At 69.0% G+C, this 57,671-nt stretch carries 45 protein-coding genes and 4 pseudogenes (1 of these 49 running past the window's edge); 13 read left to right on the top strand and 36 right to left on the bottom strand.

Annotated features, from left to right (window positions below):
* The 4 genes from ACOBQB_RS10960 to ACOBQB_RS10945 all read right to left on the bottom strand — a co-directional run.
* Positions 1-147: the 5' end (the start) of an FAD-dependent monooxygenase gene (locus ACOBQB_RS10960; protein WP_423590976.1), read on the bottom strand. The gene continues 1,452 nt to the left of window position 1, outside the view; the window shows 147 of its 1,599 coding nt (coding positions 1-147); it begins with the start codon at positions 145-147; the stop codon falls past the left edge of the window.
* Between the two features lie 385 nt (positions 148-532).
* Complete coding sequence (locus ACOBQB_RS10955; protein ID WP_423590974.1) at positions 533-1,168, bottom strand: MerR family transcriptional regulator; 636 nt, start codon at positions 1,166-1,168, stop codon at positions 533-535.
* Positions 1,169-1,324: 156 nt separating this feature from the next.
* Positions 1,325-2,488 (bottom strand): phthiocerol/phthiodiolone dimycocerosyl transferase family protein, encoded by a 1,164-nt coding sequence (locus ACOBQB_RS10950; RefSeq protein WP_423590972.1) that lies wholly within the window; start codon positions 2,486-2,488, stop codon positions 1,325-1,327.
* Positions 2,489-2,746: 258 nt separating this feature from the next.
* Positions 2,747-3,406 carry a TetR/AcrR family transcriptional regulator gene (locus ACOBQB_RS10945; RefSeq protein WP_423590970.1) on the bottom strand — a complete coding sequence of 220 codons (660 nt, stop codon included), beginning with the start codon at positions 3,404-3,406 and terminating at the stop codon, positions 2,747-2,749.
* Positions 3,407-3,485: 79 nt separating this feature from the next.
* Here ACOBQB_RS10945 and ACOBQB_RS10940 point away from each other — a divergent pair, with 79 nt between their 5' ends.
* Entirely contained in the window at positions 3,486-4,697 is a 1,212-nt protein-coding gene (locus ACOBQB_RS10940) for a carotenoid oxygenase family protein (protein WP_423590968.1), read from the top strand.
* A gap of 251 nt (positions 4,698-4,948) precedes the next feature.
* Here ACOBQB_RS10940 and ACOBQB_RS10935 read toward each other — a convergent pair whose 3' ends face one another.
* From ACOBQB_RS10935 to ACOBQB_RS10900, 8 genes and pseudogenes are all read right to left on the bottom strand, one after another.
* Positions 4,949-5,464, bottom strand: a complete 516-nt coding sequence (locus ACOBQB_RS10935) for a hypothetical protein (protein WP_423590966.1) — start codon at positions 5,462-5,464, stop codon at positions 4,949-4,951.
* Between the two features lie 6 nt (positions 5,465-5,470).
* Positions 5,471-6,040 (bottom strand): hypothetical protein, encoded by a 570-nt coding sequence (locus ACOBQB_RS10930; RefSeq protein ID WP_423590965.1) that lies wholly within the window; start codon positions 6,038-6,040, stop codon positions 5,471-5,473.
* A gap of 29 nt (positions 6,041-6,069) precedes the next feature.
* Positions 6,070-6,741, bottom strand: a complete 672-nt coding sequence (locus ACOBQB_RS10925; protein ID WP_423590963.1) for a flavin reductase family protein — start codon at positions 6,739-6,741, stop codon at positions 6,070-6,072.
* A 5-nt stretch (positions 6,742-6,746) separates the two neighbouring features.
* Entirely contained in the window at positions 6,747-7,247 is a 501-nt protein-coding gene (locus ACOBQB_RS10920) for an acyl-CoA thioesterase (protein WP_423590961.1), read from the bottom strand.
* Entirely contained in the window at positions 7,244-11,260 is a 4,017-nt protein-coding gene (locus tag ACOBQB_RS10915) for an SDR family NAD(P)-dependent oxidoreductase (protein ID WP_423598418.1), read from the bottom strand. Before ACOBQB_RS10915 ends, ACOBQB_RS10920 begins: the two co-directional genes overlap by 4 nt.
* Positions 11,143-12,111 (bottom strand): hypothetical protein, encoded by a 969-nt coding sequence (locus ACOBQB_RS10910; protein ID WP_423598416.1) that lies wholly within the window; start codon positions 12,109-12,111, stop codon positions 11,143-11,145. Before ACOBQB_RS10910 ends, ACOBQB_RS10915 begins: the two co-directional genes overlap by 118 nt.
* Positions 12,112-12,275: 164 nt before the next feature.
* Positions 12,276-13,085: pseudogene (locus tag ACOBQB_RS10905) on the bottom strand (beta-ketoacyl synthase N-terminal-like domain-containing protein); the annotation flags it as partial.
* A 154-nt stretch (positions 13,086-13,239) separates the two neighbouring features.
* Complete coding sequence (locus ACOBQB_RS10900) at positions 13,240-15,078, bottom strand: NAD(P)/FAD-dependent oxidoreductase (protein ID WP_423590959.1); 1,839 nt, start codon at positions 15,076-15,078, stop codon at positions 13,240-13,242.
* Positions 15,079-15,541: 463 nt separating this feature from the next.
* Between ACOBQB_RS10900 and ACOBQB_RS10895 the strand changes: the two genes are divergently transcribed.
* Positions 15,542-16,240 carry a maleylpyruvate isomerase family mycothiol-dependent enzyme gene (locus tag ACOBQB_RS10895; protein WP_423590957.1) on the top strand — a complete coding sequence of 233 codons (699 nt, stop codon included), beginning with the start codon at positions 15,542-15,544 and terminating at the stop codon, positions 16,238-16,240.
* A 25-nt stretch (positions 16,241-16,265) separates the two neighbouring features.
* Here the strand turns inward: ACOBQB_RS10895 and ACOBQB_RS10890 are convergent, their stop codons facing one another.
* Together ACOBQB_RS10890 and ACOBQB_RS10885 are read right to left on the bottom strand one after the other, a co-directional pair.
* Positions 16,266-16,961, bottom strand: coding sequence for a helix-turn-helix transcriptional regulator (locus tag ACOBQB_RS10890; protein WP_423590955.1), 696 nt, complete (start codon positions 16,959-16,961; stop codon positions 16,266-16,268).
* A 500-nt stretch (positions 16,962-17,461) separates the two neighbouring features.
* Positions 17,462-18,997: a GMC family oxidoreductase gene (locus tag ACOBQB_RS10885; RefSeq protein ID WP_423590954.1), complete on the bottom strand. Its 1,536-nt coding sequence runs from the start codon at positions 18,995-18,997 to the stop codon at positions 17,462-17,464.
* A gap of 184 nt (positions 18,998-19,181) precedes the next feature.
* Between ACOBQB_RS10885 and ACOBQB_RS10880 the strand changes: the two are divergent.
* A pseudogene (locus ACOBQB_RS10880) lies at positions 19,182-20,200 on the top strand (LLM class flavin-dependent oxidoreductase).
* A gap of 61 nt (positions 20,201-20,261) precedes the next feature.
* Here ACOBQB_RS10880 and ACOBQB_RS10875 read toward each other — a convergent pair.
* Positions 20,262-21,461, bottom strand: coding sequence for an acyl-CoA dehydrogenase family protein (locus ACOBQB_RS10875; protein ID WP_423590953.1), 1,200 nt, complete (start codon positions 21,459-21,461; stop codon positions 20,262-20,264).
* 40 nt (positions 21,462-21,501) lie between these two features.
* The gene (locus tag ACOBQB_RS10870; protein ID WP_423598414.1) at positions 21,502-22,311 is read right to left on the bottom strand and encodes an SAM-dependent methyltransferase; all 810 of its coding nucleotides are present in this window, start codon (positions 22,309-22,311) and stop codon (positions 21,502-21,504) included.
* Between the two features lie 262 nt (positions 22,312-22,573).
* Here ACOBQB_RS10870 and ACOBQB_RS10865 point away from each other — a divergent pair, with 262 nt between their 5' ends.
* Entirely contained in the window at positions 22,574-24,121 is a 1,548-nt protein-coding gene (locus tag ACOBQB_RS10865) for a GMC family oxidoreductase (protein ID WP_423590952.1), read from the top strand.
* Here the strand turns inward: ACOBQB_RS10865 and ACOBQB_RS10860 are convergent.
* The 4 genes from ACOBQB_RS10860 to ACOBQB_RS10845 all read right to left on the bottom strand — a co-directional run bounded on the left by ACOBQB_RS10860 (position 24,016) and on the right by ACOBQB_RS10845 (position 28,112).
* Positions 24,016-25,053, bottom strand: a complete 1,038-nt coding sequence (locus tag ACOBQB_RS10860) for an SDR family NAD(P)-dependent oxidoreductase (RefSeq protein WP_423590951.1) — start codon at positions 25,051-25,053, stop codon at positions 24,016-24,018. The genes ACOBQB_RS10865 and ACOBQB_RS10860 overlap by 106 nt on opposite strands.
* Positions 25,050-25,661, bottom strand: coding sequence for a carboxymuconolactone decarboxylase family protein (locus ACOBQB_RS10855; RefSeq protein WP_423590950.1), 612 nt, complete (start codon positions 25,659-25,661; stop codon positions 25,050-25,052). Before ACOBQB_RS10855 ends, ACOBQB_RS10860 begins: the two co-directional genes overlap by 4 nt.
* A 7-nt stretch (positions 25,662-25,668) precedes the next feature.
* On the bottom strand, positions 25,669-26,985 hold the full coding sequence (locus ACOBQB_RS10850; RefSeq protein ID WP_423590948.1) for an ABC1 kinase family protein: 1,317 nt from the start codon (positions 26,983-26,985) through the stop codon (positions 25,669-25,671).
* A gap of 161 nt (positions 26,986-27,146) precedes the next feature.
* A complete protein-coding gene (locus ACOBQB_RS10845; protein ID WP_423590946.1) occupies positions 27,147-28,112 on the bottom strand; it encodes a sigma-70 family RNA polymerase sigma factor in 966 nt (321 codons plus the stop codon).
* A 320-nt stretch (positions 28,113-28,432) separates the two neighbouring features.
* On the opposite strand from ACOBQB_RS10845, the gene ACOBQB_RS10840 reads away from it, so the two are divergent.
* The 6 genes from ACOBQB_RS10840 (at position 28,433) to ACOBQB_RS10815 (ending at position 34,394) form a co-directional block, all read left to right on the top strand.
* Entirely contained in the window at positions 28,433-29,440 is a 1,008-nt protein-coding gene (locus tag ACOBQB_RS10840; protein ID WP_423590944.1) for a DUF1702 family protein, read from the top strand.
* Positions 29,437-30,804 (top strand): cytochrome P450, encoded by a 1,368-nt coding sequence (locus ACOBQB_RS10835; protein ID WP_423590943.1) that lies wholly within the window; start codon positions 29,437-29,439, stop codon positions 30,802-30,804. The genes ACOBQB_RS10840 and ACOBQB_RS10835 overlap by 4 nt, the downstream gene beginning before the upstream one ends.
* A 168-nt stretch (positions 30,805-30,972) precedes the next feature.
* Positions 30,973-32,331 (top strand): cation:proton antiporter, encoded by a 1,359-nt coding sequence (locus ACOBQB_RS10830; protein ID WP_423590942.1) that lies wholly within the window; start codon positions 30,973-30,975, stop codon positions 32,329-32,331.
* Between the two features lie 178 nt (positions 32,332-32,509).
* The gene (locus ACOBQB_RS10825) at positions 32,510-32,926 is read left to right on the top strand and encodes an SgcJ/EcaC family oxidoreductase (protein WP_423590940.1); all 417 of its coding nucleotides are present in this window, start codon (positions 32,510-32,512) and stop codon (positions 32,924-32,926) included.
* A 303-nt stretch (positions 32,927-33,229) separates the two neighbouring features.
* Positions 33,230-34,108 carry an MFS transporter gene (locus ACOBQB_RS10820; RefSeq protein ID WP_423590938.1) on the top strand — a complete coding sequence of 293 codons (879 nt, stop codon included), beginning with the start codon at positions 33,230-33,232 and terminating at the stop codon, positions 34,106-34,108.
* Between the two features lie 22 nt (positions 34,109-34,130).
* On the top strand, positions 34,131-34,394 hold the full coding sequence (locus tag ACOBQB_RS10815) for a hypothetical protein (protein WP_423590936.1): 264 nt from the start codon (positions 34,131-34,133) through the stop codon (positions 34,392-34,394).
* An 87-nt stretch (positions 34,395-34,481) separates the two neighbouring features.
* On the opposite strand, the gene asnB is transcribed toward ACOBQB_RS10815, so the two are convergent.
* A complete protein-coding gene (asnB, locus tag ACOBQB_RS10810; RefSeq protein WP_423590934.1) occupies positions 34,482-36,317 on the bottom strand; it encodes an asparagine synthase (glutamine-hydrolyzing) in 1,836 nt (611 codons plus the stop codon).
* A 222-nt stretch (positions 36,318-36,539) separates the two neighbouring features.
* Between asnB and ACOBQB_RS10805 the strand changes: the two genes are divergently transcribed.
* Both ACOBQB_RS10805 and ACOBQB_RS10800 read left to right on the top strand, forming a co-directional pair.
* Positions 36,540-38,513 (top strand): FG-GAP-like repeat-containing protein, encoded by a 1,974-nt coding sequence (locus ACOBQB_RS10805; RefSeq protein WP_423590933.1) that lies wholly within the window; start codon positions 36,540-36,542, stop codon positions 38,511-38,513.
* Complete coding sequence (locus ACOBQB_RS10800) at positions 38,510-39,520, top strand: enediyne biosynthesis protein (RefSeq protein WP_423590931.1); 1,011 nt, start codon at positions 38,510-38,512, stop codon at positions 39,518-39,520. The genes ACOBQB_RS10805 and ACOBQB_RS10800 overlap by 4 nt, the downstream gene beginning before the upstream one ends.
* 240 nt (positions 39,521-39,760) lie before the next feature.
* Here the strand turns inward: ACOBQB_RS10800 and ACOBQB_RS10795 are convergent.
* The 7 genes and pseudogenes from ACOBQB_RS10795 to ACOBQB_RS10765 form a co-directional block, all read right to left on the bottom strand.
* Positions 39,761-40,213 (bottom strand): annotated as a pseudogene (locus tag ACOBQB_RS10795) (helicase associated domain-containing protein); the annotation flags it as partial.
* Positions 40,214-40,455: 242 nt separating this feature from the next.
* Positions 40,456-41,424 carry a TniB family NTP-binding protein gene (locus tag ACOBQB_RS10790; RefSeq protein ID WP_423590300.1) on the bottom strand — a complete coding sequence of 323 codons (969 nt, stop codon included), beginning with the start codon at positions 41,422-41,424 and terminating at the stop codon, positions 40,456-40,458.
* A gap of 86 nt (positions 41,425-41,510) precedes the next feature.
* On the bottom strand, positions 41,511-42,158 hold the full coding sequence (locus tag ACOBQB_RS10785; protein ID WP_423598412.1) for a Mu transposase C-terminal domain-containing protein: 648 nt from the start codon (positions 42,156-42,158) through the stop codon (positions 41,511-41,513).
* Between the two features lie 29 nt (positions 42,159-42,187).
* Positions 42,188-42,964, bottom strand: coding sequence for an integrase catalytic domain-containing protein (locus ACOBQB_RS10780; RefSeq protein ID WP_423590930.1), 777 nt, complete (start codon positions 42,962-42,964; stop codon positions 42,188-42,190).
* Complete coding sequence (locus ACOBQB_RS10775) at positions 42,883-43,611, bottom strand: hypothetical protein (protein ID WP_423590928.1); 729 nt, start codon at positions 43,609-43,611, stop codon at positions 42,883-42,885. The genes ACOBQB_RS10780 and ACOBQB_RS10775 overlap by 82 nt, the downstream gene beginning before the upstream one ends.
* Complete coding sequence (locus ACOBQB_RS10770) at positions 43,608-44,285, bottom strand: TnsA-like heteromeric transposase endonuclease subunit (RefSeq protein ID WP_423590927.1); 678 nt, start codon at positions 44,283-44,285, stop codon at positions 43,608-43,610. The genes ACOBQB_RS10775 and ACOBQB_RS10770 overlap by 4 nt, the downstream gene beginning before the upstream one ends.
* 242 nt (positions 44,286-44,527) lie before the next feature.
* A complete protein-coding gene (locus ACOBQB_RS10765) occupies positions 44,528-45,517 on the bottom strand; it encodes a DNA-binding protein (protein WP_423590926.1) in 990 nt (329 codons plus the stop codon).
* Between the two features lie 590 nt (positions 45,518-46,107).
* On the opposite strand from ACOBQB_RS10765, the gene ACOBQB_RS10760 reads away from it, so the two are divergent.
* Entirely contained in the window at positions 46,108-47,205 is a 1,098-nt protein-coding gene (locus ACOBQB_RS10760; RefSeq protein ID WP_423590925.1) for a hypothetical protein, read from the top strand.
* Between the two features lie 1,338 nt (positions 47,206-48,543).
* Here the strand turns inward: ACOBQB_RS10760 and ACOBQB_RS10755 are convergent.
* The 8 genes and pseudogenes from ACOBQB_RS10755 to ACOBQB_RS10720 form a co-directional block, all read right to left on the bottom strand.
* Positions 48,544-49,134 (bottom strand): TOPRIM nucleotidyl transferase/hydrolase domain-containing protein, encoded by a 591-nt coding sequence (locus ACOBQB_RS10755; RefSeq protein WP_423590923.1) that lies wholly within the window; start codon positions 49,132-49,134, stop codon positions 48,544-48,546.
* 893 nt (positions 49,135-50,027) lie between these two features.
* Positions 50,028-50,360 (bottom strand): hypothetical protein, encoded by a 333-nt coding sequence (locus ACOBQB_RS10750; RefSeq protein ID WP_423590922.1) that lies wholly within the window; start codon positions 50,358-50,360, stop codon positions 50,028-50,030.
* Between the two features lie 240 nt (positions 50,361-50,600).
* A complete protein-coding gene (locus tag ACOBQB_RS10745) occupies positions 50,601-50,771 on the bottom strand; it encodes a hypothetical protein (protein WP_423590920.1) in 171 nt (56 codons plus the stop codon).
* A gap of 2,980 nt (positions 50,772-53,751) precedes the next feature.
* A pseudogene (tpg, locus tag ACOBQB_RS10740) lies at positions 53,752-54,304 on the bottom strand (telomere-protecting terminal protein Tpg).
* 988 nt (positions 54,305-55,292) lie between these two features.
* Complete coding sequence (locus ACOBQB_RS10735) at positions 55,293-55,511, bottom strand: hypothetical protein (RefSeq protein ID WP_423590918.1); 219 nt, start codon at positions 55,509-55,511, stop codon at positions 55,293-55,295.
* Positions 55,512-55,537: 26 nt separating this feature from the next.
* Complete coding sequence (locus tag ACOBQB_RS10730) at positions 55,538-55,663, bottom strand: hypothetical protein (RefSeq protein WP_423590916.1); 126 nt, start codon at positions 55,661-55,663, stop codon at positions 55,538-55,540.
* A gap of 977 nt (positions 55,664-56,640) precedes the next feature.
* The gene (locus tag ACOBQB_RS10725) at positions 56,641-56,880 is read right to left on the bottom strand and encodes a helicase associated domain-containing protein (protein ID WP_423598410.1); all 240 of its coding nucleotides are present in this window, start codon (positions 56,878-56,880) and stop codon (positions 56,641-56,643) included.
* Between the two features lie 75 nt (positions 56,881-56,955).
* Positions 56,956-57,222, bottom strand: coding sequence for a helicase associated domain-containing protein (locus tag ACOBQB_RS10720; protein ID WP_423590915.1), 267 nt, complete (start codon positions 57,220-57,222; stop codon positions 56,956-56,958).
* Positions 57,223-57,671: the final 449 nt, after the last annotated feature.

Here is a 57,671-nt window from a genome sequence, read left to right as displayed (position 1 = left end):
GAGCCCCCATGCCTTCGGCAGTGTGGACGTACTCGGCCGACGCTCCACCAGCAGCGGGTGCACACCGCGTGCGGCAAGGCTCAAAGCGGTGGTGAGCCCGGTGTAGGCGCCTCCGACGATGAGTACGGGAACTCGCGGGACTGACATGGCATCTGCCTCCGTTGCTGCTGTGTTCAGAGCCGGACCGGACCGGATCGGCCCGGCTCATTCGCCGGAATTACGCACGCCATCCGCGGAGTTCGGCTGCTGAATTCGCGCACCATGCGATGCCGGTCAGGTGTACGCCGCGTCGGCAAAGGGCCGTTCCTCTTTGTTCCGGGCTGACTTCAGGCGGCACTGGGAACCCCGTCGAAGAAGGTTTTCACGTGGCGTGGTGACGCGACCAGCTTGACAATTCGTCGGGCACTCCGGCCACCTTCGGACAGTGCAGCAAGTTGTCGGGCACGTTCCTGCACAACTGTGCCGCCATGCCGGCCGCGGGTGTTCTTTCTCCGGAGGCCCTATTCCGGAATAGGTGTGTGATTCGGGCGCCTCACACGGTGCGCCGCTGACGTGGCGCGACGATCGCCAGTCGCCGCAACGCCACCATCAGCGGCTCAAGCAGCACAGCGAGTGTCACCGCTGCCTCTGCCGTTGACATGTGAGGGCCCAGACACTGCAAAACCTTGACATCGTGGTCCGCCAACTCGGCCGCACGCCGGGCATACGGAGCGAGCTGCTGGGCGTCGTACGGGTAACCGAGCCAGTCCAACGCCGCGATGGCGCCCACCAGCATCTGGTACGCACGGCACTCCTCGCCGCGCTGCGTACCGGCCGCCCACCCGACCTGCTCCAGCAGATCGGCTGCGACCCGTCGGGCCCGGGCACCGCCGACCTCGTCCGCATCGCCGGAGGGGCACGGCAGAGCCTGAACCACGGTGTCGAGCCGCTTGTCGAGGTCCGCCGCGCTGTCATCCATGGTCGCGAGTACCTGCCGGGCGCGAGCCACCGGGATGCCGCCGACCTGGAGCAACGCCCGCACCAGGCGCAGGCGATGCAGGTGCCCCTCGCCGTAGTCGGCCACGGTGGCGTTCACCCGTTCGCCGGGAGGGAGGAGCCCCTCACGCAGGTAATACTTGATCGTCGCGGTGGATACGTCGCTGCGCTCGCTGAGCTCCGACAGCCGCATCCTTCTTCGCTCCGTTCTGCGACCTCAGTTGGCAGGTGACTCACGCTCTGTCTCCGCGGGTTCCCCCGACGATGTCACTCCCAAAAGGGAACAGGCTTCTTCGCGCGTGCTGCGTTCTCAGACAGCTTGGTCAACCCCTCGCCGGGCGCGGGTCCGTCAGCTCTGCCCGGTCGTCAGTGCCGTCTCGAAATGCTTCGCCACATCGTCGATCACCTCGGTGTGGTGGAACGCGGTGTCATGGACCAGATCAAGGGTGAGCCGCCCGCCCACGGTCGAACCGAAGAGCGTCGGAACCGGTCCGCGGGATGTCCCGGCCCACCGACTGTCGATGACCCGCAGTCCGTCGGGCACGGGATAGTCCTGGATGACACCGATGTTCGACACCATGAAGGAGATCGGTGGCAGCGGCATCGGCTTTCCGGCGGCTCGCTGGGACACCAGTCGGTGCTGGATCTCGTTTCGGTCCAAGGCCCTCCGCAACTGCGCGGCGATGCGTCGGCCCACCTCGCCGGGCTGGTCGCCGGCGTCTACGCCGGTGGAGCACACCAAGCGGGCCACACAGCAGAACGGCGCATCCGGTGCGATCGGCGGATCGACGCGCGGGCGCAGGTCCACGGCGAAGGCCGGTGCGACCGGTAGCGGTCCGGCCTCGGGGAAGTGGGCGCGCACCGCGCATGCCAGCGCCCCGGCCAGCAGGTTGGGGATGGATATCCCTTCCCGCCGGGCCGCGGCGATCAGCGCGGCGGTCGCGTCCGGTGCGAAGCTGAAACTGCGCACCGCCAGCGCGCCGGGCGCAGCGGCGTCGCCGGCCAGTGTCAACGGCGGATCGGTATGGGCGGGGGTCCGCAACGGCCCTGGTTCGTACGCGGCGAGGAGTGCTTCCTCCAGGGATCCTTCGAACGCGCGCCTTCCGGTCGGTTCGGGTTCGGCTCCGCACAGCAGATCAGCGTAGTAGCCCAGCAACCGGCGCAGCAGGAGCGAGTTCAGTCGGCCGTCACTGCCGGCGTGGTCGCCGGCGAAGCTGAGCAGCGCCGACTCGGTGTCCTGGGACAGCGAGATGCGGTAGACCGGGCGGTTCCGCGCGAGGGAGACGTTCAGCTCGTCCGCAAGACCGTTCGACCCCGGCTCGACCAGGGTCAATCCCGGCCCGTGGTCGGCCAGTTCCAACGTGATGTCGTCGCCGGTCTGACAAAAGGAGCAGCGGAGCAGCGGATAGTCGCGCTCCAGCAGGCGCACGGCCCGTCCCATGGCCGCCGTATCCACCCTCGCCTCCAGGGCGACGCTCGCCACGACCGGACCGATGTTGAAGCGATAGAACATGGACTCGAAGAAGGTGAGGGAACGTCGCTCGCTCGTCATGTGCGGGCCTTTCGTGACGGAGAGGATGCGCGTCGGGGCCTGCTCACCGGTGGAGGCGAGCGGTGCCCGGGCGGCACAGCGAGCGGGCCGCCGCTGCGGCGGCAGGACGTCACCCCACTTCCGCCCTGACGGTGAAGCCGGTCGGAACTCGACTCGGGAGCCTAGCCAGGGGGCGGCGGGCGAGGCTTCTTCCTGCGTGCCGCCCAGGACGCGGCGTCCTCACGCCCCGTTCAGGGCACGATCGGCGATGTCGACGGCACGGCGCATGGACGCGTGTGCCGCTCGGCGGTCGTCACCGTTTCCGACCAGCAGACTGTGGACCTGCGCGTGGAAGCACGACTCGGCGTCGTAGGGTTCGAAGAGGTAGCCGCCGAGTTCAAGCGTGACGATGCCGTGCAGAGCTGTCCAGAACTGATGAGCCACCAGTTCGGCGTCGCCCTCCCGGAACCGGCCGCCGTCCATGCAACGCCGGACCGAGGCGATGAGGATGTCGAGTACGTAGCGCCCGTGGCGTCGGTCGTCATCGGTCAGGGAGAACCCCGCGACGTTCCCCAAGCCGAGCATCACCTGGTACAGGTGCGTGTGGTGAAAGGCGTTCCAGCGATAGACCCGGCCGTGTGCGACCACGTCGGCGACCGGGTCGTCGGAGTCGCCGATCGCGGTCATGCTTACGTTCAGCCGCGCGAACCCTTCGTGCACGATGGCACGGACCAGGTCGTTCATGCTCCCGAAATAGGTGTAGACGGCCGTCGACGATGTGCCGACGTCCTTGGCCAGGCGGCGGCTGCTCAGACCGCCGGGGCCTTCCTCGGCCAGGACCGAGGCGGCGGCCTCCAGCAGGGCGTTGCGCACTTCGGGCTGCAGTGGGCGAGGACTCACCCTTGACAGGATGCGCCCGGCCCGGCGACATTGGCAAGCACTGTTACGTAACGGCAATTCGCCTTGGTGGTGAGCCCTGATGGCCCCAGCAATCCCGTTAGCTCCCCGAGCGCCGCTGCGCCGCCACGCGCGCCTGGAGGAAACGGAGATCAGCGCGCTGCCGGTCAAGGGCGAACTCCCCGAGCAGCTGCACGGAACACTGCTTCGGATCGGTCCGGACCGCGCCGACGGCCAGCCGCTGGTGGCGGCGTTACGGATACGCCAGGGCCACGCCGAATGGTTTCGCACGCGCCGCGTCCGCACCGACCTCGTGTGCAGGATCACCGGCGAGTTACCGGCTCCGGGCCCGCGCGTCTGCCCGTCCGACAACGCCAACAGCGCCGTGATCCAGCACGCCGGCCGCATCCTGGCCCTCGGCGAAGGCGTGCTGCCGTACGAACTCACGCCGGACTTCGCCACCAAGGCGCGTCACGACTTCGACGGCACGCTGCCGTTCGGTTTCGCGGCGAACGCCGTGCACGATCCGCTGACCGGCGAACTGTTCGCAGCGGTCACCACCGCGGCAGCCCCGCACCTGTGGTACGTAGTCGTCGACGCGCGCGGGCGCGTGCGCAGGCGCGAGCCGATCCCGACGTCATCGTGCCGGGAGACGCCGGCCTTCGCGGTGACGCACCGCCACGCGGTGTTCCACGCACCGGGCAGGATCGGCATCATGCCGCGCGCGGGCACCGCGCACCAGCTCACCTGGGTCGATATCGAGCCCGGATGCGTGGGGTCTGTGCTGAACGCGTTCGATCTGACCGACGACCGGCTGGTGCTCGACACGGTGCGGCCCGGCGCCGCAGGGCCAACGCTGTGGCGCTTCACGCTCGACCCCGTCAGGATGACCGCCGCGGGCGAGGTGCTCGACCACCACGCGCAGGGTTCGCCCACGGTCGATCCACGCCACCGGGGATCCGAGTGCCGCTACGGCTTCGCGACGCGGCTCACGCACACCTCCGGTCGCGGCAGTGCGCTGATTCGCCACGACCTGGTCACGGGGACACGGCAGATCCACGGTCCGGGTTCGGGCCGTGTCTTCGGCGCACCGGTCTTCGTGCCGCGCTCGCCGCTCGCGCCCGAAGGTGATGGCTGGGTGCTGGCGTTCACACACCAGACGGGCAGTGGCAGTCACGAAGTCGTGGCAGTGGACACAAACGACTTCGAGGGCGAGCCGACGGCAGTCGTGGGCGTGGCCCCCGTGGACCACCGGGAGACACAGGCCACTTGGCTCATGGCGGCCCCTTGGTGACGATGCTGCGCCGGATCCGCTCCAGGACCGGCCCCGCCCCGTCGGCCGCCTTGGCATCGGCCCGCGGGGGAGTCGAGGATCTCCTCCCACGGCGTGACCCCGACCGCTGCCGCCTGATCGACGCTGATGGTGGGCGGCCGGCCTGGCCGGGACCGCCGCCACAGTGCCTGCAACGACTGGCGCAGGACACTGGGCCGACAGTGGGGCGACGACCGGTGTCGGCAGCGAGTCGCGGGGGACCGGCGTGGAGATCAGCCGAGCCGCTCCGGCTCCGCCGCGGCGTTCGAGGCAGGGGTCGCTGCCGGCCGCGGTGGGCCGGCGGAGGCCGAGCGGGGCGGCGGCAGCAGATGCCGCTGGGCGAACAGGGCCAGCAGGCCGTATCCGGCGAGCAGCAGCAGCACGACGAGGATCCATTCGCCCGATCCTCCCGGGCGGTAGACGCGGCCGGGCATGCCCATGTCCACGGCCTTCACCCGCTCGCCTTGGCGCAGAGAATCCCGGCCGCTGCCGTACAGCGTCACGGACCGGAATTCGAGCGTCCGATCGCGCGAGCGAAACGTTCCCGACCAGCCGCAGCTTTCATGGCCGGGGTGGCTGACGCACTGGAGCCGGCGCGCGGTGAAGGTGCCCGGCGTGCCGTCGACCGTGGCCGTATGGATGGCTCTGCCGAGGTTGGGCAGCGACACGTACAGCAGCAGGCAGGCGGTCACCAGGATGGCGAACGAGGTAAGCCGTGAGGGACGGCGACGTGTGAGGGTGCCCGCCATGGTCGCCTACACCGGTGCGGGGTCGGCACACGTACAGCGGGGGGCTTCGGAGTCGCGCTTCGCAGGCCTGCTGTGCCACAGCATGGCCACGACCATCGGAAGGGTGACCAACGCGTTGTAGAACAGATGGAGCTCGACGCGCGGAGCCACCAGCTGGACGATGCTCGTCGGCACCGGCTTGCTCGCCAGATGCGTGCCGGTCAGTGCTTGCAGGAGTAGCAGCAGGTGCTCGAAGTGGTGCCAGATCTGGATGCCGAGCGCGACGTTCCACCAGGTGCGCGAGGTGCCGGCGAACCCGGGACGCAAGAGCATGAACCCGGCGAGCATGAGCAGGGCATACCCGTAGTGCATCCACTCCGAGGTGACCAGCCACGGAAAGGGAATCCCCAGCACACCGCGGGCTTCGGGCACACGCCAACCCCACACGTATATCTGGACCGCCTGGGCGATGTGTTCCGCCCAGTGCGCGATGACCAGGAACGCGAAGATCCGTAGTGCGGCCCGGTGATGTCTGCCGTTGAGTGCCTCCACAAGATGGCGGGCACGCGGCTGATGAGCATGTGTGCTGGCCGACATGGGCGATCCTCCGGTCTCGGTTGCAGTCATCACAACAGGGGCGAACCTGTGTGGTCTTCTCCGTGGGTGCGCTGTTCCGGTGACCCGGAGGCGGTTGGCGGCAGGTGTCCGCGCCGGTCGGCATGGCCCTCCAGCCGGCGAAACGCCCCGGCGTAGAACAGCAGCGCATCCTCGTCCGGGCCATGGCCGAGGTGCAGAACGTCGCCGAGGAAGATCGAGTGGTCGCCACCGTCATAGACGGCCGCCAGGCCACACTCGAACCAGGCCAGGGAACCGCCGAGGACGGGTACACCCGTGCACGGCCCCTGAGTCACATCCACGGTCGCGAACTCCTGCGCGCCACGCGGGCGACGGCTGTCAGCGAAGTGACGTGCGAGCCGTTCCTGGCGCTCCGACAGCACCGACACCCCAAACGCGTGGTGTTCGAGGATCACCCGGTGCATGGAAGCGTCGCGCAGCACACACACCAGGATTTGTGGCGGGGTGAGGGAAACCGACGTGAACGAGTTGGCGGTCATGCCGCGCGGCTCGTCCCGGCCCGCGGTGACCACCGTGACGCCGGTGGCGAACCGGCCGAAGACCCCGCGGAGTTCCCGAGGGCCGAGATCCCCGCCTCCCGTCGCCCCGGCCCCGGCAGGCCGGGGCGGCAGCGCCCGCGACGGTTCCGCCGGGCGCGGGCGAGCCGCCCTGTGCACACCCATCGCCATCAACCCTTGCCCGGCAGGGTGGCCATGGCGGCCGGCCCGGAGCTGCCCGCACTGCGGGGCGGAGGCGGCCCCGCCGTCTTCGCGTAACGGCACAGAGCGGCGCGCAGTGACGGAGGCACCGGAGCCGGCCGGGTCGCGGTGTTCGGACCACGCATGCAGGCCACCCGCTGCCGTCCACGCGCCACCAGATCCTCCAGACCTTCCCGCAACCGCACATAGTCGAAGGAGAACTCGATCTGTGTCTGCGTGAGATCCACCAGACGCATGCGGATCGACAGTTCGTCGAACGCGGTGATCTCGGCCAGGAACTCACAGTCCACGGTCAGCGTGAACAGCTTCAGATCGTCCCGCAGCTCGGCGATGATGTCCGGAGCATGCTCACGCAGGAACATCTCCCGGCAGCGGCCCTGCCAGCTCAGGTAGTTGACGTAGTAGACGTTGCCGACGAGGTTGGTCTCCTCGAAGCCGACCACATGTCGATACTCGTAGAACTGTTTCACTCTCCGACCCCGCCTTCGTCCATCGCCATCGTGAACACGACCGGCTCCTCGATACCCGCCAGCGTCGTCACGAACGACGCGATCCGGATGAACCCTCCACGCAACGCCGTCCACGGCCCACTCGCGCCACCCGGCGACGCCTCGCTCATCAGCGTCGCCTGCGCATGGCCCGCTTTGCGCAGGCACTCGATCGCCCCCCAGACCCGGGTGGCCGCGATGTTGAGGCCCTCACCACGCTCGGCGGCGATCAGGCGGGCCAGCGAGGCGCCGTCGGCACCCAGCAGATCGGTCCACTCACGCTCGGTGCGCACACCCACGGCCTCCACGTCACAGGCGACGGGCCCAGTCGCGGCGACGGCGAACGTGACACCCGCGCCGTGCGCCGAGGAGACCTCCAGGCCCGGCACCAGCGGCTTGCCGTCCGGGCGATACCCGACCTCCGTGTCCCGGCCGACGGCCCAGCTCACCGCCTGACGGGTCGCGGCGCGCCGGGTATCGCGGGAGGGCGGCGTCGACGGGTCGGCCGGGACGACTGCGGTGCCCAGGCGGGCACCCAGGTATGGCTCGGCATTGCGTTGCAGATAGGCGGCCAGCAGTGCCGGAGGCCACGGACCAGCGCCACCCCGCTTGCGCACTGCCTGGAGCTTCAGCCCCTCCCAGCGTTCGACCAGGGCACCGTCGGCGTCCCGAACGTCGACGTCGTAGAGATACGTGTCGCCCTCCCGCCATACCTCCGTGGCATGCGTCGTCACCTCGGCCGACGATCCGAGGCGGGCGGGATCGGCCGGCCACAGCCGTTGGACGGACACCGGCAGCAGCGTCGCGTCGGGGACGCAGCACTGAATCGAGTGCATCAGCGCATCCCGCGTCCCGGGGTCGGCCAACGTCAGCTCGGCCGGGTGGAAGCCGCCGAACCAGTCGGCACGCGGGCTGCTTGAGATCCGTGCCACGCAGCCGTCGGCAGAGAGCTTCTGGTAGCCCAACAGACGCTGGAACCGGCCGCCTTGGAAGAGCACCGAGCCGTAGAGCTCCTCGGCGGGCTTGAGAGGGATCGTCGGGTGGGCTGCTTCGCCGGTCGGCCGTGAGGCGTCTGCCGGTGCGGCCGACTCGTAGCACAGCGTGGCCCGGAAGTGATCGGTCTGGAAGCCGGTGTCGCTTGAGCGCAGCGCGGCCCGAACCGTGCCCGAGCCATCGGCCAGAACCGCGACCCGCAACGTGGTGCTGCCGTCGGCGGGCACCACGATGGGCCGTAGGAACTCCACGTCCGTGAACACCGGTGTCCTGGTGCGGCCGGTCAGCGCAGCGGCCGCTTGGGCCATCGCCTCCATGCCGAGCACGGCGGGGAACAGCAGGTCGCCATCGAGCATGTGATCGGCGAGGTAGCCATCGGTGGCCGCCGACAGATCGGCGTCGGCGACGAGTTCGATGCGCGGATAGTGGATGCGAGGTCGCTCCAGGAAGCGGCCCAACGGAAGCTCACCGGTCTCAAGGGCGAGGGTCGGCAGCCCTCCGGCGCGCCCCATCACCACGACGGTATCCGGTGTCCGGGGCGCGGCAAGCAGCTCCTTGAGCGTGGCGACGCCCTCCGCGACCGGTATGGGCGAGATCCCCTCACGCATCAGCGACTCCAGCACACCGAGCCGCTCACCCATCCCGGAGCCGGACCACACCGACCACTCCATCGCGATGCAGCGACACCGCGGGTTCTGCTCGCCGTAGCGGCGGGTGAGATCGGTCAGCCAGTCGTTGGCGGTGGCGTAGTCACCCTGCCCACGTAGACCGGCCCGCCCGATGATGCTCCCGAACGTCACCAGCAGCCGCAGCGGGGCGTCCTGCACGGCCGTCAGCAGGGTCTTCAGCCCATCGACCTTGGGGGCCAGGGTGCGGCGGAAGGTGTCCTCGTCCAGGTTGACCAGAGCCCGCGGTTCGTTCCGGCCCGCGCCGTGCAGGACGGCGGTGACCGGTCCCAGCCACCGGTGTACCTCCTGAACGGCCGCCTTCACCTCATCCGCCGCCGTGACGTCGGCCTGTAGGTAGCGGAATCGAATGCCGGCAGCGCGCAAACGCTCCAGGTTCGCCGCCAGTTCCCTGTCCGCGTCCGGCGCCGAGCGGCCGAGCAGCGCCAGACCGGCTCCGGTGTGTTCGACCAGTGCCAGGGCCGCCTCGGCGGTGATGCCCTTGCCGCCGCCGGTGACCAGCAGCACGTCCTGCTCGCTCAACACCGGTGCGGGGGATGGCTCCCGGCTTGGCGGTAGGGCGCGCAGCACCGGCACCGAGCGGCGGCCGTCGACGTCGTACCAGACCTCGGCGAAACCCTCCGTCGCTGCGGCGTCAGCCTCCACACAGGCGACCGTCCGGGAAACCCGCCGTGCCGAGGGCGCTTCAGGGTCCGGCAGGACAATCACCGTCGTGGTGACGTTCGGGGCCTCCAGGTGCAGCGTCTTGGCGATGCCCGCGGCGCCACGCTGGCCACCGACCGCGACAAGCCGCACCGGGGCCTGCCGGGCCCGGGACAGCGCGGCCCGCACAGCCGATATCAACAGCGGCAGGTGGTCCTCGTCGGCCTCGCGCGGCAGGCACAGCAGCACACCGTCGCCGAGACCGGCGGTGCTCAGCGCCGCCTGGAGCGGCACAGCCAGCGGGTGCGAACGAGTGGCGAACACCTCCCACTCGGCCGGCGAGGTCCGAAACACGACCGGTGGTACCGGCTGGGCCGGCGTCAGGTCCACCGTGAACGACCGTACCCATGGTGCGACGCCCGCGACCTGTTCGCGCTGCCCGTCGTCACCGAGTGCCGTGTCGGCCAGCTCGTCCAGCATCGCCGCCAGCTCGGTGAGCGTCGATGTGGCATAGGCCGACGTCGCCAGCACCGTGCTCACCCCGAGCTCACGGGCGGCCTGCGTCACGATCTGACCGACCGTGATCGAGCTCAGATGCAGCTCGTCGATCGGGTTGCTGTCCGCACGCACTGCCTCCAGCGGCAGTTCGGCCCGCTCGGCGGCCAGCCGCCGCAGCACGGCCAGGCTCTCGGCCCCCGGTGGCGGCTGCTCCGTCTCGGCCGACGGCGCACCGCTGGGCCGACGGTCCTCCACGTCGACGGCGAGGTTCAGATCCGGCGCGGCCTCGCACGGGCCGGCCAGGAAGGAGAACTGCTTGTCCAGCGGCAGCGGCTTGACATACCGGTCGCGGAACAGCTCCTCGTGCCGGATCGGCGCGCCCATCACGTAGGCCGCGCCGAGGGCCCGGAACAGTCCCGCCAGGGAGGGGCCGTCGGTGGTCAGCGAGACCGCGGGCACCGATGGTGCGATCTGGGCGGCCAGGTTCCGCAGGATCTGCCCGGGGCCGACCTCGACGAACAAGTCCGCGTCCGTGGCCAGTGTCTGGACCGCCTCGCTGAACCGGACGGGATCCAGGACCTGGCGGGTCAACAACTCGGGGACGTCGACGTCCGGCGGCAGCGGCGCACCGGTGACCGTCGAGACCACGGTCCTGGCCGGCGGTGTGAAGGTCCGGTCGGCGAGATACGCACGGAAGGCCTGCGCGGCCGGCGCGACGGCGTCGGAGTGGAACGCGTGCGAGACCGGGACGCGGGTCGCGGCGATGCCGCGGGCCCGGGCGCGTGCCATCACCGCCTCGACCGCCGCCGCCGGTCCGCTGATCACCGTCTGCGTGGGGCTGTTGAAGCCGGCCACGACCACCGGCTCGCCGCCTATCAGCGTCTGGACATCGCCGGCCGACGCCGAGATCCCGGCCATCCCCCCACCGCCGGCGCCGGCGGTGTCCATGAGTCGGCCGCGGGCGGCGACGGCGCGCAGCAGAGTGTCCTCGTCCATGGCCCCGGCCCAGTGCAACGCCGACAGCTCGCCGAGGCTGTGCCCGACAGCTCCCGTCGCCGTCACACCGAGCCGCGCCAGCACCCGCAGGCCGGCGACCGAGCCGGCGACGATACGCGGCTGCGCGACCGCGGTCGCGACCTGGTCACCGTCCGTCGGCAGCCGAAGACCGCGGTACAGGTCCTCCACGGTGGCGAACCGGCGCCGCAGGGCGCCGCCGTCCGCGCCGCGGCCCGCGCCTTGCCCGGGGAACAGGTAGGCGATGCGCGGTGCTTTCCCGGCGGCGCCGAGGAAGACGCCGCCGACCGGGTCGAAGACGTGGCGGGCGTCGGTGTCGAGCGCCTCCAGCAGCGTGCGGAGGCGGTGTTCGGCCTCGTCGGGGAGCCGGCGACGATGGCGGCCCGGACAGGTCCGCCCGCCAGGTCACCGGAGAGCGTCGCCGCGAGATCGCCGAGTTCGGCGAACGACAGCTGAGGTACGAACGCGGCCAGCCGCGCGACGCGGCCGCGCAGCTCCGTGGGGTCGCAGGCGTCGAGCAACAGCAGCTCGGTGTCCTGCCGGGAGCGGACCAGGCGCTGCGTCGTCGTTCCCAGGGCGGTTCGGCGGACACCGTCGGCGTGTTCGACGACGATGTGCGCGTTGATGCCCCCGAAGCCCATCGAGGAGACGCCGGCCCGGATCGGAGCGCCATCGGGCCACAGCTCGGCGCTGCTCGGGACGCGCAGCGCGGGCGCATCGCCCGCGAGTACCGGATGCGGACGGTCGTGTCCGGTGGCAGGGGGGATGATCTGGTGCCGGACCGCGAGCACCGCCTTGATCAGCCCGGCGACCCCCGCCGAAGCCTTGGTGTGGCCGATGTTGCCCTTGACGGTGCTGATCGCGGCGGGTGGGGCGGTCGGGTCGGCGGCGCGGCGCGCACCGGTGAAGGCCTCCAGCTCGGTGGCATCGCCGACCGCGGTGCCGGTGCCGTGGCCCTCGTAGTAGCCGACGGTTTCCACCCCGAATCCGGCCGCCGCGTAGGCACGGCTGATGGCGCGTCGGTGGCCTGCGGCCTCGGGCCGGGTGATGCCGCCCTTGCCGTCGGAGCTCTGCCCCAGCCGGCGATGGTGGCGTAGCGGAAGCGGTTGTGACGCACGGCGTCCTCATCGCGCATCAGTACGAGCATGCCGCAGCCTTCGCCCGGCCAGAACCCGTTGGAGTCCTGGTCGTACACGCGCATCTGGCCGGTGGAGAGCGCTCCGGTCTTCGCGAAGCCGACGAGCTCGAACGGGTCGATGCTCAGGTCCACGCCACCGGCCACCGCGGCGTCGAGCTGCCCGGTGGCCAGCGCGGTGCAGGCGGTGGCGACGGACAGCAGGGAGGACGAGCAGGCCCCGTCGACGGTGTAACCACCGCCGCCGAAGTCGAAGTAGTTGCAGACGCGCCCGGCGATGGTGTTGGCCAGTCCGCCGGCCAGGGTGTCCTCGGTGACCGGTGGGAAGGGGGCCTTGTAGCGGTCTTCCAGGCGGGCCAGGAAGGTGCCGAGGTCCGCGTCGTCCCAGCCCTGTTCGCGCAGGGCCGCCCCTACGGTGCGCTTGACGTAGGGCCAGCGCAGCCGCATCAGACCGGCGCGACTGAACTCGCCGGTCAGCGTGTTGCCGATGACGACACCGGTCGTGTCCTTGGGCAGGCCCTGCCCGTGCGGGAAGCCGGAGTCGTCCAAGGCGCGCAGTGCGGTGTCCAGGGCGAGCCAGTGGGTCATGTCGGTCGAGCGGAACGTGGATCCGCCGATGCGGTAGCCGATGCGGTCGAACTCGAAGCCCTCGAGCACCGCGGCCATGCGGCTGTAGTGCCGGTCCGGTGCGTCGGGATCGGGCGAGTAGTAGTCCTCCGCCCGTATCCGCTCGTCCGGCAGCCGGCGAAAGGCCCGCCGTCCGGCCAGCACGTTGCGCCACAGTTCTTCGGGGCTGTCGGCGTCGGGGTAGCGCAAGGCGATGCCGACGACCGCGATCCGCGGGGTGGTCATGCGATCACCGGCCCGGAGCCGGGGCGGTGAGCGGGCCGGGAAGTGTCATGGCCTTTTCCTTCGTGCGTACGGGTGTGGACAGCGCCGCCGGGAAGGGCGGTGCTGCCGGGCGGCTGGGATGGGTGCATGGCCGGCGTCTCTCTCCTTCGACGGCTCACAACGCCGCGGTCCGGTGTCCGGCGGCCGGCTCCGGACCGGCCTGGCGGGCGGTCGGCGGGAGGGGGGCCCACGTCTTGCCGTGCGCCCTCGTCGCGGCCGGCTGGTACGTCCAGTCGCGATTGCCGGCGACGACGACATCGCGGGCCGCCGTGCTCCCGCGCCGCCACGCGCTGCCCGCCGAGGCGAGCACGAAGCCCAGGGCATGGCGGGCGTAGGTCAGCAGGGGGAAGGTGCAGTTCTCTTGCCAGGCGGCCGAGCCATGCCTGCGATACCAGGTGACGTGCCGAGCCCCGGCCGGCAGCGTGAACGTCGCGACCGCATGTTGTCCGGGCTTGCCGAAGCCCATGTAGGGCGGCACGAAGTCGAGGCCGCCGAGTCGGGTGAAGATCCGTTCGGCGGCCGCGGCATGAGTGATCTCGCCGCTCGCCGCCGCCGCGATGTCCTGTCGAGAGGCGCTGATCGTGGCGGCGACCTCCGGCAGGTGGCTGCCGAGCACGCCCATACGGGACGGCTCGGTGGTCTTGGCTAGGTCTGCCGGATCGCCGCTCTTGAGGTAGCGGACGAAGAGGGACAGCGGGCCGAAGGCACCGAGCATGTTTCCCAGGACCCAGTTGCGGTTCCAGGCGTTCCAGGTGTCGTAACTGGCGAAGGACTCGAACGACGTTGACACGACGTCGTCGAAGTAGTCGAAGGCCCGGTTGACGGTGTCCTCGATGTGCTGGAACCGCTCGGTGGCGAAGTCGTCCTCGGCGACGGCCTTGAGCAGCGCTTCGGCGATCAGGTCCACGGCGACCACGAGGACGGACATCCCGCTGGAGAACAGCGGGTCGACGAAGCCCGCCGCATGGGGCAGCTGGAGGATCCGGGGCCGGAGCAAGTGGGGTGAGGAGTACTGCAACCGTCCCGAGGACACCCAGGGGCGTACGGCCTTGGCCGGTGCGAGATGCCGCTGGATCGTCGGGTACCGCGCGATGATGCGGCGGAACTCCTCCTCCGCGGGTCCCTTCCGGTGGGAATGGCGTGTGCGGTCGAGCATCAATCCGACGCTGGCGACCGGATTGGTCGACTCGCGGTGATTGTTGAAGGGAATCACCCACAGCCAGCCGCCGTCGAAGACGTGGTGCATCGTCGCCTCGCCCAGTGGTGAGGGCACCTTCTTGCGGGACTTCTCGTCGAGCAGCAGGTCCGCACTTCTCACCCCGACCATGTGGGTGAAGAGTGTGCGGGTGTCGGTGCGGAATCGCGGTGTCTCATCCCGCATGCCGAACAGGTCCGAGACGGGTGACCGCATGCCCGAGGCGTCGATCAAGTACTTGGCCTGGTACACCGTCCCGTCAGCCGCCCGCAGATCGACGCCGCCATCGTGCGAGGCGATGTTCTCGATCCGGGCCTGAGAGACGAAGTCCGCCCCGTACTGGACGGTCATGGCCGCGAGGTAGCCGTCGGTGTCCTGCCGGAACAGGTGCGAGTCGGGGCCGATCGGCGGTGTGAGTGTCGGCAGTTGGTTGACGTGTTCGCCTTGGTGCTCGCGACCGGCGGAGTGGTACATGAAGCTGAAGGACCTTTTCACACCACAGGCGCTGCTGATGTTGTCGCGCAACGTGTGGAACGAGCCGAGCCAGCCGATTTCGGGAACCCCGTATTTCTCCCCGATGATGCGCAGCCGGATGCCCGTCTCCGGGATGAGCGACTCGCCGATGGCGAACCGCGGATGTGCGGCACCTTCCAGCAACAGGGTGCGGATACCGTGCTTGGCAAGGATGCAGGCAAGCATCGACCCCCCGATGCCGGAGCCCAGGATGGCGATGTCATAACGAGTGCTGGTAACGGTCACGATTGCCCCTGCCTTCATCGGTAGTGCTGCTGCACGGCACGCGGCAACCAGACTCCGGCGGCACCGCGCCGACCGCCTACTCTTCGCTTGCCGAGGTCTCGTGCCCTTCAGGCCGTCGCAGGTCGGCACGGGAAGAGAAGCCCCGGTTCCGCCGGGCGCGCCAGCATGGCTGGTCTCAGTACCCAGTGACGTCCGTGCGGACGGACGGTTCCGGTGCCCGCGCAGCCCAAGTCGCCCAAGTCGTCCAAGGCGTCCTGGTCGTCGAGCGTGGTGCTGACCGTCGTCGGCCCGGGACGAGGCCGGAAGTGCCTGACCAGCCCGTAGGCCGTCTTTGCGTGGCAACCGCCGCACACTACCGTGACCCGATGCGGGTGTACTGGAATGGCGAGAGGCGACTCCCTCTTACGCGTCAGGATGGGAAGCCAGGATTTGAGCGGTCGTCGACGCGTGAGGGGGACTCAGGATGAACGGCGATGCCGGGTACCGTATGCCGCAGGGCGCCAAGGCCGGAGAAGGAACCCCTCGGGTGGCATATCGCCACATTCGCCGAAACCTGACACGTTCGCTGACCGGCCGCCCAGAAGCCGCACGGACGCAGGTACCAGCCTGCCCCGGGTGGACAGTTCACGACGCCGTGGCGCACCTGGTCGACAGCTGCCGCTTGGCCGAGCGCAACCTCGCCGGTCCGCCGCCCCACCATGTCGCGGAGGGGCTTCCCGCGTTACTGGCCGAATGGAACCGCAGCGGTGCCCGCGTGGATCGCGGTCTGCGGGAGACCGCCGGTTCCAGCGCAGGCTCTGTTCTGGTGATGGATGCCTATACGCACGAGGTTGATGTCCGACATGCCCTGGGACTGCCCGTCCCGGTGGCACACCCGGCATTTCCCATCGCCTTCGAGCTCGCCGTGGACGGCTTCCGGGCCGCCGTGACCATGCGGGGATGTCCGGCGTTGCGTCTGGAGACGAAGGACGGCGCATGGCACGTCGGTGACGGCGCCCCGTACGCCATCGTGTTCGGCACCGGGCATGATCTGTACCGGTCTCTGGTGGGGCGTCGCACGGTCCAGCAGATCAGGGAGCTCGCGTGGACCGCGGACCCCGAGGCCTGGTTGCCGGCGTTCGGCTGGGGGCTGTTCCGGCCTCCGCTCGCCCCGGTGGAGTGAGCGGAGACCGGCCCGGCAAGGGGTGTCAGGCCACCCCGTTCAGCCTCGACACGCCCCAGTTGTCCAGCTCCGGCAGCGCCAGCAGGATGGGCGCGTCGATCGCCATCATCGGGCGCATGGCGATGTGCTGGCTGGTGTGCGTCTTGTCCTGCCGGACGGCCAGCTGTGCCCCGCGGCCGAGGAACACCGGTTTGCGCAGCCACGGTCGCGGCTCGTCATCGCCCACACAGACCGCGGCGGCACGCACACACCACGTGCCGGCCGGCACGTCCGCGAGGGTGTAGGCGCCGGCGGAGTCCAGGATGTCGCAGGCAACCGGAAAGCCTTCGACGACCGGGGTGCGGAAAGCCCCCACGTATACACGCACTGGCTTGTCGGTCTCCGGGATGCGAATCGTGCCGGTGATGGTCGCGCGGGAACCTCCGTTCGCCACGCGGGCATCCAGACCGTGCAGGCCGTCCTGCGACAGCGCGCGATAGCGGCCCGGAGAGGTGCCGACACTGCGCGCGAAGCGACTGGAGAACGTGCCGAGGCTGCTGTACCCGACGGCGAAGGCGATATCCGTGACGCTCCTGCCTGTCTCCAGCAGTAGATTCTTCGCCCGGAACAGCCGAACTGCGGCTAAGAAGCGCCCTGGTGACGTTCCGGTGGCCTCACGGAAAGTGCGTGAGAAATAGAATTTGCTCAGGATGGCTGAGTCCGCTATGTCGTCGAGTGACAACGGCTCGTTATAGCGATTCCACATCGTCGCTATAGCTCGCTCTATTGCCATTTGCGTAACGTCCAAGATTCCCCCCGTGATTGAATACTTGAACCTGCGTGATCACCTAGCCGTGATCAACCCCCCTCCCTGCGCGAGCGGCGACGCCACGGGCAACAAGCTCCCACCGGTACGCGAGTTTTTCGCCCCGCCCCCCGCAGCGACTTCTTCGTGGCTGCCCTCTTGGCGCCGATCAAGAATGCCAGAAGTCAATACTGCGAATCTGGCAGGCTACCGGTTGGTAGGCAGCGAAGTTGCGGGGAGCAGACACCACTGTTGAGGTTTCGTGGTAAGGGTTACCATTCCGTCGAGAACGACGCATCTTGTGCGAGGTTGAGGCGCCGCAACGGCCCTATAGGGGCAGGGTGAACGGCGCGGCAAGAGACGAGACAGGGGCGTTCTCCCGAGCGGCGCATGCGCGTGCGGGGCCGCTTGCCGCAGAGCCGGCAGCGGTGAAACGGTCACCGACCGGTCAGGAATCCAGCCGCCCTCTCCGCGATCGTCACCACGCTGAGCAGTGTGTTGGCACACACCATGGCCGGCATCACCGAGGCATCGGCGACATAGAGTCCGCTGAGACCGTGGACCGCGCAGCGCTGGTCGACGACCGCGCTCCCGTCGCTCGCCGGGCCCATCCGCGCGGTGCCGACCGGGTTGTAGGCGGAGTCCACGGCCTCGTCGATGTAACCGCGCATCAACTCCTCGTCGTCCAGCACCCGCTGCTCAACCAGGACCACCTCCCGCCCCTGGTCACGGATCTTCGAGGAATGAGCCAGCTCCCAACTGCCACGCACAGCCTCGGCCAGCAGAGGGTAGTCCCGTTCGTCGGAGAGATAGCCGAGGTCGATTCGCGGCGGCACGGTCGGATCGGCCGATTCCAGAACGACGCGCCCCCGCGAATGCGGGCGTCGGGCCACCGCCATCACACCGAAAACGCTCCGGGCTCCGGCGACCTCGCGCAACTTCGGGAAGTGGTGGGTGAGATCGAACCGATTGACCATCGCGTAGTACATGTCATTGAAGCGGGACGTACTGCCTGACGACGTCGTACGCAGCACGATCTGACCCGTGGGAGCGCCCTCACCGGCTGTACCGGATCTCGGAGTGAGGAACACCCCGATGCGCGGCTGATCGGTCAGCCCGGCGCCCACGCCCGGCAGGTCGGCGTGGACACCGATGCCCAAGCGGCGCAGCTCGTCAGCGGGCCCCACACCCGAGCGCCACAGCAGTGCCGGGGAACCGATCGCTCCCGCAGCGAGGATCACGCGTCCCGCGCGGAGCTCCTCGCCGTCGACGACGACCCCGACCGCCCGCTGATCGCGAACCAGGACCCGGTCGACCTGACAGTCGGGGATGATCTCCAGGTTGGGGCGGCCCTGGGCGGGCCACAGGTAGGCCATGGCGGTCGACACGCGCACCGCGGCATCTCGCCGGGTCGACGGGATCGCCCCGACCCCGCTCGACGCGGGGTGGTTGTGATCGGTGACGTGCGGGTATCCGGCGGCCGCGCAGCCGTCCAGGAACGCCTGCTGAAGAGGCGTCAGCTCCTCCGCCCGCCAGCGCCGGATGGGGAGGGCACCGCCCGCCGCGTGAAACTCCCGGTCTCCGTAGTCGAGATCGTCCTCAAGCGCTGTCAGCGCGGGCAGGGTCTGCTCCCAGGACCACAGGGAGTTGCCGAGAGCGGCCCACTCGTCGTAGTCGGCGGGCGTACCCCTGATGGCGACCGTGTTCCCGACCGCCGACGAGCCGCCGCTCACCTTGCCTTGGGGAAACCGGACGCGGCGACGGGCGGTGAGGGCCGCGGTCAGACCCCAGGAATGCTGCACCAGCGACATGGCGTTGCCATCGAGCAGGTCCGCGGGTGTGGCAGCGGCCTCCCCGTAGTGCGGCCCGGCCTCGATCAGGGCGACGCGCCTGCCGCCCTCCTCACTCAACCGTGCCGCGAGAACCGCTCCGGCCCCGCCGGCCCCCACCACGATGTCATCGAAACGCCGCATGCCTTTTCTCCTTCCCTCGCCCGTACCAGCCTGGTGGCCACGGGCTCTCCCGGCTTCTTCCGACTTGCGCAGCGTCGAAGTAGCCGCACACCGGACTCGGCCCTAGCGTCCAGAGGGGACATCACGTTGATCGGGAGGGGAGAGCGCTGTGGAAGAAGCAGAGACGGCGAGGCCCGGTTTGGCGATGCAGGCCGGTACTGTGCCGCTGGCCGTACAGGTCGCCCGGGAGGTCGAACGGAGGGGACTGCCGTCGTTCTGGTCGAGCGAGTTCTACGACCGCTCAGCGGTGGTGACGCTGGCCGCGGTGGCCGCCGCCACCTCCAGGATCCGGCTCGGCTCGGCCATCGCCTGGGCCCTGGGCCGCTCCCCGGTGACCTTGGCGACGGAATTCCGGTCGCTGGCCGAGCTCGCTCCGGGACGCGTCACCCTTGGCCTGGGTACCGGAAACCAGCAGGTGATCGCGGATTGGCACGGGGCGGACGCACAGCGGCCCGCGGCACGACTGGCGGAGCTCGTACCGCTGATCCGGCGGATCTGGCAGCTCGACACCACCGCGGTGGAACACGACGGTGAGTTCTACCGTTGCCGGGTCGCGGCGGATCCGCTGCTTCCGGCATGGCCGTCGGCGGCTGCCGGAGCATCCGGACAGCACGGCCACATCCGCCCGGGGATCCTCGTGGCAGCAGGCCGTCGGCCGATGATCAACGCCGCGGGCGCCGTGGCCGACGGCCTGATCGGCCTGCCGCTGTGCAGCCGCGCGTTCGTCGAGGAGGAAGTCCGTCCCGCACTGGACGCCGCCGCGGCGAGAGCCAGGCCCGGCCGCTCCCCATCACCGGAATGATCATCTGCGCGGTCGGTGAGCACCCCGCACAGGCCCGGACCCACGCCGCGCGACAGGTCGCGGTCTTCGCCGCCCGGCCATCGGCCGCCCCGCTGATGACCTTCCACGGCTTCGAGCGTGAAACCGCCGACATCCGCAACGCCCTGGCACGCCGCGACGTTCCCGCGGCCGCGGCCGCGGTCTCCGACCGGATGCTCGACGTGCTCACCGTCCACGGCACCCCGAAGGAAGCCCTCGAACGCTACGACGCGGCGTTCGACGGCCTCTACGACGAGCCACTGCTGTTCAGTGCCGGCAAGGGCATGCCGCAGGGCGAGTTCCGGGACAGTCTGATGGCCGTATGTGAGGCATTCGCCTCCTGATGACACGCCTGCGCCGCGCGATCGTCCCGATCGCGCGGCGCAGGGCCCCCGAGGCAGCTGCTCAGCGACGCATCACCAAAGCGTCGTTCATCAAATAGTCGCCGACGGTCTCGAAGTGGGTGTACGACAGCGCGATGTGCTTCGTCACCGAGTGCACGTCGCGGAAGCAGCGCTCCAACCGGTTCGTCGCATACAACGAGGCCGTCCCAGCCAGCGTGTACGTCGCCTCCACGGCCGCGGTCGTGTGCTCGGCGAGCGATGCCGACGACAGGCGAATCAACGCGCTGAGCTCGTCGCCGCCCTCCCCGGCCGCCGCGACGACCTGGCGCGCCGCATCGTGCAGCAGCAGCCGCGTCGCGTACACGGCGATCTCCGCGCGGGCGAACCGCTCCTGCACCACGTGGTTCGCCGCCAGCGTCTGTGTGCCGCTGGCCGGGGTCTTCACCTGCGCGGTTTCCCGAAAGGTGTCCAGCGCGTCCCGCGCGATACCCAACGCCACCGGTGCGGTGGAGAACGGGCCGAAGTCGAAGTACCCGATCGGATAACCGCGTGACCCCCGAGCCGGTGGGGCCTTGGCCATCAGTTCCTTGCGTACGGCGAGTTCTGCGGGCACGAACCGCTCGTCGACCCGAAAGTGGTTGCTGCCCGTGCCGCGCAGACCGACCGTGTACCAGGTGTCGCGGTGGTGGACCGCGGACGCCGGCACGAACAGCATGACGATGTCCGGACCGGCCGGCGTCATGACCGGCTTCCAGTCCTCACTGATCAGTGCGGTGCACACCAGCCACTCGGCGTGTGCCGAACCGCTGGCCATGGCCCATTCGCCGCGCAGCAGGTAACCGCCGTCGACCGGCTCCGCCAGTCCGGACGGTTTGACGCCGCCGACGACGAAGCCGTCGCTGTCCAGGAACAGTCGGCGTGAGCTTTCCTCGGGCAGGTAGTCGGACAGCCTGCCGATGGCGCCCTGCACGCCGATCTGCCAGGAGACCGACGCGTCCAGACGGGCCAGGGCCTCCAAGACGGCCATCCCGGTGTCCAGGGCGACCTGCTGCCCGCCGAACGCCCGGGAGACCCACATCCGGGTGAAACCCTCATCGCGCAGCGCCTCGAACACCGGGCGCGGCATCTGACGGGTGTGTTCGGCCTCGTCCCGGTGGCGTTCGATGAGCGGGGCGAGCTTTTCCACGCGGGCCAGCCAATCGGCCTGCTCGGGCGATACGGGTGGTACGGGCAGCCGCGGCCGCTGACGATGGTCGCTCACGACAGACGTTCCCTTCGTGTCCGCAGGGGTGGGCCCGGATTCAGCGCTTACGGGCGACGCCGACCCACATCGGCAGCGGCTCGGGTCCTGAGGTGTCGGTCGGGCGCCAGTTCTGCGTCTCCACGACACCGGGCTCCACCTGGTCAAGACCGTCGAAGAAGCGGGCGACCTCGCTCTTGGTGCGGCGGATCACGGCCTCGCCCAGTTGCTTGTCGAGCGCGTCCAAGGTGGCGTTCATCGCCGTGTCCTCATCGTCCTTGGCGAAATGCGACACGGCGACGAAGCTGCCGGGCACCATGCGGTCGAGGTAGCTGCCCAGCAGCCGCACACCCTCGTCGAAGTCCTCCACGAAATGGAGCATGCCAAAAAGAATCAAGGCGACGGGGCGCGAGAAGTCCAGCGTCTGCCCCGCGCGTCCCAACACGTCCTCAGGCTCGCGGAATTCGCCCCGCAGGAACGCCACGCTGCCGTCGGTCTCACCCGCCAGCAGGTGCTCGGCGTGCGCGACCACCCGCGGATCGTTGTCGACATACACGACCTTCGCATCCGCGGTCACCTCGCGCGCCGCCAGGTGCACGTTGCCCATGGTCGGCAGTCCACTGGCGATGTCCAGGAACTGAATGATCCCGCGGTCGCAGGCCAGATGGCGCACGACCCGTCCGAGCGCGTCACGGGCGTGTTTGATATCGACCTTGACGCCTTCGACTCCACCGGTCTGCCCCGGCCAGTCGGCGAAGGCGAACGAGGCGGCCTGCCTGTCGGACTCGAAGTGGGCCTCACCGCCGAGCAGATAGTCCATCACCCGCGGAACATGCGGCGTCCGCGGGTCGACACCCGGGGGAGCCGCCACGGTGCTCGCCGTGCCGTGCCTCACTGACGCAGCCTTCTCTGACACGCTGCGGCCCTCCTGTCCTCAAAGCTCCGGCCCCGGTGGCCGGACACGTCCAGAGTGGCCACCGGCAGCACACCCTGCTTCTCCATGCGTGCTCTTGCACCGGGAACCATCGCCGCCAGGCAACGAGTGAGTAGTGCGCGCCCGTCAGCCGGTGCGACGCTCGCCGGGAGTTGGCAGAGCCCCGCGCCCGAAGCGCCCGAACTCCCGAGGACGAGACATGACGGTTCACTATGACGACATCATCGTCGGCGCCGGATCGGCCGGCGCGGCGCTGGCGGCCAGGCTGACCGAGGATCCGGGCCGGCGGGTGCTCCTGTTGGAGGCAGGCCCGGACCACACCGCCGCGCACAGCACGCCGGAGGACATCCGCTACGGCCGGACCATGTCGTTCATGGACCACGACTGGGGTATGCGCGCCGACATCCGGGACGGCCGCAAGATCCGCTACCCGCGCGGCAAGACCACCGGAGGGTCCTCGGCGGTCGGAGCGACAGTCGCGCTGCGCGGCATACCTGCCGACTACGACGCCTGGGCGGCCGCAGGCAACCCGGCCTGGTCCTGGTCGCGGGTTCTTCCCTACTTCCAGAAACTCGAAGACGATCTCGACTTCGGGGGGACCGAGCTCCATGGCCGCGGCGGCCCGGTCCCGATCCGCCGATGGCGGCCCGAAGAACTGGCACCTGGGCAGACCGCGTTCGTCGAAGCGTGCGTGCAGGCGGGATTCCCCGAGGTCAAGGACCACAACCACCCGGAGGCCACCGGCATCGGGCCGATTCCGTCCAGCCGGCCGGACCCCGAGCTGCGGGCCACCACCGCGACGACGTACCTCGCGCAGGCCAGAGGCCGTGCCAACCTCGACGTCAGGGCGGACACGACCGTCGACCGGGTGGTGTTCCGCGGTTCCCGGGCGACCGGCGTGATGGCGGCGGTGTCCGGGGGCTCCTACGAGCTGATCGAGGCCAACCGGATCGTGCTGACCGCAGGGGCGGTCGCCTCCCCGATGATTCTGCTGCGCTCCGGCATCGGCCCGGCCGAGGACCTGCGCAGGCATGGCATCGATGTCCGGGCGGATGCCGGCGGCGTCGGCGCGAACCTGGTCGACCACCAGCGCACCGGAGCCTTCATGGTGGCGCAGCCGGGCGCCACCGACCCGACCCAACCGTTCCTGCAGGAGATTCTGCGGACCACCTCGCCGGTCTCGGGTGACTTCAACGACCTGCAGTACTACATGGTCAACCACTTCGCCCTCGCCCCGTTCCCGGAGCTCCAGATGCTGGCGGGCGCTGACGAGATCCTCGGCGTGATGGTGGTGGCCCAGCGCCCGACCTCCCGCGGCAGGATCACGCTCTCCTCCGCCGACCCCGCAGCGCTGCCGGCGATCGAGCTCAACTTCCTCGACGACGAACGCGAGATGGACATCCTCGTGAATGGTGTACGCACCGCCTGGCGCCTGGCGCAACACCCCGGCATCGCCGCACTGGGACAAGGCTTCGTGGTGCTGCGCGACGCCGTGATCGACAACGATGACATGGTGCGCCAGTACGTCAAGACGAGCCTGGACAGCGCCTACCATCCCGTCGGTACCGTTCGGATGGGTCCGTCCTCGGACCCTTCGGCCGTCGTCGACGAGCACGGCGCCGTACACGGCTTGGACGCCCTCTACGTCTGTGACGCGTCGATCATGCCGACGACGGTGCGCGCGAACACCAACCTCACTTCGATCATGATCGGGGAGAGGGCAGCCGATTGGCTCCGCGCCGCGTGACCGGGCGACACACGTGGCGGCTCCGGACCCAGGGTTCCGGAGCCGCCTTTCCGTGGGGAGCTGTCAGGGGGTGGGGAAGAACCGGGACACGAAGGCATCCCACGCGCGGTCGCCGAAGATGGCGCGCTGCGGCCGCAGCAACCGGACCGGGACACCCACCCGGTAGCGAATACGAGGCCTGGCCGCGGTGATCGCCCTTTCCACGACGGCGGCGACGTCGCCCGCTCGCACGGAGGTCCGGCCGCGCCCCTTGGGGTGCTCCACCTCACGGTAGGCACCGTGCCACTCGACGAACCGTTCCCAAAGCCGGCGTACAGGTCGTCGGCTGCTTCCAGACCGAGATCACCCGTGCTGGTCGGCACGAACGAGCCGAGAATCGGCGACGGTTCGATCACCACCACCTTGATCCCGGCCGACGCGACCTCCAACCGCAGCGCATCGCTGATGGCCTCCAGCGCATGCTTGGTGGCCTGGTAGTACCCGCGCCCTGGGGTCGCGAACAGACCGAAGATCGAGGACATCATGACGATCCTGCCTGAGCGCTGCTCCCGCATGCCGGGCAGCACCAGCTGCGTCATGCGGGACAGGCCGAAGAAGTTGGTCTCGAACTGCGCGCGCACCGCGTCGACCGGAGTCTCGCCGATCGTGCCGTTCAGGCTGTACGCGGCATTGTTGACCAGGACGCCGACGGCGCCGTGCTCCTCGGTGACACGTTTGACCGCGGCGGCCATCGACTCCTCGTCGGTGACGTCGACTTGCAGCGTTGTGATGCCCTCGTCGGCCAGGTCCCGCAGACCTTCAAGGCTGCGGCCGGTGGCGTAGACCGGCAGGCCGGCGCGGTGCAGACGCAAGGCGGTGGCGCGGCCGGTGCCGGAGGAGAGCACGCTGCGCGAGTTCACCCCGGTGATGAGGACCGCGCGGGACGGGCTCATGTGTCACCACCGGAAGCGGGAACCTCCTGCTGCGAGATCCGGCTGGCTGCCACCGAGGTTCCCAGCCCGAGGCCGTCCACCATGCGGGTGATGAAGTTGAACAGTGCGGTGGTGAAGAACCCCTCCAACAGGTCCTCGGAGCTCCAACCGGACTCCATGGCCTGGTGCCAATCCGCGTCTGTGATCTTGTAGGGCTCCCGGCTCAGCCGGGTCAGCAGACGCAGCAGCACCTTGGTGCGGTCGTCGACCGGCAGATCTTCCGGGGACTCGGCGGTGGCGATCGCCTGCGCCAACTCCTCGGGGCCGCCGAAGACCTGGAGGAAGAAGCTGTGCGTGCCGACGCAGTAGGAGCACTGATTCACCTTCGATGTCCAGGCGGCGATCAGTTCTCTCGTCTGCCGCGGCAGGACGCCGTCGAGGAAGATGCCCTTGTAACCGGAGAGGATCACTTCGAGGAGATCCGGTCGGGTGGACGCCAGACGGAACATGTCCGGGACGAACGGGAGGGCGGTGGCCTTCTTCACCTCGTCGTAGAGTTCCGCGAGGCGGCCGTCGGCCTCCTCCTCGGCAATCAGTCGGACCCGCACGGTGGCGGTCGCATCGTCCATGCTCAATTCACCTCTCACGGTTGGAAGTGGAGACGCGCGGTAGATTGCGGCGGCGCAGCACGGGCATTGCCTCGGCCTGGAAGTCGACGTCCGCGTCGAACGCCTTGATCATTCCTTCGATGACCAGGAGCGACAGCAGGGGGAAGGCGAACTCGGGCACCGGATAGAGCCCGAAGCGGCGCTGTAGCTCGAACAGGCGGCCGGCGAAGCGTGCCAGATCGAAGTCGCCGGACCTGGCGCCCGAGGCGTCCTCGACCAACGTTCGCAGGCCGGAACGGAAGCCATCCAAGTCGCAGTCGTCGGCCACCTGTGCCGCGCTGTCGATGACGATCTGCGCGCACATGCTGCCGTCACCCAGCGCCATGTGGATGAAGAAGTCCGCGAAGGACCGCCGCACCGGCTCGGGCAGCCGGATGACGAAACCGGCATCGAGGATCACCAGACCGCCGTCGCGGTCGAGATAGACGTTGCCGGGATGCATGTCGCAGTGCACGATGCCGTCGACGAACAGCATTTCGTACACCGCGGCCAGGACGGCACGCGCGGCGGCCCGGCGCGTGCCGAGCGCCAACTCTCCGGGCTCGAACCGCCTCAGGTCGCCGATGTACTCCATGACCACGGTCTCGGACGTGCAGAGCTCAGGCAGCGGGGCGGGAACACGGACGTTCGTGAAGCGGGCCAGGTTGTCCCGCAGCACGAGCAACGACGTGGCCTCGGCCTCGAAGTCCAACTGTCGCAGGATCGCCCCGCCGACCTGTGCGTGCATGAGCCGGAACGGCATCTGTCGCAGCCGGGGGAGCGCACCCAGCACGCCCATCACCAACGCGGTGAGTGTGAAGTCCCGTTGCATCACGCGGTCGATGCCAGGACGCCGCACCTTGACCGCGACGCGGTGACCCTCCAGGGTCACCGCCTCGTGCACCGTGGCGATGCTGCCGCAGGCGAGTGGCTCCCAGGAGAACTCGCGAAACGGCCACGGCCGGTCACGGTAACTGCGCCGAACGGCACGCTCGATCCGGCGCCGGCTCGGCGCCCGCACGGTGTCGGTGAGCCGGCCCAGTGCCTGGGCGACCTCCTCGGGCAGCACGTCCCGCCGGGTGCTCAGCAGCTGACCGATCTTGATGTAGGAGGGCCCGAGCCGGGTCAGCATCCGCTCCCACCGGGCGCCGTCCCGTAGACCCCGTGCGTGCGGGGAGCGACGCAACCGCGCGGCGACGGCGGAGCCGCCGAAAGCCACGCTGTAGCCGAACATCACCGAGCTCACACGGCCGCAGCGCAGCGTCAGGGCCGGCAGGTCGATGAGCCGGGCCGGGATCGCTCGCACGTTCGCCCCCTGGTGGTCGCACGTCGTGGCGCGGGCGACGCGTCGTCGCCCGCACCGATCGTCGCGGGCCAGGCGGGACGTCAACTACTTCCACGGTGCCCTCGGGGCGCAGCGGTTGCCAGGCGGGCGTCCGCGCAATACGGGGGCGTGCGGCGACGCCCTCAGGACGGGCTGTCGGCGGCCAGGCCGAACACCGCGAAGACCTCGGCGTCCTGGAACACGGTGGTCCGGCTGATGCCCGCGGCGGTGACGGTGAACACTTGCAGGGTGTGCAACTCGTACGCGCCGCTGTCGCCACGACGGTAGGCGGCGAAGCCCGGCTGGCCGTTGGCCGCGATCGGATCCAACCGCCAGTTGCTGCCCGCCTTGGTGAAGACCCAGTCCATGAACTTGGCGTAATGGTCGCGACCGACGAACCAATTGAGGACCGGGGGCATCTCCATGAGGACATCGTGGGCGAGGAGCCCCTTGAGGCCTTCGATGTCCGCCTGCTCGAAGGCCTTCATATAGCGCTCGACGCAGGCCCGCTGCTCCGCTTGGGAGGGTTCCGCGACTTGGTCCTCCAGAACACCCACTTGTTCCAGGCGCGCACGCGCCCGCTGTAGCGAACTGTTGACCGAAGCGACCGACGTTTCCAGCACGTCCGCGGCCTCGGCCGCCGAGAAGGCGAGGACTTCACGCAGGATCAACGCAGCGCGCTGGCGCGCCGAGAGGTGCTGTAGCGCGGCGACGAACGCCAGGCGCAGGCTGCTCCGGTCGACGGCTGCGCCGGCCGGGTCTCCCAGGTGCAGCAGCACGTCGGGGATCGGCTGCAACCAGGCGACCTCGCCACCGTGGACGAACGGCTGGAGCGGATCGCTCTCGGCCACGGTGCCTGACGGCAGCGGCCTGCGGCTACGGCTGTCCAGAGCGTTCAGACACGCGTTGGTCGCGATCCGATACAGCCACGTCCGCAGCGAGCCGCGTGTGGGATCGAACCGGTGCCGGGCCCGCCAAGCCCGCAGGTACGTCTCCTGGACCAGATCCTCGGCATCGTGCACCGAGCCGAGCATCCGATAGCAGTGCGCCAGCAATTCCGGCCGGTGCGGCTCGAGTTGGCGGTCAAAGTCCTCGGTCGTGGTCGCCACGCCCGGCCCCTTCCGATGCGTCCTCTTGCCGGGGGACCCTATCGCACAGCGGTAGCGGAGCGAGGGCGTCTTGCCACGGACGGGACCAGCGCACGGCGTGGGCATCCTGCCGTGCGACGGGCAATGACTGCGCCCGGGCCGCCCCGCAGACCCGCCCCGCCGCCACGCACCTCTCCGGCCTGTTGCCGCGGCCTTCTCGCGCGTTGCCCGGTTCATGAACAGCTCCACTGCCGGGCAAGCCGCGAGTAGGCCCCCGCCCCGGTCGGCGCAACGATGGGCCGGACTTCGAAAGCCGCGCATTCCACCGAAAGGGGAGGCCATTGGCCCGCACGTGGGCGGCGCTGCGGCGCCGCGTTCTGACACCGAGTACGTCACAGACGAAGCTGTCGAAACGCGGCTTCCACGAGAAGAGCCCAGAAGCCACGCACCTGCTCGAACAGGCTGGAGCCACGTTCCTCACGGGATTCGCTCTCGCCGCCGAGGCACATGAGCCTCGTAACGCCGAGCGAGGCCTGGACGACGTGCCACGACCGTTCCGTGGCTTCGCCTACGAGGGGGCAGGCATGGCCTTCGCGATCCGCGATGCCATCGCCCCGGGGCGCCCGCGTCACAACGCCCGGTTCCTGGAGGGACGTGCGGACACCAACGTCCACATGGTCTACGTCGGCGCCGGCTGGGCACTGGGCCGCCTGCCGCCGGCGCTGTGGAAGCGGGCCGTGCACGCGTTGCCCGATCCCGTATATCGATGGCTCATCCTCGACGGATACGGATTCCACCAGGCGTACTTCCACACCGACAAGTACGTACGTCATCAGTTCGTGCGCCACGACTTCCCATGGCCGCCGCAGGGCTCGCCCACGTACGCCAATCGCGTCATCGACCAGGGCATAGGACGCGCCATGTGGTTCGTGAACGGCGCCGACCCACACCGACTGGCCGACGCCGTCGACGCCTTCCCGCCATCGCGTCGCGCCGACCTGTATGCGGGGGCGAGCCTGGCCGCGACCTACGCGGGAGGTCTGGACGAAGCCGAACTGGTGGTCCTCAAGCAGCGAGCCCGCCACTACCTGCCGGCAGTCGCCCAGGCCAGCGCGTTCGCCGCGACAGCCCGGGTACGCGCCGACCTCGTCGAACCGCACACCGAGCTCGCCACCCGGATACTCGCCGGCACCACGCCGGAGAACGCGGCCAGGATATGCATGGACAGCCTCCCGGACGGGTCGCAGACAACAACCGCCGGTGAACCGGCATACGAGGTGTGGCGCCGGCGCATCGCCACCTCCCTCACCTCGGGCAAGGACGCGGCCACCGCTCGTGACCGCCGATGACCAGCCCGCCCACCACGCAGCCCGCGGGCGACCGCGTTCCGCCCGGCCCGCCCCGCGGCGCGGCCATCACACTGCTGCCCAGGATGGTCCGTAACCGGCTGGAAGTGATGGACCAGATCGCCGCCGACTACGGCGACGCGGCACGGATACCGCTCGGCCCCAAGACCTTGTACCTGTTCAACCACCCCGACCACGCACGCCACGTCCTGGTCGACAACGCGACCAACTACCACAAAGGCATCGGCCTGATACAGGCCCGCCGGGTGATGGGCGATGGCCTGCTGACCAGCGACGGCGACCTGTGGCGCAAACAACGCAAGGTGATCCAACCGGTTTTCCAGCCCAAGAGGACCGCCCGGCAGGCCGAGTCGATCGTCATCGAGGCCGAGGCACTGATCGGACGGCTCCGCACGCACATCGGGTGCGGCACCGTCGACATGCGACAGGAGCTGACGGCACTGACCCTGGGCGTCCTCGGCCGCACACTCCTGGACGCCGACCTCGGAGCGTTCGACTCCCTCGGCGACGCCTTCGAAACGGCGCAGGACCAGGCGATGTTCGAGATGATGTCGCTCGGGACCATTCCACTGTGGCTCCCCCTTCCCCGCGCACTGCGTTTCCGCAAGGCGCAGCGATACCTACAGCGGATCACTGACACGCTCGCCGCGCAACGGGAACGGCATCCCGGCAGCGACGACGTCATCAGCCGCCTCATCGAGTCCGCGCGCCAGGAGCCCGATCCCCGCTTCGGACGCCGCCGCATGCTCGACGAGCTCGTCACTCTCCTGCTGGCCGGACACGAGACGACGGCCAGCACCCTCAGCTGGGCCCTCCATCTCCTCGACCGCCACCCTGAGGTCTGGGAGCAGGTGCACGCCGAGGCCGTCGAGGTGCTGGGCCACGGCCCGGTGACGGCCGAAGCGCTGCATCGACTGCGATACACCACGATGGTGCTTGAGGAAGTCATGCGGCTGTATCCGCCCGTATGGATCCTGCCCCGCATCGCACAAGCCGCCGACCAGGTGGACGGCTACCGCGTCCCGGCCCGCGCCGACGTCCTCATCTGCCCGTTCCTGCTCCATCGGCACCCGGCTTTCTGGCCGGACCCGCAGCGCTTCGACCCCGGGCGTTTCGCCCCCGACGCCCGAGCCGGCCGACACCGCTACGCCTACATCCCCTTCGGCGCGGGCCCACGATTCTGTGTCGGAAACAGTCTGGGCATGCTGGAGGCCACGATCGTGCTGGCGATGCTGGCGCGGGACCTGCGACTGCGCACCATCCCCGGCTACGAGGTGGCCGGAGAAGCGATGCTCACGCTCCGGGTCCGCGGCGGCCTGCCCATGAACGTCGAAACCGCGCGATGACGACGTACCCGCCCCACGGTCGCGGCCGCCACGCCACCACCGGCCGCCCGCCGCCCGCGGAGCCGGACCACCCGCACGTCGCCGACTCGACGCGAGACCCGCCCGGACCCGGGCCGGTCATCTGCCTCTCGCCCTACCCGCACTCACCGGACGTCCACGGGAGTCGTCGTGCAGCACACCATCAGTCAACTGGCGTCCGCCACCGCCGACAAGAACCTTGAGATCGTCCTCAAAGTCCTGCCTGCGATCGTGGTCATCCTGGCCGCGTCCGCCGTGTGCGGAAGACTCGCCCTACTGGTGAAGCAACCGCGCGTCCTGGGCGAGATGGTCGCCGGCGTCCTGCTCGGACCGACCCTGTTCGGGGCCGTGTTCCCCACCGCCCAGCAGGCCATCTTCGCGCCCGAGGTGAAGCCCTTCCTGTACGTCCTGAGCACCATCGGACTCACCGTCTTCATGTTCCTCGTCGGAGCAGGCCTCGACCACGGCGGCGGCACCGCGAAGAAGGACACCAAGAACGCTGCCGTGCTGGCCGGCGCAGGCATCGTCCCCTCACTCCTCCTGGGCGCAGGCGTCGGGTACGTGCTGCACGACCGGCTCTCCCGGCCCGACATCAGCCCCTTCGAATTCTCGCTCTTCCTCGGCGGCGCCCTGTCCATCACCGCGTTCCCGATGTTGGCCCGCATCCTCTACGAGCGCGGGCTGGAAAACTCCCGGCTCGGCCGCATGACCCTGCTCGGTGCCTCCGTGGACGACGCCGCGGCATGGTGCTTCCTTGCCGTGCTCTCCGCCATGCACAGCGGCGCCGGAGCCCTGCAGGCCCTGCGCACCATCGGCCTCACCGCGCTCTTCGTCATCGTCATGCTCACCGCGGTGGCCCGCATACTGCGGCCGATGGGCGCGCAGGTCGAGCGCACCGGCCGATTCGGCTTCGACCAGATGTACGTCGTCGTCGGCATCGTCCTTCTGGCCGGGCTGTTCACCGACTACATCGGCATCTACTCGGTCTTCGGCGGCTTCGTCGCCGGGCTTGCCATGCCTCGCGGCCGCGCCTTCCGCGAGGCCCTGCACAGCCGCATGATGGACTTCACCAGCGTCCTGCTGCTGCCCATCTTCTTCGCCTTTTCCGGGCTCAACACCGAACTGGGCGGCTTGGCCGGCTGGGGCCTGATCGGCCCCTTCCTGGCCATCCTGGCCGCGGGCTTCGTCGGCAAGTACGTCGGCTGCGCGGCCGCCATGCGCGGCATCGGCTTCTCCTGGCGTGAGTCCTGGGCGGTCGGCGGCCTGATGAACGCACGGGGGCTGATGATCCTCCTCTTCATCAACATCGGCCTCGCCCAAGGAATGATCACAAAAGAGGTCTTCTCCATGCTCGTCCTGGTCGCGGTCATCACCACCGCCGGGGCCGTGCCGCTGTACCGCTGGGCGCTGCCGGAACGCATCGAGCAGCGCGTATTGCCCACCGCGGCGAGCACCCCGGAGGCGGTGCCGGGCCCGCGCGACCCCCGACCCACCACAGCTCCCCTGTGACCGCCGACCAGCGCATCACCGCTGGTCACCCGGGCGCTGACCGGCTCCTGAAAAAAAATCTCCGTGGACGCGATGAGTTCCGGCCCGCTCGCCGGTATCTACTCCCGGAGCGCAATCGACTCCACGGAAAACCGCAGAGTGCGGCGATCCGCACCGGAACGACGAAGCGAGGAAGACCTTGACTGCGAAGCAGACGCGTACAGCTGACGAGACTGCCATCCGCAAGGTGCTCAAGGGCGTCTACGAAGCCTGGAACGCCAACGACGCCGATGCGTTCGTGGCCGACTACACCGACGACGCCAGCGCGATCCTGCCCGGGTCCTACCGGAAGTCCCGGGAAGAGATCCGCGAAAGCATGCAGGCCGGCTTCAGCACCTTCCTGAAGGGCTCGACCACCACCGACGAGGTACTGGACATCCGTTTCCTCAACGACGACGCCGCGGTGGTCATCAGCGAGACGGGCATCCTCTTCCCGGGCGAAACCGAGGTACCGCAGGACCGCGTCGTCATCGCGAGCTGGGTGCTCACCCGGCAGGACGGCAAGTGGCTGCTCGCGGCCTACCAGAACTCTCCCGCCGTCATGAACCAGGGCTGACACAACCACCTGTCGGGTGCCCCTCTACCGCCGCCGCGGAAGAGGGGCACTTCCCGCTTCACGTCCGCACAGACCCGCCTCGGACCCGCCCTGAGAACGCAGGAGACACGGATGAGTGCCGAACAGACGGATGTACGCACCGCGGCGCCACCAGCACCGATGAGCGGTGCTTCAGATGGTCGTCGGCGGGTACACGATCGCTTTCGGAGAGCTCCTGATCATCGGGGCGCGCCTCGGTGATCAGTACGGGCCTCGCCGCATGTTCGTGCTCGGTGTGGCGCTCTGCACGGCTGCCTCACTGGTATGCGGCCTGGCTCCGAGCGCCGGGGCCTGGCAGCCTTTCGTAGCCTGCAAGGCGCCGCGGCAGGCGTGATGGTGCCTCAGGTCATGAGTGTGATCCAGACACGTTTCTCCGGCGCGGCGCTCGGAAAGGCCATGTCCGCCTACGGAACGATGCTGTCGATCGGGGCCGTCGTAGGCCTCGTCCTCGGCGGTGTGATCGCCAACGCCAACCTGTTCGGCCAGACATGGCGGCCGGTGTTCCTCATCAATGTGCCGATCGGCGTGGCACTGGTCGCGGCGAGCATGAAGGTGATGCCCGCGGACGCACCGCGTGCCGCCCGCAGGCTCGACCTCGTCGGCCTGGCCATCGTGGTGCCGGCCGTGCTCCTCGTCATTCTCCGCCTGGTTCTGGGACGTGAGCTGGGTTGGCCGACATGGACCTTCGTGTGCATGGCCGCCGGGCTCTGCCTCGGAGCCGTCTTCGTCACTGTCGAACGACGCGTCGCCGCCGCCGGAGGTGATCCGCTACTCAACAAGGACGTGCTCCTCCCGACAGGGTTCCGCCCGGGCATGGCGACCCTGGCCTTCATGCAAGTGACGTACGGCGGCTTCCTGTTCGTGTTCACGCTCCACGAACAAGTCGGCCTCGGAGGCAGCGCACTATGTACGGGGCTGATGTATATCCCCATGTCCCTCGCGTTCGGCCTGGTCGGTTTCGCTTGGCGCAAGCTGCCCGAGCGCACCATGCCCGCTCTCGCGCCACTCGGCCTGGTGCTGTGCGCCGTCGCCTACCTGGGCATCGCGACTGCTACCCGGGACGCCCGAGAGGGCGGGCCGATCATGTGCTGTCGTTGGTCGTCGCCGGACTCGGCATGGGCCTGTCCGTCGCCCCACTGCTGACGCAGTCCCTGATCAACGTTCCATGGCAGCGAGCCGCCGATGCCAGCGCGTGCTCACCACCGTCGTCCACCTCGGCCAGGCGCTGGGCATCGCCGTGACCGGCACCCTCTTCTTCTCGCTGCGAGAAGGAGCCGCGGATGACGGAGACCCGTTGCCGCTCGCTTCGTCTGCGGCGATGTCCTCCGTGGCGGTCCGGCTCGCTGTCCTGGCCGTCGCGGGCGCCGCCGGCGGCATCGCTCTGACGCGTGCGGTACGTCAGGCGCAACGCGCTCCTCGGGAGCCCTGAAGACCCCTGACGCACCTGCCCGGAGCCTTCTCATCCCGCCCCATGGGGCGGGATGAGAAGGGCAGTGACGAAAGCCACGCTGAGTGGTCAAGGGAGCTCGAGCTCGGGACGGTAGAGCTCCAGCCACGTGGCCAGGTCGAGGGACCGTTCCAGGCCCAGCCGACTGAATCGGCCCATCGTCACCGGGTCCTCGGCGGTCGCGCTCTCCAGCCAGTTCCGGTCCACCAGCTCGAACACGGCATGGGTCCGGTCCGCGAGCAGGTCCTTCGCCTGCTGCTGGAGTTCTCGGGGGTAATAGGGGTCCCGGGTGGAGGGGTAGGGCGTCTTCATCCGCCAGGCGACGGACTCGGGAAGCGTGTCCGCGACGGCCCCCCTCAGGAGACTCTTCTCCCGGCCGTCATACGTCTTCAGGGACCACGGGGTGTTGTACACGTAATCGATGAGCCGGTGGTCGCAGAACGGCACCCGGACCTCGAGCCCGACCGCCATGCTCAAGCGGTCCTTCCTGTCGAGCAGGTAGCGGACGAACCGCGTCAGGTGAAGGTAGATCATCACGCGCATGTCGTACTCGAAGTCGTCCTCGGAGTCGAGGCGTGCAACCTCCCTCCTCGCGTACAGGTATTTGTCCTGCTGGTACTCGTCGAGCTTCAGCCAGGACAGCAACTGCGGTTTGAGACCCGTGCCGCGCTTGTCCATGGGTCCGACATCGAACGCCGTCCACAAGAAGGCGCGCGTGCGCTGCATCTGGGGAAGGTGCATGTACTTGTATCCGGCGAAGTAGTCGTCCGCGCCCTCGCCGGAGAGGGCAACAGTTGATCGCTTGCGTATCTCCTTGAACAGCAGATACAAGGAGAGGTCCATGTCGCCGACCCCGTTCGGCGCGTCGCGGGCGGTGATCACGGCCTTACGGACCGCCGGATCGGCCAGTTCCTTCGGGTCGAGCAGGACATCGGCATGCTGTGAGCCGACGTGCTCCACAACGTCGCGGACGTAGGGGGCGTCGAGTGTCTCATGCATGATGTCGGGCTGGAAATTCTCGGCCTGGCCCATGAAATCGACCGCGAAAGTCCTCACCTGCTCGTCGCGGAGGTGGCCCGCGGCCAGTGTGGTGAGCGCACCGGAGTCCAGCCCACCGGACAGCAGGACGCAGCGGGGCACGTCCGCGGCGAGCTGCCGGCGCACGGTATCGCCGAGCAGCTCTCGGACCTGCCCGACGGTCGTGTCCAGGTCGTCCGTGTGTGGGCGTGTCTCAAGCCGCCAGTAGGTGCGCTCGCGCAATCCGCGCACGTCGACCGTCACTATCGTGCCGGGCTCCACCTGTTGCATGTCCGACCAGATCGCGTGCCCGGGCGTCATCGCGAACGACAGTGCTTCGCGCATGCCGTCCGCGTCGACCGCGCGCTTGGCGAGCGGGTTGGCGAGTATCGCCTTCGGCTCCGAGCCGAACAGAACACCGTCAGGCGTCCGTGTGTAGTAGAACGGCTTGATCCCGACGCGGTCGCGGATCATCACCAGCTTCTGATCCCTCGCGTCCCAGATCGCGAACGCGTACATCCCGTTGAGGCGGTCGGCCAGTGCTTCGCCCCAGCGGAGGTAGCCGCGCAGCACGACCTCGGTGTCGCTCGCGGTCGTGAAGCGCTCACCCCGCTGGATCAACTCATCGCGCAGCTCGACGTAGTTGTACGCCTCACCGCTGTAGACGAGCGTCACCTCGCCGTTCGACGTGTGTACCGACATGGGCTGCACACCGCCCGCGAGATCGATGACGCACAGCCTGCGGTGACCCAGGGCGGCGTGCCGTTCCACGCGCATGCCGGAGGCGTCCGGGCCCCGGCACGCCATGGTCGCCGTCATCGCGGAGAGGGTCTCTTGCTCACAGGTGAGGTCGCGGTCGAACGAGATCCAGCCGGCTATCCCACACATCCGCAAGCCTCCCGTGGCTCTGATCTGGTTGTCGGCGGCACCCGACCACCCTCCAACGCCGCCGCACCAGGCCGCTTCTTTGCCGTTGCCGCATCCAGGTCGGCGGCGGACAGCACCTCGTCCACCGGCCACTCACAGCGCGGCAACGCCAAAGAAGCGGCCCACTCGGCACGGGCTGGATGGTGTGCAGATACGGCTGACAGAACAGAAAGGTGCGTTCCCGTGCTTCGCGGAAGACTACGAACGCTGATCCCGGGGCTGACCGCGATCCTCGCGATTTTGGCCGCCTACATAGTGATCGGGAACCCGGCGCAGGCCGGTCAGGCTTCGCAGACCGCTGCGAAGTACTCCTTCAAGGAAATGCCCATCGCCATGCCGCCGGGCTACGACAAGCAGAAGATGAACTCCGTCCGCAAAGTGAATCCGGCCTACCACAAGATCCGATCCTGGATGTCAGCGGTCGGAGCCAGCGTCGCGATCAACGACCTCACTGGTCACGGCCGCGCCGACGGTATGTGCCTGGTCGATTCCCGCACGGACGATGTCATCGTCACCTACACGCCGACTGCCCCGGCCGACGACCGGTTCACCCCCTTCGTGCTCGATCCCGAGCCGCTGCCCGTGGACGACACGATGGCCCCCACAGGCTGCGCTGCCGGCGACTTCACGGGCGACGGACGCATGGGCCTGCTGGTCTTCTACTGGGGCCGCACCCCGATCCTGTTCCTGCCCAAGGCCGGCGCCAAGACGGTGTCACCGGACTCCTACGTCCCGCGGGAACTGGTGGCCGGGGTCAACTCCGGTGGCCGGTATGTCGGCCCGCAGTGGAACACCGACGCGGTCGCGATCGCCGACCTGGACGGAACCGGCCGCCCTTCCATCATCGTCGGCAACTACTTCCCCGACGGGGGAGTCCTCGACGAGCGCGGTCCCAACACCATGCAGATGCCGGACTCGCTGTCGAACGCCAGGAACGGCGGTGGCCTGCACCTGCTGCGCTGGGCCGGCGCAACCTCCGGAGACAAGCCCTCCGTGAAGTACGTCGAGGACCGCGGTGCGATTCCCTTCAAAGCCACCGGCGGTTGGACGCTCGCCCTGGCCAGCGCTGACCTCACCGGTGACGGCAAGCCGGAGGTCTATGTCGGCAACGACTTCGGCCACGGCCATCTCCTGTACAACCGGTCCACCAAGGGCCACCTGAGGTTCACCGAGGCGGTCGGCCGGCGCACTGCCGGCACGCCGAAGTCCTTCGTGCTGGGCCAAGGGTCCTTCAAGGGGATGGGCGTGGACTTCGCGGACCTGGACAACAAGGGCCGTTTCGACTTCATGGTCAGCAACATCACCCAACCGTGGGGATTGCAGGAGAGCAACTTCGTCTTCGCCAACAAGGCCAACTCCCCGGCCGAGATGGACAAGCAGCTGAAGTCCGGAGTTGCCCCGTTCACCCAGGAAGCTTCCCAGCGCGGCCTCGCCTGGAGCGGGTGGGCGTGGGATGTGAAGATGGGCGACTTCCTCAACACCGGCGAGGAGGAGGTCGTGCAGGCTCTCGGCTTCCTCCGCGGCAAGACCGACCGGTGGCCGTGGATGCAGGAGATGGCCACGATGAACGACCAGCTCCTGAGCAACCCGGCGATGTGGCCGAACTTCCAGCCCGGGGACGACGTCTCGGGCCACCAGGTGTTCGCGTTCTTCGCCAAGAACTCCACCGGCAAGTACGTCAATATCAGCAAGCAGCTCGGTTTCAAGAACGACATCCCGTCCCGTGGGATCGCCACGGCGGACACCACCGGCACCGGCCACCTCGACTTTGCCGTAGCCCGGCAGTGGGGCCCTCCGGCCTTCTACGCCAACACCGCCCCCGTCAGCAAATCCGTCACCCTCAACCTCTACCGCCCCGCCGACGGCAAGCAAAAGAACACCGGCCTGCAAGGCCCCGGCGCCACCGCCTATGGCGCCACCGTCACCCTCCACGCCCCCGGCCACAAAAAGGTCTCACAGCTCGACGGCGGCAGCGGGCACGACGGATACCGCAGCTTCCAGGTCCGTTTCGGTCTCGGCACATACGACGGTCCCGTCACCGCGACCATCCAGTGGCGCGACAGCCAAGGCGAGCTCCACAAACAGAACACCAGGCTCACCCCGGGCACTCACAGCTTGATGCTCACCGACTCCGTGCAGGAGGTCTCGAAGTCATGACTGCATCCGTCCCCGACACCAGGCCGGCCGACACGCCGGGAAAGCAACCGCAGGGCGCGACGCCCGAGCCCGAAGCGAAGAACACGCACTACCTGGCGCTGCGGAACTTCGCATTGTCGATCAGCGCGTTCAACGTCTTCGGTTACACCCTGCTCGGCTTCGAGCAAGCGTGGATCTTCCCGGTCGTGGCTGTGGTGGTCGGTTACGTCACCGATCTCACGCTGGAGACCATCCAGGCCTGGGCCCAGCGCCGGCCGGCTCGTTTCCGAGGCCGAGGACTTCGCGGGCCGTACGAATTCCTGCTGCCGGCACACATCACCAGCTTGGCCGTCAACATGCTGATCTACACCAACGACCATATCGGTCCTGTGGTCTTTGGAGTCATCGTCGGTGTCAGCGGCAAATACATCCTCCAAGCACCGATCACCGGGCGGATGCGGCACTACATGAACCCGTCGAACTTCGGCATCGCCGTGACGTTGGTGGTGTTCAGTTCATGGGTGGCCGTGGCCCCGCCCTATCAGTTCACCGCGGAGGCGAACTCTTTCTTCCGCATCATGATCGTCGTGATCATGCTCACCGCGGGAACGATCCTCAACACCGCACTGACGAAACGGACCGCACTGATCGTCGGCTGGCTGGGCGGTTTCGCGATCCAGGCCTTCCTGCGGCACTGGATCTGGGACGTATCACTGTTCTCCGCCCTGGGCACTATGACCGGAGTCCCGTTCATCCTCTTCACCAACTACATGATCTCCGACCCGGGCACCACCCCGACCAAGAGCCGCGCCCAATTCGTCTTCGGTGGTTCTGTCGCTATGGTCTACGGCGTCCTCATGGTCGGGAATGTTGTTTATACGCTTTTTTTTGCGACTGCCGTTGTGTGTGGTGTTCGCGGGCTGGGCTGGTGGGTGGTGCATATCTATCGGGAACGTCAGACCGGTCACGGCCCCGGCGGTCAGGCGGAGGGGGATGTCGTGGCGCCGCGGGTGCCCGCGGCTGTTTGATGTGTGGTCACCCGCGTCGCCGGTGGCCCGCCGCTGCGGTCGGGCCACATGTCTGTCTGTCCGCTGCCCCGCGTGGCCGACAAGGCGGGACAGCAGGTGCTGCACGAGGACCCGACGGGAACGCTCGGCCCCTGGAGGGGATGTGTGGCCGGCCATGGAGGGCGGTGAGATGGCCGCCATAGCGTGTGTGTGTGTGGGGGGGGAGCAGGCAGTGGCTGTCTGGCACCGTTTGTCGGTGGTGAGCTTTGCCCGGCGGGTCTTCTGGTTCATGATCCATACCCCAAGCCGGATCTCGGCCCCCTCCGCCAGCACCTCTACATGAGCCCTGGGGACCTTCACAGAACCGGTGCGGGCCTTGTACTGGGCCAGGGCCGCCACGCCCTTCTCAAAGGCACTCAAGGGCGTTGCGGTCGACCCCGCGGGCACGCCCGTCTCCTCCGAGCCCGCCCCGACCGGCCCAATGCCGAGCTGATCCAGGCGTTCACGCTGCCCCTCCGTCAGAGCCTGCCACACCCTCAACTTCCGCTGCCGGGCCAGCCACTTCCCGATGCCCATACCGTGGACCGTGACCCCGGGCACTACCTCCACCCCACCGGCCTGGCCCTCTCCGCCCACCAGTTCGCGCAGGGCCGCGTAATGCCGCTGCCACTCCGTGGGCCACGACGGGTTCCAGTCCTCGTCGACCGCCTCCAGCGCTGCCTTCCTAACGCTCGGAGGGGGATTTGTTGGTGTATCGCGGGCTTGCTGGCCTGGTGTGTTGTGGGTTCGTTGAGAGTGGCCGGGTGCGCGGTTCCGGGGGGCAGTTGGGGGTGTGAGCTGGGGTTGTGTCGTGTGTGCTGAGTGGGGCCGGGTTCGTTGTGGGTTTCGCTGGCGTGTAAAGGCTCGGTTGGTGTTTTCGCTGGTCAGGGCTGTTTGTCCTGTTCGGTGGGTGGGGGTTAGCGGTTGCGGGTGGGGCGTCTGTGTTGTTCGGCGAGGTGGTCGAGCTGTACCGCGTCGAGGGCGGTTTTGGTGATGCGTTCGGTGCCGTCGTGGATGGCGGTGATGGCTGCTTGGCGGATGAGGCGGGTGAGGGATCCGATGCGGCCGGCGGTGCGCTGGTGGAGGTAGGCGGTGTGGCGGGGGAGGGTGCCGGGTTTGTGGTGGGTGAGGTCGAGGGCGTTCTCGATGTCGGTGATGACGTCGCGGAAGGGTTCGCGGGTGCCGTGGCGGGCGGGGAGGGGGCCGCAGGTGATGAGGGTGGCGCGGCCGGCGAGCTGGGCGCCGCGGGTGCCGCTGAACAGGGGTGTGTCGGTGACGTTGATGCCGGCGTAGACGAACGTGGCGGCCAGGCGTTCGGTGAGGTCTTTGAGTAGGTCAGCGGCCTGGGCGCCGGTGGTGGTGCGGGGGTTGAGGCGGTGGATCTCGTCGATGAGGACGAGTTGGACGCCGGCTTGGGTGTAGGTGTGGCAGACGGCGTCGGTGATCTGGGTCTGGGTCATGCGGGCGGCCACGGGGATGCCGAGGTAGCGGGCGAACTCGGTGATGAGGGTTTTCGCGGTGGCGCCGGGCGGGACGAGGACGTACGCCACGGGTGCCGTGGCGTGGGCTGATCCGGGCGGGGGCGGGTTTTTGCGGGTGTGGGCGAGGTGGCAGGTGCGGCCGACGTTGAGCAGGGCGGTGGTTTTCCCGGCTGCGGCGGGTCCGGTGACGATGAGGGAGGGCCGTGCGGTGGTCTGCTGGTGGCGGCCGAGGATCATCAGGGTGCGGACCTGGGTGGCGAGTTGGCTGATGGCGGGGGTGCGGATGGTGACGAACGCGGAGTGGTAGGCGAGGCGTTCTTCCGTGCTGCGGGGCGGGTCGCCGGGCCGGGGAGGTGCGGGCGGCTCGGTGGTGGCGAAGCGGTGCCAGCCTTGCCAGGTGGTCAGGGGCCAGGACAGCTCGGCCGTGTTGCCACTGCCTGCGTCGGCGGGTGCGCTGGACGGTTGGTGCGCTGCGGGGTGGGGGCGGCTATTCACCACTTGTCGGCTTCCTCGTATGCGTCGTAGAGCCCGAATCCGGCGGCCGCGGCGGGGCGTGTGTCGTCCTCGGGGAGGTCGTCGATGCTGTCGTCCTCGCCGTGGTGCGCCGACTCGCCGGTGATGGGGCCGGTGCCGTATTGCGGGTACCGTGCGGCGGGAACCGGCAGCGTGGTGGCGCGGGCGAGGAGAGCTTGTTCGGTGGTGGTGGCGTGACCGCTGTGGACGCGGCGCATGAGCTGGTCGAGGGCGTCGGCCAGGTCGGCCTCATGCTGCTGGCTGTCGTCGTGGTTGTGGTGGTGGGCGTGGGTGCGGATGTGCTGCCAGGTGTGGTCGTTGAACGGCTGGTGCACGTGGTCGCGGTGGATCCAGGGGATTTCGGTGAGCTCGCCGTCGGGCAGGCGGATCCAGATCTGGCGCAGGTCGTGGGGGGTGTAGTGGATTTCCCATTTCCCGCCCCGGCCCGCGACGGGGGAGGCCTGGCCGCGGTATGGGGCGAGGAGATCGTGGTCGTAGGTGCGGTGGTGGATGGTGATGCCGGCGGGAGTGATGGCCTGCCAGCGCACGGGCAGCAGTTCGAGGTAGTCGCGGCCGGTGAGCGGGACGGGGACGTGTCCGGCGACGGCGACGAGCGCGGCCCACATCTGGTTCGGGGTGAGGGCCTTTCTCGGCATCATCGGGTGACGCAGGCCTTCGTGGGGCCGGTGGTGATAGTGCACCAGCCACTCATCGAGCAGGTCCTGCAGCTGGGCGACGCTGTAGCAGGCGTCTTTCTCGGTGTCGGGGCCGCGGCGGGTGACGTCGGAGCCGGTGTAGCCGGGCAGGTGCTGGCAGTACAGCGCGTTGATGGTGCCGAAGGTCCGCTCCACGATGCCTTTGGCGGTGGGGGCGCGGGGCGGGGCGGGGCGGGCTGGACGCTGATGCCGAGGTGCTCGCAGGCGGCGGTGAACGCGGCGGAGACGAAAACTTTGCCGCGGTCGACGACGATCGTCTCGGGCAGGACGACGGGCCGGGCCGCAGCCCCGGCCAGCCGCTCGTCCAGCGTGGCCAGCCGCTGGTGGGGGAATGCGGGGGCGTGGTCCATGCGCAGGATGTCCGGCCAGGTCGGCCGGGCGGGGTGCGGGACGGCCATCTCCGCCAGCAGCAGCGCCGCGTCCACGGCCTTAGTCGCACTCGGGCACAGCACGGCGGCGAGGATGGCGCGGGTGGCGACGTCGACGGCGATGGTGAGCTCGGGCCGGGCCAGGCGTCCGTCGTCGAAGAGGGCGAGGACGTCCAGGCGGGTGGTGTCGACCTGGACCTGCTCGCCGGGACGCAGCGCCGTGGCGGGGGTGAAGGCCCGCCCGTCCATACTCGCGGGCACCTGCCTCACGGGCCCGGTGGGCAGTTCGCCGGGCCGGGCGAGATTGGTGACGAGCCGGTACAGCGTGGCCTGCGACGGCGCGGGCACCGGTCGGGGCCGTGCCGGTCCTGAAGGATCTGGTTGATCAGCGGGAACAGGCCGTTGACGGTGCCCTTCGAGCGGCCGCGGCGGCGGCGCAGTGCCTCGCGGACGGCGGCGACGACCCGTTCGTCGGAACGCCCGGTGGGGCTGGAGGCGCGGGTGGTGCGGTGGTCGAGGAGTCCCCACAGGCCTTGTTTGCGGTAGGCGAGCCGCATGCGCTGCACAGTGGTGCGCGACACCCGGCCGAAGCCGAGCGCGGTCAGCTCCTCGGCCTTGGCCTGCTCCCGCTCGGCCAGCGTGTGCCGTTCGGGGGCGTACTGCTCCGTACCGTCCCTTCGCTGCCGGGCCCGCCAGGCAGGCCGCATTCGACTTCCCGCAACGTGCCGTTGCCAGGCCAGCGCCTTCTCGCGCGCCGCGGCGGGAGCGGTCTCGAACAGGCCCCACTGCGGGGCCGCCTGAGGCGCATCGGCCCCGACGATGGCGAAACCGGGGTCGGCGAACAGATGCCCAGCGAGCACGACCTCACCACCGCCGTCCGGGCCGAGGAGGTGGATGTCCTGTCCCGAAAGGGCGACCACCTGCCACTTCACGTCACGGAAGCGGACGTGAGCACCGACCTTCACGGCCTGCCTGGAATTGCGCCGCGCGCTCACCTGGCACCGCCCTTCTTGCCCTGGTCGCTCCAGCCTCGCGGGCCGACGAGGATGCGTTCGTGCAGCGGCGTGTCCAGACCAGCCGTCAACCGGCCGTGCCACAGAGCGTGGAATACGCACGGGAGGACCTCGATCGGGTCGCCGACCGCTTCGGTGCCCTCGATCAGCGGCCGCGGCCGCGTGAACGCCTCGACGACCGCCGTTATCAGCCCCCGGCGGCCGGCGTTGCGGGGGTGGCGGTAACCGGCCAGCCATTTGAGGTTGGCGGCCAGGACGTCGTCGAGCGGTGGGAGGCGCCGGTAGGTCCAGCCGAGGTGCGCGCACGCCTGCGCCACCGCCTCGGCGGCCTTCACCGCCCGCTCGCCACCGGCCTCCGGATGGCTGGGGCAGTCGGCGAGCAGCGCGGTGCCGTCGGCACGGCGGGCGAAGAGTTGCGGCACCCAGGAACGCACCTGCCCGCGGGGATTACGCCACAGCAGCCGCACGGGCCGCCCCGCCAGCCCCGTCACGTCCGGGTCGCGGTCCAGGACCATCAGCTGGACACGCATCGCGTTCGACCCCGCGGCTACGTGCCGCCTGGTGGTCGCCGACCACCACAGGCCCGGCCCCCAGCGCCGCCCCGGGACCACTGGGAACGCCGACACTGGCGGCAGTTCCTCGAACGCGACGGTCATGGCGGCGTCCGCCCGACCGCTGCTGGACCGCCTGCCCCACCGGGTCGAGGAACACCGCCTCGAACCCGCTGCCCTGGTCCACGGCCGCTCGCCCTGCCCGGCTCCGGTGTCGGGCCGCTCCTGTGCTGGTCACCCGCGCCAGCCAAGCCGCTCCCGCCGACACAAGCCCCCGTTTTCAGTATTTCTGCCACGAACGAGTGCCGTATCAGCTAACAGCCGACCTGCCCGTCGACGCATCGCTCTCAGCCGCCGTTCTCCTGCCTGCCCTCCCTCAGCATCTGGCTGAGCACCTCAACGGGCATGTCCACCCACCGGGCCACCTCCTGAAGCGGCACCCCGCCGTTCACCGCCGCCACCGCGGTCCGTTTCCAGGCGTTCTCGATCACGCCGGCACTGTGACCGAGCCCGTGCAGCAGCCGTCGGGCGACCTCGGCGGTCGGACCGGTCTGCACCCCGCGCAGCTGCAGCAGCGGTTCCTCGGCGCTGGAGATAGCGCTGGTGATCAGCCTGCGCTGCTCGGCGGGCACCGCAGCCCGCCACATCGTCCCCGAGCCGGGCGCCTTCTTCTCCTTGCCCAGCACCCGCAGCTGGCAGGCCATGGTCGCGCTCTGGTGTTCCTGGCGCAGCCACCACGGGTCGTTGTCATACCCGGGCGGCCCGCCGACGCCGCGGCGAACGCGGATGACGCTGCCCATCCACGCGATGAGCGGCCCGCCGTGGTCCGTCGCGGCCAGCGGCCCCAGCCATCCCCGCCCCAGCCGCTCACCGAGCCTGTGGCAGAACATCCCGTCGGCGGGAAGCGCCCGCGGCCGCCCGGCACCGCTGTCGGCCCACACCAGCTCGGCCATGGCCGGGTCCAGAAGTGCGCCGGCCACCGCCACCACCTCCGGGAAGACGACCGCGTCCCGCCCTACGATCCGCCACCGCTCCAGATCACCACCTGCATCCCCGCCCGCGACCTGGTGCAGGCGCCGCGGCCAGATCGTCTCTCGCTCCCACTGCAGGGCCTGCTCCCACCACCGGGCCACCACCGCCTGCGCCAGCGCGAACACCCGCTCCGGCTCCGCTCCGGCCCGCGCCGCCCGCCGCGCCACCGAGGCCCACCGCCGCTGCGCCGCCACTACCTCCGGCAGGCCACGCAGGTCGAGGTGCTCCAGCGGCTGGTTGGCGTCCGCGGCCAGCGGCCGCCCATGCCGAACACACGCCCGCTCCCACCGCGGTGCGTATCGCACTGCCCGGAGGGCCGTCCCCGTGCGCGGGCCGTGCACAGCCGGAGCCTGAACGCCACCGGGCCGGCCACCGCGCCACCGATCCGCCACAGCCCCACCGGATCGCCATCCTCGACGCGCAGCTTGGCGTCCCCTTCTTCCCAGGACGGCAACGCCCGTGCCAGCACGTCTTCCTCGACGCCGCATATGCCTGCCAGGAGCTGGCGTCCGGCTGCGTTCAGCAGCACCTCGGCGTCGGCCCGTGCGCCTCCGCCCTCGTGCCTAAGCGGGTAGTTGCGCCACTTCCAGTACGACCGCAGCACCTTCGCTTCCATCCCGTAGTGGCTGGCGATGCGGCAGATCAGCGACGAGGTTGTCTCCCTCCGCAGAGGAGCGGTCCGCCGCAGGCCGAGGTCAGGGATCACTACGCCACGGTCTCGTGTTCACCGCTGCGGGCGGGCGTTTTCGCAGGAGTCGTCCGGTCTTCGACCCTGTCGTCTGCTTGCTTTCCCAGGCCGTGGGCCTCCCCTTCTGCGAGCAGGCGGGCGTCGGTGAGGCGGGGGATTGGCCCGTTCGAGCGCATCGTGATGATCCGATCGCACTAAGCTACGCCTGTGGTGGTTGGCGAAGATGCTCAGGTGAAGGGCTTCTCGGGGGCCCGCAGAGCCAAGCAGTGGCTCGAAGGCACGATGCGTATCTTCGGCGCGTACGCGAACACGGACTCGGAGTCCTGCGGCCGTCGGCTGACTCTGTCCTGGCCGTACGGAGGCCGGACGTTCTCCTTCGACCTGGGGGGCGCCATGCGCGGCGACCCCTACCAGAACGACATGTTCTGCGCGGAGGTCAAGAACTACGCGCAACCCAGCGATCAGGGAACCCAGTTCGACGAGTTCCTCGCCAAGTGCTACGTAGCCGCCCAGGCCCAGCACCACCTCAGCGATCACTTCATGTGGATCACCTGGGCACCCTTCCGCGCGAACTCCTGGTCCACCCTCAACTCACCCGGCCAGGTGGAAGCCGCGGTCCTTCAGCACAGCAGCCGCGTCTTCGGCACCAGCGACACCGAGGAAGCCCGAGAACTTCTGGACACTGAACTTGCCCAGTCGGTCGCCGCACGCCTGGTGGCTGATCGTGCTCTCGGACAAGCAGGAGACCCTCCTGCCGCTGAAGGACTGGGCAGCCATCGTCGCCGCCGAACTCACCCGCAGAAGGGGCTCGTGGTGAACATCGTCGAACAGTCGATCTCCCAGGCCATGGACGAGCCCGACGACCGGATGATGTTCACCCGGGTCAAAGACATCGTCGCCCGGCACCTGCGCCGCATGGACCCCGGCGCCACCATCACCAGGACCGAGTTCTTCAACCACACCCATGTCCCCGACATGGTCCTCGAATGGCCCGGCAGACCCACACCGCGCCGGTTCATCTATCTGCGCACCACATCGGACCAGCGCGAACTTGAGGACGACCTCCATCGCCTTCCCGCGCCGACCGGCCAGTGCTTCTCGCTCTCGGTCAACTGCCCACTGCCCGGCGACAAGGGGATTTTCCCTCGCTGCCTGGCAGCAGCACGGCGCTGCTTCTCGACGCCTCCGCGCTCGGCGCGCTCCAGCCGGCCGACGACTCTCCTGGCATCCCCCATTTGGTGTCCCGCTCCGTTCTCGAAGGCGGCCGCGGCACCCTCGACAAAGCGGCGACCGAGGAGTTCGTGAACACGGTCGTCCAGGGAGCCGAGGCCGCTCGCGCGGAGAACGCGTTCCCACCCGCGACGCCGTCGAGGCCCTCGCCGCGCGGATCGCCCACCGACGTCGCCGACCGGATGTCAGCCTTCCTCGCTGCGCTCCTGGCAGGGCGGCGGATCCACGCTTGCCAGCTTCCCCGCACCCCGGCGAGGTGTCGGCCATCTCGACGAGACGGCCCTGATGTACCTGCTGGAATCCGAGGACATTGCCGACGCCGCGTTCTGGGACCGGGTCGTCCGCATGATCAGTCTTCCCGTCCTGCTGCGCACCCCGGCCGCCGGCACCGGCAATCTCCAGCACCTGATGCGTGAGGCGATTCGGCTCTGGACCAGCCGCGTCTGCATGATCGTGCCCGGTGCCGGCAGACGCGGACATCAGCCCGTGGCGCTGGGCGGTGAAGGCTGGACAGCTGATCCTTCAGACTCCGCGTTTCCATGTACTGGTGGCCCAGTCCCGGCGCCAGCTCCCGCAGGGACAGGAGCACGACCTGCCCCGCCTCGACGAGGTGAGGAACAGGGCCGACCGCTTCGGCATTCCGCTGACCTCTCTTCGCATGGTCGTGACGAACCGCCACGTCGGATACGGCGGCCCCGGCGACGACATCTCCACGACGCCCGAACTCGACGGCATCAGCGACGCGCTGGGACAGGCCGAGGGAGTCATCGAGGCTGAAGCCCGCATCCCCTCCGGCGAGACTTCTGCAGTGCCTGTTCGGCACCGGAATCGCCAGCGCCCGCGGCGCACGTTACCCAGGTACCGCTGGACGCCCTCCTCGGTACAACGACGCGCCTGCTCTCCGATCTCTCAAGCGATGAAGCTGACAAGATCACTCAGCTTCTCGGCGCCCAAGGTCCACCCCCCGACCAGCCATGGAGTCAGCCCAGCTTCGACGACGTATAGGACTTGCGCGGGCTCTGTCAGCGCTGTGGGCGCTGACAGAGCCATGAGGGCAGGCACAACAGCGCTGATTTCCGCCTGCCTGGCTCGGTGCTCGCTCTGCCGATTGTCAGTGCTCCATGGGACTCTTTGAGTACGCCAGTGACGGACCGAGTGGAGAGTGTTGAGGGGCGTGCCATGGCTGTGCGTGTTCGGCATACAGATCCACCCGCGCCGTCCGGGTGCCGGTGGTGCGGTGAGGAAAAGAGCAGACACGGCCGACGGTGGGTGGCTTCTGCGGGAGTGCACTCATGGGAGGCTCCTACCCGTGAGCAACGTCTGAGCAGGATGAAAGCCCGCCGTTCAGCACGGTTGGCTCATTCGTCCTCGGACCAATGACGCAGCCCTGCCTCGCTGGCCACCCTGATTGCGTCATTGAACGACTTCACCAGGGCAGGCGGAACGTCCCGAGGGCTGCCGCAGTCGCTGTGCCAGCTCGACGACCATGCTCTCTTTTCTACGCGGAGCCTGTTCGGAGTGCTGGTACAGCAGGCTGTGAAGCGACTTGCTGAACTTGGCGCTGCTGCGCAGGTCTGCGACATCCTTGGGCGTCCACTGCTGCTCGTCCTTGCGAGGCCATTCGGCGTTCATGGTGTCGGCCCACTGTTCGTCGCTGAAGACGTCCTCCAGCTCGTTCGGGTCTCCGAGGAAGAGGCAGTCCTTCTCGGTGAAACCGTACTTCTCCAGACGATTGAGGCTGAACTCCTTCTCCTTGTCGCGGATCGAGTCCCCATCGACCAGGAACAAGACGGTGCGCTTGTGCTTCTTGAGGAATTTGGCGAAGTTGAGGGCGCCGTCGTTGCCACCGCAGTCCCACAGTGCGATGCCCGCGGACTGGATCGGATAACCGAACGCCAGCTTGAACAGTGCCGGCAGCGCCGCGTACTCGGTGGGGCCCTCCACACCGACGAAACACCGCTCGTGCAGGAGGACACTGTTGCGGAAGCCCAGAGAAACCGCCATGTTCGACAGAAAAGCGCCGGGTGTCTTCGTCGGTGTCCTCTGCGCCAAGCGACTGTACGTAGGCTCGTCCGTCCCTGCTGTTGAGATGCACGATGTCCTGGATGTCGACACCGTCGATCAGGTTCAGGGAATGGGTGGCAACGATCACGGTGGACTGTGCGGCGGACGCCGACACCTTGATCATGTCCATGATGCGACGCTGGTGCTCGTAGTCGAGATGCGTGTCGGGGCTCGTCATAGGCGATGATCACACCGCCTGTGACGCCGTCCTCCGCTGCTTCCGACAGAAGCTGCTGACTGGCCTCCCACAGCGCCAGCGAAATCCGGCGGGACCGGCCGGCCCCGGCCGCAGCCAGTGACACAGCCCGTTGGCCCGGTGCCGCAGCGGTCATCGAGACGCCCCTCCGCGTCGGCCGGAACTGTACGGTCGGCTCCAGCGAGAAGGAGTCGAAGCCGCATCGTTCCTCAACCAATTTCTGCAGCCGGGCGGCATCGTCCTTGAGCAGGCCGGAAAAATCGGTCTCCAGATCGGTGATCTTCTGCCGGGTCTCCTCACGCAGGGTGTACTCGCGCAACTTCGCCGTCAGAATCGCTGCGGACCACGGTGTCGGGAGTCCCGCGGCATCGCCCCGCAGGAAATAGAGGAACTGCGGCAGGGCGCTGACGACGTGCTCGGGCGCCGGCGCCCCAACCGGCAACTGTTGAGGCTGAGGCCGCATGCTCCTCGAGAAGCTCGGTCCAGCTCGCTTTGACGTTCGGCTGTCCCTCACGCAACTTGACGCCTACATCGGAGGCAAGGCTGCGGAGCTCGGACACCTTCAGGCAAGAGATGTTCCGTAGCGCGGGGTTCTGCGGCACCTGCGCCAGCCACTCAAGGCAGACGCCTTCGCCTTCTACGTGCCGACGGCGCACCTGGATGGAAGAGGTGAGACCAGGGCCTTCTTCTCGGCTTCGGACGGGTCGAACCGACCTTCCACCGTCACTGCGATCGGCTCCGCAGCGTCATCGTCCGATGGCAGGGCAGCGCGCGCGGGTTCACTCTCGGCAAACTGAGAAATGTCACTATCCGCGAAGGGCGCTCGCCGAGCAGGAAGGCGATGGCGTCCAGGGTCGCTGTTGTTCCCGCAGTCGTTGTGGCCCGTCAGGATGGTCTGCTTGTGGATTGGGATGCCCTGGACGTCGCCCAGCGAGCGGAAGTTGGTGACGCTGAGTTCGACGAGTCGCACAATGCTCCCTTGCTGCACGGCACGGACACGAGGGTGGCAGCAGCCGCCAACGCGCCGTTGAAACGCACCACTTTCGGGACGAGGTTGGGGAGACTCTCGCGTCTGATCGTGGGAGAGCTGGACTGGCTTGTTGGACACTGCGATCTCATTCAGTGATGCCAGTGTGGGTGAGGAGGTGTTGTTGGCGGGGGTGGAGGGTTTCAATGGGCGCGTTGCTGGGCGATCCAGTGGTGGAGTGTGTCAGAGAGAGGGGCTCGTTCCGCTGATCAGGGTGCGGTATTGCTGCCGGTGCGGTGTGCAGTTGTAGGGCCAGGGTGGGTTCCACCACGGGTCCAGGGCGGTGAGCGCCTCGATGGTGGTGGAGGGGCAGGACGCACGGCGCGGGCTTTGCGGCGTTGCTGGCACAGCCATGTGCCGAGGGGGAAGCCGTCTGTCGGGTGTGCTTCTGCGGGTGAGGTGGCCGTGTCGGGTGGCGTAGGCGCGTGCGTGGTCGAGTCCGGGGCTGACGAGGATGAGCGTGTGGCCGGGGCGGGCCGTTCGCCTACGGCAGCGTGGGGGGGGGGGGGGTGACGCCAGGGCGGTCAGGAGGTTCTGCTGGCCGGTGAGATGCTCCCAGGACTCCCTGTTGGACACGGGCCCAGCGGCACAGGCCTCGGGGGAGGTTCGTGGTGGCACCGCGGCGGCGCCCGTGGCTGCTGTGCGGAGGCGGTGGTAGGCCTGCTGCCATGGCAGGGGCAGGGGCAGCCCCGCACAGATCATCATGGTGCGGGTTTCGGCCCAGGTGGGGGAGAGGCGGCCCTGACGGGCGCGTCGTCGTTCCAGGCCAGCCACTTCCCGGCGGATACCGTCGAGGACGGTGCTGGTGGGCGCGGCGATATGGCCGTATTCGGCTGCGTAGGCGCGAGCTTGTGCGAGCGCGGTGTCCAGGAGACCGGGCTGGCGCGGAGAGCGGTGGTTGGGCGGCTCGGGCTGTTCGGCGGTAATGCCGATCTTGGCCAGCAGGCGGTGCTGTTCGGGTTGATCTGTGCCGTAGCCGGTGCACTGACGCCTCAGCCAGTCGGCCAGCTCCTTCTCAAGGCCGGGAATGTCATCGCTGCCGTCGCTGGGACGCGGACTCTGACCGCTCGCGTACGCGACTCCAATTGCATTGCCACTCCAAGGACCAGGTCGGGTTCCCGCCGGGGTCGAGCGCTGCGGCGAGGAGCGTGCTGACCGGCCATGTCCCCGCCCCTGTTCTGCGATGGTGCTCCGCCACCTCGTGGCGCTGTTCGCTCAGCCACCAGGGCCCAGCGGAAACCCTCAGGACAGCTGGGCGTGGCGAGGTCGCCATGTGCGGCGGCGTACGTGCGCGCGTGGGCCAGCCGGGGCCCGTTCCCGCAGAGCTGGGCGATGATCTCGTGGGCGCCGGCGGCGGTCTCGGCGGTGATGCCGATCTGCGCCAGCAGATGCTGCTGCTGCGGATGCAGCTGCTTGTAGCCGGTGCACTGCAGCAGCCACGGCGTCGCCGCCGTCACTGCCCTCCGGCCAGCCCCCTTCTGCCGCCCGTTGGCGCCGGTCTTGGGCATGAGCGCGGATCCGGTGCAGGGTGCGCTGCCCCACGCCCAAGGGCCACGGCGGGTTTCCGCCACAAGTCGATCGCGTCGAGCACCTGGAGATGCGCGCCGGGTTCGTCCTGGCGGCGCGAGGACACGCTGGGCGGTGAGCAGCTTCCCGGCGAAAAACCCCTCATTACGATGTTCTTGGTGGCCGGGCCAGGCATGAGTGTTCGGCGACGAAGGCGCGCGCAGGGCGACGGCCTTTATCGATGCCCGCTGTCCGGCTCGTTCGGCGCGGGCGTGCGCTGGCGGCCTGGGCCGTGAGGCCGATGTCGGCCGGGGACGGACGCTGTTCGGGGTGGAGTGAGCTGTGGTCCGTCACCTGCAGATACAGCCACTCCCGGTCAGCACGTGGGTGTGGGGGAGACCGTCGGCGGCGTTGAGGGGGCCGTGGCGCCTGACGTGGTCGCGGGCGCGGTGGTCGGAGCGCTGCCACTTCACCGACCAGGGGATGTTCCACCACGGATACCACCTCCTTCAGGGCGGCGGCCTTTCTTCAGGCAGGGCCAGGGCGTGGGCCTGCTGGTTGTGCACCCGTTGCCCAGGGCGAAGGGACCGACTCGCGTGTCGCGTTGGGTGGCGAGGTGGTCGTGCTGGGTGGCGTGGGTCCGCGCGTGGGCCGGCAGGCGGCGAAGGCCCCGTCGGCGTGCACGCTGTCGCGCAGCCGTTTCTGCAGACCCTGCTGTGCCTGCAGTCTGCCGATGCTGGTAGCCCGCAGATGTCGGCGAGAGGCCAGGGCCGGACGCCAAGGGAACTGCCACAGCCGCTGTTCGGCGTCTCCGCTGACGCCCTTGGTACGGGTGCACTGGTACGTCCAGGCGAACGGCGGTCCGTGCAGGGACGGCGGCCAGATGCTCGGTGAGCCACGGTCGCCGCGAGATAGCTCGGCTGGGCGCGCGGGCACATCAGCCAACCGGTAGGGGAGGTGACCACCACCGTCGCAGCCGCGACACGGAGCCGCCAGGCCCGGCTGGCCAGAACGTGGCGAGGCGACGGTCTACTGGGTTGTGACCAGATCCCCGCGCCATGATCCGCCACCGCTGCGGATCCTCGCGGGCATGGCCGCCTCCGGGCGCGTCCGGCCACAGGCGCTCCTGGGCCACTTCTGCGCCCGCCACGAGGCGGTGACCGCCTCAGCAACCTGGATACCCCAAGCAGCGATGGGGGAGCGGCGCGGCGGCCTCCCGGTGGTCCTCCTGCGCCTGGACCACCTCCGGGCGTCCGGCCAGCCCGACGACACGGCCCCCGCTGCCGGCACGCTCGACGGCCGGCACCGAGTGGCGCGGCAGCTCGCTGGTGCGCCGCCGGTACACCCGGGCTGGTCCGCGCGGCCGGTCCGCGCAGCCACACAGCCAGGGCAGGCCGCCGGACCAGCGGCAACCGTCTCGAAGACCGTTGTAGAGCGTCGCCGCGGCCTCTCCTTCGAGGGGCCCAGCGGCCCCTCCCGCGTCCCAGGCCGGCAACGCACGGTGTAAGCCCACCTGCGGCACACGACACAGCGCCGTGACCCGGTCCCGGGCCGAGGCGTTCAAGAACACCTCCAGCTGACCCCGTTGAGCCAGGCGACGCCCTGCTGGCCAGCCACTCGGTAACCGCCGACAGCGAGCACTTCAACGCATCAGGCCGTACTGTTCCACGATCCGCCCCAGGAACGACAGGGTCATCTCACCCTGCAGGGGAGCCACCCCAAAAGGCGCCCGCAGTCAGCAACAGTTTCCCCAACCCATCCCGTGGCTTGTGACAACGATCGTGTTTCGGCTGCAACGAGCAGGTCCGGTCTCCCGGTCGCTGCCGGGTCAGTCGTCGAGGTCGAGGTAGTCGATGTCGTTGAGGGTGACGTGGGAGACCCAGGGCGCGGGCTCCGCCGTCTTGGAAGTAGATGTATTGGAATTCCTGGCGATGATCTGGCGCATCTGCTGATCATGAGCTACGGCGTCACGGGCGTTGAACAGGCGCTGTGCGTAGGTGGGGGGCAGGTGGACGGTGAGCCGTAGGGAAGCGTCCGTCGTCGGTGGTGCCGATGGGTGCGGTGTAGCGAACCTGGCCCTCGTCTCCACCGTGATGCCCGTGGTGGTGGCGACCTGCTTCCGGCGGCGTCTTGCGTACCTGGGGCTGCCAACGCGCCCGTACGGCCGCGTCGATCCGTTCGGCGATGGCCTGGGGCGGGTGCTTGCGTTCGCCCTTACGGTAGCGCTCCACCGACCGCTTGGCTGACCCGATCTCCCTGCGCAACGGCTTTGGTCGTCCTGAGCTGCTTCATCAGGAAGTTGATGCCGTACCTGGAAGGTATTGGGCCACTGGCATGGCCTACCGGTCGGCGCGTTCGATGGCGTCATGAATCTCTTCCACAGCGCCTACTCGCCTTCGTCCAGGACGGCGTCGCCGCCTTGATGTGGCGGGCCGGGTTGTAACCCTATCCATCAGGTCGACCGCCCACAGCATCGGCTGGACGCCCTCGAGTTTCGGCCAGGCCGGGGGTCGGTGCCGAGGCGGAAGGCGCCGGGCTGGGGCTTGCCGGAGGCGGCGGGTCTAGGGGAGGAAGTTCAGCGGGCTGTCGCCCGGTGAGGGGTAGACGACGCAGTCGGAGAGCACGGCGAGCGGGTACAGGCCCGTCATCGTGGCCATGTTGCGCATCTGCGGTGCATGTTCGTGGCCTTGGAAGTAGCAGCGGCACCAGATATGGCCGCCAGGTCAGCCGCTTGAAGAGCCGGCCATCGCTCGCCCTCCTTGTACTTCTTGCCCTGGGGACGTTCACGCAGTTTGCCGTCACCCTGACGGTGGCCTTGATGGCGTCGGCGGCCGCCGTCGGGTCGACGTCCTTGTGCCGCTCCATCGCCGCGAGGAACTCGGTGTCGGAGAGCTCCCGGGTGACGCCGAGGTGAGCAAGGGTGTCGACGTAGGCGTTCTTGAGCCGGTCGTGCCACGGGTCCAGGTACGCACCGGTTTCCCGCCGCAGGTACGCCTCGATCGGGTGGACGTCGTAGCCGAGCTCCTGGGCGTAGGCGACGGTCTGCATCTCGTACCGGCCGGGCCCGTAGGCCGGTGCGGTCCGGCGTGAACACCGGCGAGGGCAGGCGCGGGTCCAGCTCGATGTGGCTCGCGGGTCGACCAGCCGCTCCCGGGGATCTTCGGGTTGAACTTGGGGCGTGGAAGTGGTCCGGGGCGGACAGGCCGACGATCAGGCGGGCCGCGGCGGCGAGGAAGGCGGTGTTCAGGCCGACCGCGAAGGGCAGCGTGCGCACTCCTCATCGGTGAGCAGGTTCACCGGCCGCACCCACTGGTACGCCTCCTCGTCAAGGAGACCGCTCGTTCCAGCCGCTCCACGACGACGGGGTGCTCAGCGGTGGCCTCCGGCGGCGCCGGGTCCATCGGCTCGTCCCCAGCGATCCCGGTTGTAGGCGGACACCCAGTTGCCGGTCTCCTCATCGCGCTCCGGCTTCGTCGGCGGGCGTAGCGCCATCATCAGCTGACCGAACACGGCCGTCGATCCGCGCGGGCTGATGACCAGGTAGTACACGCCCAGAACGCGGGCAATGGCCGGCTCCATCTCGCTCACGCGCAGGACCGCTCATCAAGGGCGTCTCAGGAAAGGACCGCCAGCTGCACACACTGCCGTTCGCGGCCCTGCGCCTTGCGGTAGATCCTTGCCCACGGGCCGAACCCGCGCTGGGTGAGCCGCCGCTTCGCTTTAACCACCTGCTTGACCACGGGATGGTCCTCGGGCGGGCGCAGGGAGCGACGCTGCTCGTGGCCTTCCAGGCGCTCCGGCAGCCCAGCTTCACGGCAGCCGCGGCGGTAGCACGATCAGGTAGCTGTCCTTGCCGTACCGGTTCAGCTTCGGCGCTCCGAGGCCGGACTCGCGCAGCGTCCACTCCGCCGCCGCCGCGGCGCTCGCCCGGGCAGATCCAGCACGATCCCGTCCACGCCGTACGCAGCGTCACCGTCCAGGCCGCGAGGGGCCCGTGCGGGAAGTCCAGGTCGGCCCGCGAGCTGGACGCCTTCTTCATGGCCGGACGCCGCGATGTCGCAGCGGGCCGGATGGCGGGGCGCGCCGGAGCCGCGGCCCCCAGCAACGGCGGGAGCCTGCGGGGCATCTCCCGTCTCCACCCTGGACGCGGCCGGTTCGGTAGACACCGCGGGAGCCGTTGCGGCAACCGAGGCTGTGGAGGAGCTGCGCCTGGGGCGGGGTACTTCGCCACCCATCCGTTTCAGCAGCCGCTGGTAGGCGTCCGGCGCGGCGACTTCGGCTGGTTGCGGCCGTTCTCCCAGTTCTTCACTGACTGAGTCGTGGTCTTCGACGCGGTGGCGGGCGGGCCTGGGTGATACCGGCGGCCTCACGCAGCCGGGCACGCTACCGCCGGCGGTGGCGGCCGGCTCCTCGTTCAACAGAGCGTCGACGGACGCGAACAGCTCTTCCTCAGATGCCGTTCCCTGCACCCTGCACACCAGAACCCAATTCTTAACCAACAACTCCAACCCACTCTCTTAACCCTCGTGCCCATTCCAGTCCCAGCGTGGCGAGTGCAGTGGGCAGCCTCGTCGGAACTTGGCCCGGCGGGTCTTGGTGTTGGTCAGCCATACTCCGAGCCGACTGGGTTCCGTCCGGCAACGCCTCTGCGTGCCCTCGTGGGACGGTCAGGGAGCCGTTGCGGGTCTTGTATTGCGCCGGGCCGCAACGCCCACTCTCAAAGGCGCTCAAGGCAGTCTGGGCGCGTGGCGGGTGCCTTCGGTTCCGCGGGCGGAGCCAGCGGTACGACGCCGATGGCCTCCAGGCGTTGGCGCTGTCCCTCTGTCAGGGTCTGCCAGACCTCGGGCTTTGGCTGCTTGGCGAGCCATTTGCCGATGTCCATGCCGTGGACGGTGACGCAGCAGGACCCTCCACCTGGCCGGCTTGGCCTTCTTCGTCGGCGACCAGTTCCGCGCAGTGCGGCGTAGTGCCGTTGCCACTCCGCGGCCAGTCCGGGTTCCAGTCTTCATCCAGGCCTCCGTGCCGTCTTCCATCAGGGTGACCCTCCAGCGCGCCGGGTCGCCGCAACCCCGCCAGCCACATCCCCAACGGCTTGCCCAGCGCTGTCGCAGTGCGGGGGGCGCAGAGTGTCCAGTGCTGGTCGTAGTAGGCCTTGGCGGCTTCGGTTTTCCTGGAAGCGTTGATCGGCCGGCGACCGGACCATACCGGACTGTTCGAGCCGTCGGGCGCGCTGGCCGGTCATCTGCCCGGCTGCGTAGGCGCATCGTCCTTCCGCGACCCATTGTCCAAGTGGTGTCACGCCCTGCGTGTCCGTAGGCACCCTCGCGTTCAACCAGCTCGACGTACGTCTTCAGCTTCGCCCAGCCGCGTGCCCAGTCCTGGCGTTCGGTGTCGATCACGTTGAAGGAGACCCAGTCCGCGACCATCACCGGATCCCTGGGGGCGGCAAAACGGAGCAGGAGACGGGACTCATCTTCGCCTTCCTCGGGCGCAGAGCCAATGTTCACCGGACGGCTGCGCGACGTCTTCTGCGGCTCCTGTGGAATTCCAGCAATTCCACGGCCTCTTCATCGTAGACCGCCCAGCCCTGCAGGACTTTCACCAGAGGCCGGTAGGAGCCGGAAGTGAACGTATCTCCGGCTTTTCTCCGGGCTGGAGGAAGACGGGCACGATCGGGAAGCGACCTTGCCCTGTTCCGGGCTTCTGACAGAGCGCCCGGCCGATGGCCTGGACGATGTCGTGCGGAGC

Origin of the sequence: Streptomyces sp. G5(2025) (assembly GCF_049542075.1) — a bacterium.
In the GTDB taxonomy this organism is placed as follows: domain Bacteria; phylum Actinomycetota; class Actinomycetes; order Streptomycetales; family Streptomycetaceae; genus Streptomyces.
This window is presented reverse-complemented; position numbering and strand designations above follow the sequence as displayed.

Coding starts and splice junctions, on each gene's coding strand:
- ACOBQB_RS10785 (WP_423598412.1), bottom strand. CDS start 42,158: ATGTGGGCCGCGCTCGTCGCCGTCGCCGGACACGTCCCCGTCCCGCTC.
- ACOBQB_RS10815 (WP_423590936.1), top strand. CDS start 34,131: ATGGCAGCGAGCCGCCGATGCCAGCGCGTGCTCACCACCGTCGTCCAC.
- ACOBQB_RS10770 (WP_423590927.1), bottom strand. CDS start 44,285: ATGACCGTCGCGTTCGAGGAACTGCCGCCAGTGTCGGCGTTCCCAGTG.
- ACOBQB_RS10955 (WP_423590974.1), bottom strand. CDS start 1,168: ATGCGGCTGTCGGAGCTCAGCGAGCGCAGCGACGTATCCACCGCGACG.
- ACOBQB_RS10930 (WP_423590965.1), bottom strand. CDS start 6,040: ATGTCGGCCAGCACACATGCTCATCAGCCGCGTGCCCGCCATCTTGTG.
- ACOBQB_RS10745 (WP_423590920.1), bottom strand. CDS start 50,771: ATGGCTGTGCCAGCAACGCCGCAAAGCCCGCGCCGTGCGTCCTGCCCC.
- ACOBQB_RS10885 (WP_423590954.1), bottom strand. CDS start 18,997: ATGCGGCGTTTCGATGACATCGTGGTGGGGGCCGGCGGGGCCGGAGCG.
- ACOBQB_RS10755 (WP_423590923.1), bottom strand. CDS start 49,134: ATGGCGGTTTCTCTGGGCTTCCGCAACAGTGTCCTCCTGCACGAGCGG.
- ACOBQB_RS10940 (WP_423590968.1), top strand. CDS start 3,486: ATGGCCCCAGCAATCCCGTTAGCTCCCCGAGCGCCGCTGCGCCGCCAC.
- ACOBQB_RS10820 (WP_423590938.1), top strand. CDS start 33,230: ATGCGGCCTGGCTCCGAGCGCCGGGGCCTGGCAGCCTTTCGTAGCCTG.
- asnB (WP_423590934.1), bottom strand. CDS start 36,317: ATGTGTGGGATAGCCGGCTGGATCTCGTTCGACCGCGACCTCACCTGT.
- ACOBQB_RS10935 (WP_423590966.1), bottom strand. CDS start 5,464: ATGGCGGGCACCCTCACACGTCGCCGTCCCTCACGGCTTACCTCGTTC.
- ACOBQB_RS10925 (WP_423590963.1), bottom strand. CDS start 6,741: ATGGGTGTGCACAGGGCGGCTCGCCCGCGCCCGGCGGAACCGTCGCGG.
- ACOBQB_RS10835 (WP_423590943.1), top strand. CDS start 29,437: ATGACCAGCCCGCCCACCACGCAGCCCGCGGGCGACCGCGTTCCGCCC.
- ACOBQB_RS10860 (WP_423590951.1), bottom strand. CDS start 25,053: ATGAGCCCGTCCCGCGCGGTCCTCATCACCGGGGTGAACTCGCGCAGC.
- ACOBQB_RS10800 (WP_423590931.1), top strand. CDS start 38,510: ATGACTGCATCCGTCCCCGACACCAGGCCGGCCGACACGCCGGGAAAG.
- ACOBQB_RS10855 (WP_423590950.1), bottom strand. CDS start 25,661: ATGGACGATGCGACCGCCACCGTGCGGGTCCGACTGATTGCCGAGGAG.
- ACOBQB_RS10865 (WP_423590952.1), top strand. CDS start 22,574: ATGACGGTTCACTATGACGACATCATCGTCGGCGCCGGATCGGCCGGC.
- ACOBQB_RS10950 (WP_423590972.1), bottom strand. CDS start 2,488: ATGTTCTATCGCTTCAACATCGGTCCGGTCGTGGCGAGCGTCGCCCTG.
- ACOBQB_RS10895 (WP_423590957.1), top strand. CDS start 15,542: ATGAACGGCGATGCCGGGTACCGTATGCCGCAGGGCGCCAAGGCCGGA.